The 57,671-nt window shown below is 42.7% G+C and carries 47 protein-coding genes (1 of these 47 running past the window's edge); 26 read left to right on the forward strand and 21 right to left on the reverse strand.

Annotated elements, in window-relative coordinates:
• Positions 1 to 439, reverse strand: a 439-nt coding sequence (locus tag ACTXGH_RS00005) for an ABC transporter substrate-binding protein (protein ID WP_439297099.1), incomplete at its 3' end; no start/stop codon positions are given.
• A 263-nt stretch (positions 440 to 702) separates the two neighbouring features.
• Between ACTXGH_RS00005 and ACTXGH_RS00010 the strand changes: the two genes are divergently transcribed.
• From ACTXGH_RS00010 to ACTXGH_RS00020, 3 genes are all read left to right on the forward strand, one after another.
• Positions 703 to 1,500, forward strand: a complete 798-nt coding sequence (locus tag ACTXGH_RS00010) for a 3-oxoacyl-ACP reductase (RefSeq protein WP_439262127.1) — start codon at positions 703 to 705, stop codon at positions 1,498 to 1,500.
• Positions 1,501 to 1,662: 162 nt separating this feature from the next.
• Positions 1,663 to 1,926, forward strand: a complete 264-nt coding sequence (locus tag ACTXGH_RS00015; protein WP_439262125.1) for a hypothetical protein — start codon at positions 1,663 to 1,665, stop codon at positions 1,924 to 1,926.
• Positions 1,927 to 2,233: 307 nt separating this feature from the next.
• On the forward strand, positions 2,234 to 3,853 hold the full coding sequence (locus ACTXGH_RS00020; protein ID WP_439262123.1) for an AbgT family transporter: 1,620 nt from the start codon (positions 2,234 to 2,236) through the stop codon (positions 3,851 to 3,853).
• A gap of 146 nt (positions 3,854 to 3,999) precedes the next feature.
• On the opposite strand, the gene ACTXGH_RS00025 is transcribed toward ACTXGH_RS00020, so the two are convergent.
• Positions 4,000 to 4,830, reverse strand: a complete 831-nt coding sequence (locus ACTXGH_RS00025) for a Cof-type HAD-IIB family hydrolase (RefSeq protein ID WP_439297098.1) — start codon at positions 4,828 to 4,830, stop codon at positions 4,000 to 4,002.
• Positions 4,831 to 4,914: 84 nt separating this feature from the next.
• A complete protein-coding gene (locus tag ACTXGH_RS00030; protein WP_439297097.1) occupies positions 4,915 to 5,769 on the reverse strand; it encodes an HAD family hydrolase in 855 nt (284 codons plus the stop codon).
• A 401-nt stretch (positions 5,770 to 6,170) separates the two neighbouring features.
• On the opposite strand from ACTXGH_RS00030, the gene ACTXGH_RS00035 reads away from it, so the two are divergent.
• On the forward strand, positions 6,171 to 6,650 hold the full coding sequence (locus tag ACTXGH_RS00035) for a BLUF domain-containing protein (protein WP_439297096.1): 480 nt from the start codon (positions 6,171 to 6,173) through the stop codon (positions 6,648 to 6,650).
• Positions 6,651 to 6,792: 142 nt separating this feature from the next.
• On the opposite strand, the gene parC is transcribed toward ACTXGH_RS00035, so the two are convergent.
• Positions 6,793 to 9,084: a DNA topoisomerase IV subunit A gene (gene parC / locus ACTXGH_RS00040; RefSeq protein ID WP_439297095.1), complete on the reverse strand. Its 2,292-nt coding sequence runs from the start codon at positions 9,082 to 9,084 to the stop codon at positions 6,793 to 6,795.
• 470 nt (positions 9,085 to 9,554) lie between these two features.
• Between parC and ACTXGH_RS00045 the strand changes: the two genes are divergently transcribed.
• From ACTXGH_RS00045 to ACTXGH_RS00065, 5 genes are all read left to right on the forward strand, one after another.
• Positions 9,555 to 11,285: an AMP-binding protein gene (locus tag ACTXGH_RS00045; protein WP_439297094.1), complete on the forward strand. Its 1,731-nt coding sequence runs from the start codon at positions 9,555 to 9,557 to the stop codon at positions 11,283 to 11,285.
• Positions 11,286 to 11,790: 505 nt separating this feature from the next.
• Positions 11,791 to 13,515 carry an AMP-binding protein gene (locus ACTXGH_RS00050; RefSeq protein WP_439297101.1) on the forward strand — a complete coding sequence of 575 codons (1,725 nt, stop codon included), beginning with the start codon at positions 11,791 to 11,793 and terminating at the stop codon, positions 13,513 to 13,515.
• A gap of 268 nt (positions 13,516 to 13,783) precedes the next feature.
• Complete coding sequence (gene rph, locus ACTXGH_RS00055) at positions 13,784 to 14,500, forward strand: ribonuclease PH (protein WP_439297093.1); 717 nt, start codon at positions 13,784 to 13,786, stop codon at positions 14,498 to 14,500.
• 109 nt (positions 14,501 to 14,609) lie between these two features.
• A complete protein-coding gene (locus tag ACTXGH_RS00060) occupies positions 14,610 to 15,101 on the forward strand; it encodes a hypothetical protein (protein WP_439297092.1) in 492 nt (163 codons plus the stop codon).
• Positions 15,102 to 15,347: 246 nt separating this feature from the next.
• Entirely contained in the window at positions 15,348 to 16,253 is a 906-nt protein-coding gene (locus ACTXGH_RS00065; protein ID WP_439297091.1) for a hypothetical protein, read from the forward strand.
• Positions 16,254 to 16,387: 134 nt separating this feature from the next.
• Here ACTXGH_RS00065 and hemJ read toward each other — a convergent pair whose 3' ends face one another.
• The 6 genes from hemJ to serB all read right to left on the reverse strand — a co-directional run bounded on the left by hemJ (position 16,388) and on the right by serB (position 22,047).
• Entirely contained in the window at positions 16,388 to 16,822 is a 435-nt protein-coding gene (gene hemJ, locus ACTXGH_RS00070; protein ID WP_439297090.1) for a protoporphyrinogen oxidase HemJ, read from the reverse strand.
• Positions 16,823 to 16,930: 108 nt separating this feature from the next.
• The gene (gene bioB / locus ACTXGH_RS00075) at positions 16,931 to 18,085 is read right to left on the reverse strand and encodes a biotin synthase BioB (protein WP_439297089.1); all 1,155 of its coding nucleotides are present in this window, start codon (positions 18,083 to 18,085) and stop codon (positions 16,931 to 16,933) included.
• A 215-nt stretch (positions 18,086 to 18,300) separates the two neighbouring features.
• Complete coding sequence (locus ACTXGH_RS00080) at positions 18,301 to 18,807, reverse strand: SCP2 sterol-binding domain-containing protein (protein WP_439297088.1); 507 nt, start codon at positions 18,805 to 18,807, stop codon at positions 18,301 to 18,303.
• A gap of 330 nt (positions 18,808 to 19,137) precedes the next feature.
• On the reverse strand, positions 19,138 to 19,527 hold the full coding sequence (aciT, locus tag ACTXGH_RS00085) for an AciT family ciprofloxacin tolerance protein (protein ID WP_439297087.1): 390 nt from the start codon (positions 19,525 to 19,527) through the stop codon (positions 19,138 to 19,140).
• A gap of 219 nt (positions 19,528 to 19,746) precedes the next feature.
• Positions 19,747 to 20,787, reverse strand: a complete 1,041-nt coding sequence (locus ACTXGH_RS00090; RefSeq protein ID WP_439297086.1) for a DUF368 domain-containing protein — start codon at positions 20,785 to 20,787, stop codon at positions 19,747 to 19,749.
• A 42-nt stretch (positions 20,788 to 20,829) separates the two neighbouring features.
• Positions 20,830 to 22,047 carry a phosphoserine phosphatase SerB gene (gene serB, locus ACTXGH_RS00095; RefSeq protein ID WP_439297085.1) on the reverse strand — a complete coding sequence of 406 codons (1,218 nt, stop codon included), beginning with the start codon at positions 22,045 to 22,047 and terminating at the stop codon, positions 20,830 to 20,832.
• Between the two features lie 347 nt (positions 22,048 to 22,394).
• On the opposite strand from serB, the gene ACTXGH_RS00100 reads away from it, so the two are divergent.
• The 5 genes from ACTXGH_RS00100 (at position 22,395) to ACTXGH_RS00120 (ending at position 26,208) form a co-directional block, all read left to right on the forward strand.
• Complete coding sequence (locus tag ACTXGH_RS00100) at positions 22,395 to 23,909, forward strand: hypothetical protein (RefSeq protein ID WP_439297084.1); 1,515 nt, start codon at positions 22,395 to 22,397, stop codon at positions 23,907 to 23,909.
• A 177-nt stretch (positions 23,910 to 24,086) separates the two neighbouring features.
• Positions 24,087 to 24,329, forward strand: coding sequence for a PA3496 family putative envelope integrity protein (locus tag ACTXGH_RS00105; protein ID WP_299217869.1), 243 nt, complete (start codon positions 24,087 to 24,089; stop codon positions 24,327 to 24,329).
• Positions 24,330 to 24,634: 305 nt separating this feature from the next.
• The gene (locus ACTXGH_RS00110; RefSeq protein ID WP_439262094.1) at positions 24,635 to 25,192 is read left to right on the forward strand and encodes a UPF0149 family protein; all 558 of its coding nucleotides are present in this window, start codon (positions 24,635 to 24,637) and stop codon (positions 25,190 to 25,192) included.
• Between the two features lie 34 nt (positions 25,193 to 25,226).
• Positions 25,227 to 25,664 (forward strand): YbjQ family protein, encoded by a 438-nt coding sequence (locus ACTXGH_RS00115; protein ID WP_439297100.1) that lies wholly within the window; start codon positions 25,227 to 25,229, stop codon positions 25,662 to 25,664.
• Positions 25,665 to 25,728: 64 nt separating this feature from the next.
• Entirely contained in the window at positions 25,729 to 26,208 is a 480-nt protein-coding gene (locus ACTXGH_RS00120) for a YbjQ family protein (RefSeq protein WP_439262092.1), read from the forward strand.
• Here the strand turns inward: ACTXGH_RS00120 and ACTXGH_RS00125 are convergent.
• A complete protein-coding gene (locus tag ACTXGH_RS00125) occupies positions 26,205 to 27,308 on the reverse strand; it encodes a formate/nitrite transporter family protein (protein ID WP_439297083.1) in 1,104 nt (367 codons plus the stop codon). The two genes, ACTXGH_RS00120 and ACTXGH_RS00125, sit on opposite strands and share 4 nt — an antisense overlap.
• Positions 27,309 to 27,595: 287 nt before the next feature.
• Here ACTXGH_RS00125 and ACTXGH_RS00130 point away from each other — a divergent pair, with 287 nt between their 5' ends.
• The 7 genes from ACTXGH_RS00130 (at position 27,596) to cspE (ending at position 36,477) form a co-directional block, all read left to right on the forward strand.
• Positions 27,596 to 30,553 (forward strand): valine--tRNA ligase, encoded by a 2,958-nt coding sequence (locus ACTXGH_RS00130; RefSeq protein WP_439297082.1) that lies wholly within the window; start codon positions 27,596 to 27,598, stop codon positions 30,551 to 30,553.
• A 266-nt stretch (positions 30,554 to 30,819) separates the two neighbouring features.
• Positions 30,820 to 32,145 (forward strand): AAA family ATPase, encoded by a 1,326-nt coding sequence (locus ACTXGH_RS00135; protein ID WP_439297081.1) that lies wholly within the window; start codon positions 30,820 to 30,822, stop codon positions 32,143 to 32,145.
• A 1-nt stretch (position 32,146) separates the two neighbouring features.
• On the forward strand, positions 32,147 to 33,004 hold the full coding sequence (locus tag ACTXGH_RS00140; protein WP_443561608.1) for a DUF4435 domain-containing protein: 858 nt from the start codon (positions 32,147 to 32,149) through the stop codon (positions 33,002 to 33,004).
• A 107-nt stretch (positions 33,005 to 33,111) separates the two neighbouring features.
• The gene (locus ACTXGH_RS00145) at positions 33,112 to 34,407 is read left to right on the forward strand and encodes a VWA domain-containing protein (RefSeq protein ID WP_439295807.1); all 1,296 of its coding nucleotides are present in this window, start codon (positions 33,112 to 33,114) and stop codon (positions 34,405 to 34,407) included.
• Positions 34,408 to 34,867: 460 nt separating this feature from the next.
• Positions 34,868 to 35,356: a hypothetical protein gene (locus ACTXGH_RS00150; RefSeq protein ID WP_439295806.1), complete on the forward strand. Its 489-nt coding sequence runs from the start codon at positions 34,868 to 34,870 to the stop codon at positions 35,354 to 35,356.
• A 246-nt stretch (positions 35,357 to 35,602) separates the two neighbouring features.
• Complete coding sequence (locus ACTXGH_RS00155) at positions 35,603 to 36,028, forward strand: YbaN family protein (RefSeq protein ID WP_439262079.1); 426 nt, start codon at positions 35,603 to 35,605, stop codon at positions 36,026 to 36,028.
• 239 nt (positions 36,029 to 36,267) lie between these two features.
• Positions 36,268 to 36,477: a transcription antiterminator/RNA stability regulator CspE gene (cspE, locus tag ACTXGH_RS00160; RefSeq protein WP_075102704.1), complete on the forward strand. Its 210-nt coding sequence runs from the start codon at positions 36,268 to 36,270 to the stop codon at positions 36,475 to 36,477.
• A gap of 242 nt (positions 36,478 to 36,719) precedes the next feature.
• Here the strand turns inward: cspE and ACTXGH_RS00165 are convergent, their stop codons facing one another.
• Positions 36,720 to 37,805 (reverse strand): YeiH family protein, encoded by a 1,086-nt coding sequence (locus tag ACTXGH_RS00165; RefSeq protein WP_439262077.1) that lies wholly within the window; start codon positions 37,803 to 37,805, stop codon positions 36,720 to 36,722.
• A gap of 155 nt (positions 37,806 to 37,960) precedes the next feature.
• Here ACTXGH_RS00165 and ACTXGH_RS00170 point away from each other — a divergent pair, with 155 nt between their 5' ends.
• Positions 37,961 to 38,902 carry a LysR substrate-binding domain-containing protein gene (locus tag ACTXGH_RS00170; RefSeq protein WP_439295805.1) on the forward strand — a complete coding sequence of 314 codons (942 nt, stop codon included), beginning with the start codon at positions 37,961 to 37,963 and terminating at the stop codon, positions 38,900 to 38,902.
• A gap of 127 nt (positions 38,903 to 39,029) precedes the next feature.
• On the opposite strand, the gene ACTXGH_RS00175 is transcribed toward ACTXGH_RS00170, so the two are convergent.
• Entirely contained in the window at positions 39,030 to 39,497 is a 468-nt protein-coding gene (locus ACTXGH_RS00175; RefSeq protein WP_439295804.1) for a universal stress protein, read from the reverse strand.
• Between the two features lie 179 nt (positions 39,498 to 39,676).
• Positions 39,677 to 40,138, reverse strand: a complete 462-nt coding sequence (locus tag ACTXGH_RS00180) for a universal stress protein (RefSeq protein ID WP_439262074.1) — start codon at positions 40,136 to 40,138, stop codon at positions 39,677 to 39,679.
• Positions 40,139 to 40,439: 301 nt separating this feature from the next.
• Here ACTXGH_RS00180 and ACTXGH_RS00185 point away from each other — a divergent pair, with 301 nt between their 5' ends.
• Positions 40,440 to 43,517 carry an insulinase family protein gene (locus ACTXGH_RS00185; RefSeq protein ID WP_439295803.1) on the forward strand — a complete coding sequence of 1,026 codons (3,078 nt, stop codon included), beginning with the start codon at positions 40,440 to 40,442 and terminating at the stop codon, positions 43,515 to 43,517.
• Between the two features lie 89 nt (positions 43,518 to 43,606).
• Here the strand turns inward: ACTXGH_RS00185 and ACTXGH_RS00190 are convergent, their stop codons facing one another.
• Positions 43,607 to 44,170 (reverse strand): NUDIX hydrolase, encoded by a 564-nt coding sequence (locus tag ACTXGH_RS00190; protein WP_439295802.1) that lies wholly within the window; start codon positions 44,168 to 44,170, stop codon positions 43,607 to 43,609.
• Positions 44,171 to 44,560: 390 nt separating this feature from the next.
• A complete protein-coding gene (locus tag ACTXGH_RS00195; RefSeq protein ID WP_439262070.1) occupies positions 44,561 to 45,076 on the reverse strand; it encodes an HPP family protein in 516 nt (171 codons plus the stop codon).
• Between the two features lie 139 nt (positions 45,077 to 45,215).
• Here ACTXGH_RS00195 and ACTXGH_RS00200 point away from each other — a divergent pair, with 139 nt between their 5' ends.
• A complete protein-coding gene (locus tag ACTXGH_RS00200) occupies positions 45,216 to 45,953 on the forward strand; it encodes an NUDIX hydrolase (RefSeq protein ID WP_439262068.1) in 738 nt (245 codons plus the stop codon).
• Positions 45,954 to 46,187: 234 nt separating this feature from the next.
• Here the strand turns inward: ACTXGH_RS00200 and ACTXGH_RS00205 are convergent, their stop codons facing one another.
• Both ACTXGH_RS00205 and nhaA read right to left on the reverse strand, forming a co-directional pair.
• A complete protein-coding gene (locus ACTXGH_RS00205) occupies positions 46,188 to 47,543 on the reverse strand; it encodes an oxygenase MpaB family protein (RefSeq protein ID WP_439295801.1) in 1,356 nt (451 codons plus the stop codon).
• Positions 47,544 to 47,686: 143 nt separating this feature from the next.
• Positions 47,687 to 48,886 (reverse strand): Na+/H+ antiporter NhaA, encoded by a 1,200-nt coding sequence (nhaA, locus tag ACTXGH_RS00210; protein WP_439262064.1) that lies wholly within the window; start codon positions 48,884 to 48,886, stop codon positions 47,687 to 47,689.
• Positions 48,887 to 49,474: 588 nt separating this feature from the next.
• On the opposite strand from nhaA, the gene ACTXGH_RS00215 reads away from it, so the two are divergent.
• Positions 49,475 to 50,230 (forward strand): TSUP family transporter, encoded by a 756-nt coding sequence (locus tag ACTXGH_RS00215; RefSeq protein ID WP_058369498.1) that lies wholly within the window; start codon positions 49,475 to 49,477, stop codon positions 50,228 to 50,230.
• A gap of 164 nt (positions 50,231 to 50,394) precedes the next feature.
• On the opposite strand, the gene ACTXGH_RS00220 is transcribed toward ACTXGH_RS00215, so the two are convergent.
• The 3 genes from ACTXGH_RS00220 to radC all read right to left on the reverse strand — a co-directional run bounded on the left by ACTXGH_RS00220 (position 50,395) and on the right by radC (position 56,262).
• Positions 50,395 to 51,771 carry a dicarboxylate/amino acid:cation symporter gene (locus tag ACTXGH_RS00220; RefSeq protein WP_299217831.1) on the reverse strand — a complete coding sequence of 459 codons (1,377 nt, stop codon included), beginning with the start codon at positions 51,769 to 51,771 and terminating at the stop codon, positions 50,395 to 50,397.
• A gap of 576 nt (positions 51,772 to 52,347) precedes the next feature.
• The gene (locus ACTXGH_RS00225) at positions 52,348 to 55,257 is read right to left on the reverse strand and encodes an acyl-CoA dehydrogenase (protein WP_439295800.1); all 2,910 of its coding nucleotides are present in this window, start codon (positions 55,255 to 55,257) and stop codon (positions 52,348 to 52,350) included.
• A gap of 324 nt (positions 55,258 to 55,581) precedes the next feature.
• Positions 55,582 to 56,262, reverse strand: coding sequence for a RadC family protein (gene radC / locus ACTXGH_RS00230; RefSeq protein ID WP_439295799.1), 681 nt, complete (start codon positions 56,260 to 56,262; stop codon positions 55,582 to 55,584).
• Positions 56,263 to 56,401: 139 nt separating this feature from the next.
• Here radC and coaBC point away from each other — a divergent pair, with 139 nt between their 5' ends.
• Positions 56,402 to 57,671, forward strand: the 5' portion of a protein-coding gene (gene coaBC, locus ACTXGH_RS00235) for a bifunctional phosphopantothenoylcysteine decarboxylase/phosphopantothenate--cysteine ligase CoaBC (RefSeq protein WP_439295798.1). The gene runs 152 nt beyond the window's last position; 1,270 of the gene's 1,422 nt are visible here — the first part of the coding sequence; the start codon lies at positions 56,402 to 56,404; its stop codon lies off the right edge, out of view.

Consider the following 57,671-nt stretch of genomic DNA (forward strand, 5'->3'; position numbering starts at 1 on the left):
CGACCTTAGTGTTGGTAAATGAGGTATCTAGGTTACTAAAGTTACTAAGTTTTGACTGATCAATCTCTTGTAAAAGAGGTTCATTGGCCATTTTTTCGACATAATAAGTAGAAGGTACTGCTAGGTCGTACTGACTAGAGTCGTCAAGCAGTTTGAGCTTGGCATACATTGCCTCATTGGAGTCAAAGGTGGTGTAATTAACAGAAATACCTGTCTCTTCCTCAAAACCATCAAGAATCTCTTGTGGCATATACTCTGACCAGTTATACAGGTTCAGCGTCTCGTTACTCGCCGCAGCGCTACCATCTACTGCATTGTCAGAGTTGCTACAGCTGGCAAGAGCGAAACCGATCGCAGCCGTTAATAACACTTTTGGCATCACTTTTGTGGCAGGTCGTATCACATTTTTCGCTGCTGATTCAGATGATAATCGGGTCAAAATATTTCTCCTAAAAGGTAATATAAATCAGTATAAACAAGCATATTTATATCTTTATGGTCATGATTTGGGGGTATTTAAAGAGGGACTATAAAATTAGTGACTTTTGTTAATGACTCATCGCAGCATAGCGAGTTGAGTGAAAGTAGCGCTATAAAAATGGCTTGTGAATTATGCTATGATTGTTAGCCTTTATTCAACCATAAATGACGGTTCGACGATTGATAGCTATCAAGGACTATAAAACAATAAAGGATAAGATAATGACTCAGGCTCAAACCGCTATTCCTCATCTGCTCACTGATAAAGTCGCTATTGTCACGGGGGCAAGCCGTGGCCTTGGCGCTCAGATTGCGCAACAAATGGCAGCAGCTGGCGCAGTGGTTTGCGTAAACTATCTCGATAGTAAAGACGCTGCTGAACAGGTAGTAGCCGATATCGAAAAGGCAGGTGGACAAGCATTTGCGTATCAAGGCGATGTCACGGATTTGGCTCAAATGCAGGCCATGGCAGCCGAAGTCATTAAGCGTTATGGACGTATTGATGTGTTGGTTAATAACGCCTTGCCAAGCTACCAGTTTGATCCAAGTGCTGACTATACCAGTATTGAAACGGTTAAATGGACACATTTTTCGCAGCAAATGGATGGTATCGTGCAAGGCGCGGTTAATACGACGCAAGCAGTATTGCCACAGATGAAAACTCAGCAGATGGGTAAGATTATCAATATCTCAACCAACCTTGTCTACAATCCAGTGGTTACTTACTATGATTACACCACGGCTAAATCGGCACTGATAGGCTTAACGCGCAACCTTGCAAGTGAGCTTGGACAGTATGGTATTCGGGTCAACTTGCTGGCAGGCGGACTACTCAAAACCACTGATGCCAGTAGTTTAACGACCGAAGAGGTGTTTGACTATATCGCCACCACGACGCCATTACGTCAAGCGACTTCAGTGGCTGATTTTGCCAATTCAGTGTTGCTTATGTCATCTGATTTGAGCTTAGCTATTACCGGACAGTCCATTGCTGTCGATGGTGGTTTGACAATGCCTTAATAATGCTCCGAAACTTTTAGGCTGTGATTTGCGGCTTTATACCAGTTGCGCATCACGTTACAACGTATCGATTTTATCTGGTATCGACTATATATAAAGCTTTAAAAATGAGCAGATGAACCACTTAATAAGTAACTTGATTGAATTTGAAAGAGAAATGACATGAATAACCGTAAGCGTGCTGGGATTATTGCTGCATTGATTGGTCTAGTAGGCTTTATGGCGATGTTTAATGCAGGCTCGCCGACCTCTATTGTGGACTGGCCAGTTGAAACTTATATGGGCTTGGCCTTTACCATTGGTTGGTTAAGTAGCGTACCTAATTGGTTGGCCTATGTACTGGCAGCGCTGGTGCTTATATTAATAGTGGCAGGGTTTTATAAAATTGGTGGTTGGATATATAGTTTGATAACCCGTAAACGTTAGGTGCTGGCGTAGTATTGTCTTCAATGTATCTCTATTATTGTGAAATGACGGTACTTAATTAACCCTTACATATTATTGATTGGCGATAGGTTAGAGATATTCTAATCTATCGCTTTTTTTATTTTTAATAACAAGTTTTGATTAGCTGTAATTTTGGTATTACCAAATATTGCAAAAAATTTGTTTTATAGGCCAAAACTGTTTGTTTCTGTTTCTCAATTATGTTTCAATCGCAACCTTTTATCGATGTTTTCATACACTTTAAACTATCTCAACAGTATCTAACTTTTGAATGGAGCAATGCGCTATGCAAGGAAGTAATTCGCCAAATGGCAGTCCGCCACCCAATGATTTTGATGCAGCAGAACAAAACTCTCGTATGCAAAAGTTTTTGAGGGGCGTCGAGTGGCTCGGTAATTTATTACCGCACCCTGTTATTTTATTCGTTTGGATGTCGGTGCTGTTGTTGGTGCTCTCAGCGGTCATGTCATACTTTGGCGTGTCAGTGATTGACCCAAGACCAGAGGGTACCAGCGGACGTAGCGCTGATGGCATGATTGAAGTCGTCAACTTATTGAACGGTGAGGGCTTGGCTCGCATTGTTGAAAATCTTGTGACCAACTTTACTGGCTTTGTGCCGCTTGGTACGGTACTGGTCGCCTTGCTCGGTGTTGGTATTGCTGAACACTCTGGCATGATCTCAGCTGCGCTACGCGGTCTAGTCATGAATGCCCCTAAAAAGATGGTCACCTTTACTATCGTGTTTGCTGGCATCATGTCAAACACGGCAGCTGAGCTGGGTTATGTGGTATTAATACCACTGGCGGCAGTGATTTTCCACTCGCTAGGTAGACACCCTTTGGCAGGTCTAGCAGCAGCGTTTGCTGGGGTATCGGGCGGTTATAGTGCCAACTTGTTACTAGGCACAGTAGATCCTTTATTATCAGGGATTACCCAAGAAGCGGCGCGTATCATCGATCCGGCTTATATCGTTGGTGCAGAGGCCAACTGGTACTTTATGATCGCCAGTACCTTTTTAATCAGTGGTCTGGGTTACTTTGTCACTGAAAAAATCGTTGAGCCAAGCTTAGGGGAGTATAACCCCAAAGATGCTGATGATGCCTCGGTACTTGAGACGCAAATCGAAAAAGTATCGGCGCTTGAGAAAAAGGGTCTACTGTGGGCCGGTATCAGCATGCTCGTATTTTGCTTATTGCTGGCGTGGACAGTAGTGCCTGCCGATGGCATCTTGCGAAATGCGGAAACTGGTCTGGTATCAGGATCGCCATTCTTAAAAGGTATTGTGGTCTTTATTTTTGTGTTCTTTGCGATACCAGGTTATATTTACGGGAAGATCACTGGCAGCATCAAAAGCAATCAAGACGTCGTCGATGCCATGAGTAACGCCATGAGCTCATTGAGTATTTATATCGTTTTGGTATTTTTTGCAGCACAGTTTACCGCGTTCTTCAAATGGTCAAACTTGGGCTCAGTAATGGCGGTATCTGGCGCGACTTTTTTGAGCGATATTGGCCTAACTGGACCTTTGCTGCTGGTTGGTTTTATCCTAATCTGTGGTTTGGTCAACCTCATGCTCGGCTCGGCATCAGCACAGTGGGCGGTGACCGCACCTATCTTTGTGCCCATGTTGATGCTCACAGGTTATGCGCCAGAGATGATTCAGGCAGCCTATCGTATCGGTGATTCGACCACCAACATTATCACGCCTATGATGAGCTATTTCGGTCTTATTTTGGCCGTGGCTATGCGCTATAAAAGAGACACTGGGGTCGGGACTTTGATGGCAATGATGTTGCCATACTCGATGGCCTTTTTGATTGGTTGGACAATCTTGTTCTCTGTTTGGGTATTTGTACTGGGTCTGCCTGTAGGGCCGGGTGCAGAGACATTTTATCCTGCTCAATGAATAGATTTAAAGGCTATATAGCTGCTAAATAATCATTAAAACTTAATGTTGTTTTGAAATTAAAAAGCCCTTATCAGTGTCTGATAAGGGCTTTTGTTTAGCCATTAAAAAAGCTATCTCAACGGTTTGGTCTGATTCCGTTCTATTTACGATGCTATCTTAAGCTGTTTAATCACCGCTTGTATTCCGTGCTCTTCAATCGTACCAGTGACGAAATCTGCACGCTCAATCAGAGCAGGCTGCGCATCGCCCATTGCTACCGCATAGCCGACCAAGTCAAACATCTCTAAATCATTAAATCCATCACCGAATGCCATACAATCGCGCGCGTCAATAGCAAAATGCTGGCACAGATCTGTGATGCCCCTTGCCTTGGATGCATTGACTGGTAGTATGTCTGCGCCAATATGATGCCAATGTACCAATTTTAATTCATCCTGAGCAAAGTCGATCTCTTGCATTTGGTCTTGTTGATTGTTAAAAAATACCGAACATTGATAGACCGTGTTTGACTTATAATACTCCGGATCAAGGATAGAGTTGGGCGTTATAGCATTGTATTCACGCAAACGCTCATTTTCATGTGACCATGCAATGTGAGTCGCTGAGTCAAATTTATGAATAATTTCACTTTTTTGGCACAGTAATACAATCTTGTCAGTCTGCGCATCTGATAACGGATAATGACTGATGATACCGTCTTTGTTAAAGCTGTATTGTCCATTCATACAGATAATAGCGTCCAACACGTCGGCATCAAGTAAGGCTAAGATATCAGGAGGTAAGATCGCTTTAGAACGTCCTGTCGAGATGACCAATTTGATATCAGTCTTTGCAAGTGCTTCAAGGGTTGCTTTGTTATGTTCGGCAATAATGCCTTTGCGACTGAGCGTATCATCGATATCAAAAAAAATAATTTTGGGGGTGGGTACTTCAGTATCGGGCCGTGCGCCGCTCGCTTTGTATTCAGTAAACATGGTTATCCTTGGTTTTTGTATTTTTTCTCTATCGTCTAGCTTATGTCATTTGGCTTTTTTTACAGAATATCATCTTAAACACTATTATACTGCTTTACCTGTTTGAGCCTGTAGAATAGGGTTCAATACCGTCTGAATACCTTGCTCTTCGATAGTGCCAGTGATGAAATCAGCGCGCGCCTTTAACTCGTCTTTACCATCACCCATTGCTACCGCAAAGCCAACCAAATCAAACATTTCTAAATCATTTAACCCATCACCAAATGCTATACAGTCGGCCGCATCAATACCAAAATACTGGCAGACGTCTAAAATTCCACGTGCTTTTGAGGCGTCAATAGGTAAGATATCACCGACAATCTCATGCCAGTGTACTAGCTTTAAATTCTGCTCAGCAAAGTTGACGTTTTGCATTTTGTCGTCTTGATTGTCGAAAAATACCGAGCACTGATAGACAGTGTTATATTTGCAATATTCAGGGTCAATAATGCTACAGCTTTTGATTTTGTCGTGATATCTGTCTTGCCACTCGTGCTCATCCGACCACACAATCTGCGATTCGGCATCAAACTTATAAACCAAATTGCTTTGTTGGCATAGCTCTGCAATGGTTGTAGCTTGTTCGCTTGATAATGGATAATCGCTGATTATGTATTGATTATTGAAGCTATATTGTCCATTCATACAGATAACCGCATCCAAAACATCCGCCTCGAGTAAGGCTAAGATATCAAGGGGCAAGATTGCTTTTGAACGTCCCGTTGAGATGACCAGTTTAATATCTAAGTTTGATTTGGCGAGCGCTTCAAGCGTGGCTTTGTTATGCGGGGCAATCTCACCGTTACGGCTTAGCGTATCATCGATATCAAAAAAGATCATTTTTGGGATGGGGATAGTGTTATGCCTATCAGCATTCACAGCTTTATCTACAATAAACATGATTATCCTTTATATTTTAAACACTACTATGAATGGCGACCATATATCGCTTGATACTGCTTTTATGAGGGTGTTTTTCATTATGTGTTTTATTCTACATGGTAAGTAGTACGGCAGTACATAGGTTCTGACCAAGTTATGTAACATGTTGATTATTTTATTATTTATAGGGGTTATACATGCATATTCAAGGTATGCTATTCGCGTAGGCTGTGCTTTTAGTCCAGCATTTTGCACCGACTATATATCAGAAAGAAAATGAGATGGTATATACGATAGATACAACTCTAAGAAATCATGATAGATAAAAAATCGGTCGAAATCCAAAAGCTTTATTGATTATATTTTATAATAAAGGTGTATCTTTAGTTTATATAAGCATTTTATAAATAAGGTTTCTTATGCATACAACGACAAGCCCTACTTCAGAAAGCAAAAAAAGAAATGGTGAGCATATTCTGATCAACATGACATATATTGCCAAGAATATCGACCTAGATTCGGGAGTCGAGCTGACTCGTGCACTTGAGTATTGGCGAAGATATTTTGAAGATAACAATATAGTTTCAGCTTTAGTCATTAGTGAAGGTTATTTCGTTCAAAGTTTTCAAGGAACAAGGCCTGCTATCAATACGGCCTTAGGAAAAATACTTGACGAGCATTCAACCATTTTTCCTAATATCGTTAATATAGATGAAATAGAAGCGCGTCAATGGAGTGGGTTTTTAATTAAACATCTAAAATCAAGCGCTGAAGATGAAGAGTATGCCTTAAAAAGCTTCTCAGCAGGTTCTGATTATAATCCCTATCTAATGACAAGTACTCAGATTGAAAGCTTTTTGACAGCAGTTTTTGAAGATAGCAAATCCAGCAAGTTTTAGACCAGTAGTGTCTTTTCACTATACCGATCATCTGTTTTAGCTTGCATAAAAAAGCCGTCTATACCTTATGTGTAGACGGCTTTTTGTCAAAAGTATTGTGAGCTGCAAATGTTAGAGATTAAAGCATGAAGTATAGCTATTATCACCCAACCGCAACACTCGTCACATTCTGAAAGCCTCTTGGCAACTGTCCACCACGATTACCACGACTGCCTGTATAATTGGCTAAATCATTGGGTTTTAGCGTCACATGACGTTTACCAGCGGTAATGATTAGGCTGTCTTGCTGACTGAGTGGCGTGATGGCAAGCACTTCTTCACCGTCTTTTAATTTAATCAGCTTATTACCTTTACCACGAGCCTGTTCAGGCAAATCATCAAGAGCAAATATCAATAGATAACCGGCATTGGTCACCACAGCAATGTGATCAGGAGTATTGGTTGGCGCTGCGCTATCATTGGCTTGTACATTAGTATCAATCCGTACAACAGGTAACAGCTTACTATTCGCTGATAGAGTGATAATTTTCTTACCAGCTTTTTGATTGCTATCAAGATTGCCAAGCGTATTGACAAACCCATAACCTTGCGAGCTGGCAAGGACGATGCGCTGGTCATTAGCGCCCGTTAATAGCTGCTCAAAGCTAGCACCTGCTGGAGGTTTTAGCACACTGGTCAGCGGATCCCCTTGACCACGAGCAGAAGCAAGGTTGTGCGCATCAATACTATAGCTGCGACCGGTGCTATCAAGCACGTAGATCTTTTCGTTAGACTTGCCACGTGCATACGCTTGATAGCTGTCACCTGAGCGATAACTCATACCAGTCGCATCGACGTCATGACCTTTGGCAGCGCGAATCCAGCCAGCTTTTGATAGTATGGCAGTAATAGGCTCACTTGGCACCAGATCTGACTCTTTTAACGCTTGTGCCTCTTCGCGTTCTGCTAATGGCGACATACGATCGTTGCCGTGTTCTTTCATGTCGGCGGTAAGCTCTTCAATCATCAGGTTGGTCAAGCTGTCTGGGTTATCCAAGTACTCTTGAATAGTGGCGCGCTCAGCTGCTAGCTCGTCTTGCTCGCGGCGCAGCTCAATCTCTTCTAGCCTTGCCAGCTGACGCAGACGTATATCCAAGATAGCATTGGCTTGTATGTCAGTCAGATCATAGCCTTGCATTAATGCTGACTTTGGATCGTCTTCTTCACGAATAATACGAATCACTTCATCAATGTTCAGATAAGCGATTAGCAACCCTGCAAGGATATGCAAGCGTTTATCTATTTTATCGAGACGATATTGTAAGCGGCGGGTGATCACTGAGCGACGACAGACTAGCCATTCGTCTAAAATCTCTTTGAGGTTTTTCACCTGCGGTTTACCATTTAGGCCGATCATGTTCATATTGACGCGGTAATTGCTTTCTAGATCAGTACTGGCAAACAAATGACTCATGACGCGCTCGACATCGACGCGGGTAGATTTTAGCTCTAGGACGATACGGCAAGCGTTTTCATGGTCTGATTCATCACGAATATCGGTAATCCAAGGCAGTTTTTTGTCCATCATCAGCTTAGCGATTTGCTCTTGGATTTTGTTGCCTGAGACTTGGTAGGGCAGTGCATCGATAATGACAAGATTTTTCTCTTTGCTATCGATATGATAGGTTGCGCGCATTTTATAGCTGCCACGACCGCTTTCATACATCGCCTGTAAGTCTTTTTTACTGGTGATGATTTCAGCAGGCGTTGGCAAATCAGGTGCTGGTATCGATTGGGTTAATTGTTTAACAGACAGATCTGGGTTTTTCAGCAAACGAATGGCTGCACGTACCACTTCATTAAGGTTGTGCGGCGGGATGTCTGTTGCCATACCGACGGCGATACCAGTCGTACCGTTTAATAAAATATTAGGCAGGCGAGCGGGCAGAGTAACGGGTTCTTGCATGGTGCCATCGAAATTGTCTTGCCAATCGACCGTCCCTTGACCGAGCTCTGTCAGCAGGGTATTAGCATAAGCAGACATTTTGGCTTCGGTATAACGCATGGCTGCAAAGGATTTGGGATCATCAGGGCTACCCCAGTTGCCTTGACCCGTGATGAGCGGATAGCGATAACTAAACGGCTGCGCCATCAGTACCATGGCCTCATAACAGGCGCTATCGCCATGTGGATGATATTTACCCAGCACATCACCGACGGTACGTGCAGATTTTTTGGCTTTGGCAGAGGACTTTAGGCCAAGCTCACTCATAGCATAGACGATGCGGCGCTGGACAGGTTTGAGGCCATCGGCAATATTTGGCAGTGCACGATCCATGATGACGTACATGGCATAGTTTAGGTAAGCTTGTTCAGTGAATTCCGCCACTGAACGGGTATCCATTGGCTCACTTGGGAGAATGGGAGCAATCGTATTATCAATAACATCGGACATAAAGTAGGTTTCGCTTCTGTGTTTTTAATTAGTATGGTTTGTATAGCACATATTATGTGCCGCACTGCATTGGCGCAAAATTAATATAAGAATAAGGTAGCGTTATCCTAAAGGATATTACATCAATTAAAAAGGGATAATCTAGAATAGACGACAGGTCATGACGTGCTGATATAGGCTGATATAGTAGTGCCCACTATATACGAGCTTACGATGCATACGTCGTCATGTAGTAATATTCGAGTAACATTATAGGAGAGTAACTCGCTATTTTATGCTAAAAATCGATGTAAAAAACGCTCAAATTTATCATGAATACTATTGATTTAATAGAGAATAATAAACGTCAAGTAACTTTGCGAACTCTGGTGCCAATATTTTGTATTGAGTAGTGTGTATAAAGTGTGTATGTTAAAGAACAAAGGGGTATTTACCACTGAATGCGTCAATTCATTAGGAGAAACAAGATTATGGATGATCAAGTCAATTTAACCCGTCGTAACGACAAAGTCTGGCTCAAAACTTATGAAGCGCTTGGGCTAACGTACGATATTGACATGCCAAGCGATGACACCTCACTGATTGATATCTTTGAGCAAAGCTTTCTTAAGCACGGTGATAAGACGGCATTCGTCTGCATGGGCTCTTCAATCACTTTTAAAGAAGTAGACTTATATAGCCGTCAAGTTGCCGCTTATTTACAATCACTTGGGCTGGTCAAAGGCGATAAAGTTGCCGTCATGATGCCCAATATTTTGCAGCTGCCCGTTACCGTCATTGGTGTACTGCGAGCAGGTCTGACCTTAGTCAATGTCAATCCACTATATACCACAAAAGAGCTTGAGCACCAGCTGACTGACTCTGAGTCTAAAGCACTTATCTTAGTCGAAAATTTTGCCAAAACTTATCAAGATATTGGTCGCAACGTGGTGGATCATGTGGTCATCACTGGTATGGGCGATCTGATGGGCACATTAAAAGGCCTTATGGTCAATACAGTTGTGCGTCACGTCAAAAAAATGGTACCGCCATACCAAATTGCCAACAGTGTCGAGTTTAAAGACATGCTTAAGCAAAGCTCGGCAGGTAAGTATCAGCGACCAAACAATATTAGTCTTAGCGACGTGGCTGTATTGCAGTATACCGGCGGTACAACTGGCGTGGCTAAAGGTGCCATGCTAACGCACAAAAACTTAGTGGCCAACCTTATTCAGTCCGATACCTTTTTGGGTAGTGCTTTTGATGAGTTTGAGAGTAGTAACGAGCAGCCTGTCATCATGACCGCTTTACCGCTATATCATATTTTCTCTTTTACCGTCTGCGGTATGTTTGGGATTTATCGCGGTTGTATCGGCTTATTGGTACCCAATCCACGTGACCTTGATAGTTTATTAAAAGCTTATAAAAACAATCCACCAGCATTTTTTCCAGCAGTAAATACACTATTTAACGCACTGGCTAACAACGATGAATTTAAGTCGATGGATCATAGTAAGCTACGCACGTCGATGGGCGGCGGTATGGCAGTCCTTAGCTCAACGGCAGAAAAATGGCGTCAGGTAACGGGCAATATTATCGTTCAAGGTTACGGGTTGTCTGAGACGTCACCAGTTGCAACGGCCAATCCACATAATAGTGCTACGTTCACAGGTAACATTGGCGTACCGATGCCAGGTACTGATGTTGCAATCTTAGATGAAGCGGGTAATGAGCTTGAGCTGGGTGAGCGCGGCGAGATTAGCGTTCGTGGCCCGCAGGTTATGAAAGGCTACTGGAATCGCGATGAGGCGACTCGTGAAGTGATGACCGATGATGGTTTTTTTCGTACTGGCGATATTGGGATTATGGATGAAGAAGGCTATGTCACCATCGTTGATCGTAAAAAGAACATGATTTTGGTTTCAGGCTTTAATGTTTATCCGAATGAAGTCGAAGAAGTGATGGCTGGTCATCCAAAGATTTTAGAGTGCGGTGTCATTGGTGTTGAGGATGAGAAGAGTGGCGAGGTTCCAAAAATATTCGTCGTACGCCAAGATGATAGTCTTACTAAAGAAGATGTTCTTGCCTACGCTAAAGAGCATTTGACTGGCTATAAACGCCCACGTCATGTTGAATTTATTGATGAGCTACCAAAATCGAACGTTGGTAAAATTTTGCATAAAGACTTGCGTAAGCTTGAAGAAGCAAATCAGGCATCTTAATATGCGATATTTGAATGCGGTTGGAGGATTTGGCTGTCATAGATAGCGGATGTTTAAACAATACTATTTGTATGGATAATGGTGAGACTGTATAAAGACGGTCTCACCATTTTTATTGAGAACTAGTTGCAGTATGCACAATAATAAGCGCAGTATGAGTCGCTGTTATTTATAAGCCACTATCACGAGAAATATTCTAATAAAGGGATTTAAGCGCCTTCTATACACACTTATAGAGAGTTTTTTGCAAAACTGTTATAGTACGGACGCATACAATCAGGTGGACATTGGTTATTATTGTCTGGTTTTTAGTGACTTTGTGTTCACAAATAATGATTTATAAACCCAATACTTTTATCATTATTATATTATTCTACGTTTTTAATTGTAGTACTTAGGAAAAGTTATGACTGACCATGCCAACAACAGCGGTACTAATAAAAACGCGCCAGACCAAGCGTCTGTCACTGATGGTAATGACCATGCGCATAAAAACGAACAAATGATGTCGGATATGACAGCGTTTCCTACTATGCCAACCATTCCAAGTGATAGACCATGGCTTGATGCTTATGAGCGTTATGGTATCGATGCAACTATCGATATGCCTGATGATGAGACCTCTTTGCTTGAAGTGTTTGAACGTAACTTTCGTCGTTATGGACAAAAAACTGCTTACCTCTGTATGGGCGCATCCATTACTTTCAAACAATTGGACCTTTATAGCCGTCAAATCGCCAGCTACTTACAATCGCTAGGTTTAGTTAAAGGTGACAAAGTTGGGATAATGATGCCCAATATTTTGCAGTATCCGATTGTTATGCTTGGTATCATCCGCGCAGGTATGGTATTGGTCAATGTCAATCCGCTATATACTAGCCGTGAGCTATCACATCAGCTACATGACAGCGGGGCAAAAGCAATATTTATCGTTGAGAATTTTGCAAAAACATACCAAGATGCTGAAGATAAAGGCCAAGTAGAGCATGTGATTGTCTGTAAGATTGGTGACATGCTGGGCTCAGTCAAAGGGAGGGTGGTCAATCTAGTTGCACGCCATATCAAAAAGATGATTCCAGCGTATAATTTGCCTAATAGCACAAGCTTTAAACAAGCGCTAGGAGCGGTATCTGCCAGCAAATATAAGCGTCCCGACTTATCATTGGATGATGTGGCGTTGTTACAATATACTGGCGGTACGACAGGTGTGGCGAAGGGTGCTATGCTGTCACATGGTAACTTAGTTGCCAACATGCTACAGATCAGCGTGCTTATCAATAGTGCTTTTGAAGATGACATCAATAGCGACGATGTGATCTTGACCGCTTTACCATTGTATCATGTGTTCTCGTTTATGGTCTGCGGCATGTATGGTATGTATCAAGGTTTTACAGGTCTATTAATACCGAATCCGCGCGATTTAGATGGTCTGATCAAAGAGATGGATAAATATAAACCATCATTTATTCCTGCCGTAAATACCTTGTTTAATGGCTTGGTGCATAAAGACAGCTTTGCCAAATTGGATTTTTCCAATCTTAAAGCAGCTATTGGCGGCGGTATGTCAGTATTGCCAAGCGTGGCAAAAGAGTGGCATAAAATCACAGGCCTGCCTATTGTAGAAGGTTATGGTCTATCGGAAACCTCACCCGTGGTCGCTTTTAATCCGATGACCATTGCAGAGTTTACAGGCAAGATTGGTATTCCAGCGTCTAGTACTGATATTGTACTAATTGATGAAGAAGAAAACGAAGTCGCTATTGGTGAGCGCGGTGAGATTTGTGTCAAGGGGCCACAGGTGATGATCGGCTACCAAAATCGTCCTGATGAGACAGCCAACACCTTCACAAAAACCGGTTACCTAAAAACAGGTGATATCGGTATCATGGACGAAAAAGGCTTTATCAAGATTGTCGATCGCAAAAAAGACATGATCATCGTCTCAGGCTTCAATGTCTATCCAAATGAGATTGAAGAGGCCATGAGTGAGCATTCAGGCATCGTAGAGTGCGGCGCCATTGGCATACCGAGTGATGAGCGCGGTGAAGACCCCAAATTGTTTGTGGTCAAAAAAGGCGATGTCACTGAAAAAGAGCTGCTCGATTTTGGTAAAAAGCAGTTAACTGGCTACAAGCGTCCGCGTCATATCCAGTTCGTCGATGAGCTGCCAAAATCAAACGTTGGTAAAATTTTGCGTAAAGAGTTACGTAAAATGGAAGGACTAGAATAGAGCGCCGGTGAGCGTTGTAGAAAATGCTTGCTTTACTCTCATTGTGTTTTTTGTCAAAATCACCACGTAATAACAAGTACTTATATTGCTATTGCGTGGCTGTCACGTTAGGATATCTCAGGTTTTGGGTCTGCTAGTGTTTGTCATGTCTGATACTTAAACACTTTTTAATGGCTTTTTTAGTATAACTAACGGTTCAAAAAGCCATTGGCAGACCGCTATTCTTATTTTATACCACTGCTTTTATAACATCGTCTTAGGGAATTTTATGCGTATTGATAACCGTGAGCTTGACCAACTTCGCTCGATCAGCTTTGAGCGCCACTATACCAAACATGCTGAAGGGTCAGTGTTGGTTAGTTTTGGCGATACCAAAGTGTTGTGTACGGCAAGCGTCGAATCAGGGGTTCCACGCTGGCTAAAAGGCAAAGGCAAAGGTTGGATTACCGCTGAATACGGCATGTTACCGCGCGCAACCAACACTCGCAATCAGCGTGAAGCCGCCCGCGGTAAGCAGTCTGGTCGTACTCAAGAGATTCAGCGTCTCATCGGTCGTAGCCTCCGTGCCATGATTGATCTTAATAAACTTGGCGAAAACACCATTTATCTCGATTGTGATGTATTGCAGGCAGATGGTGGCACACGTACCGCTAGTGTGACTGGTGCTGCTATTGCTTTGATTGATGCGCTTGAAAGCATTCAAAAAACCAAAAAACTAAAAGCTGATCCCCTGATTGGTCTGGTCGCTGCAATCTCTGTCGGTATGAAAGATGGTAAAGCTTATCTAGACTTAAATTATGAAGAAGATGCCAGCTGTGATACGGATCTAAACGTCGTTATGACGCAAAAGGGTGAGTTTATTGAGCTGCAAGGTACTGCTGAAGAAAAGCCGTTTACCCGTGCCCAAGCTGATGATATGTTAATCCTTGCTGAAAAAGGAATCGCTGAGCTTATCAAAATGCAACAAACCGCCCTTAGCTGGTAGATTTTTTATAAGAACTATCTAATATAAATTATAAGCAGCTGTTCAACTCAATATATAAATAACTGATGTGTTTATTCGTCAATGGGTAGCAATCGATAGGTAATGATGCATGTTAAAGCTAACCGATGATGGTGCCAAAATTACCTTACAGAATCAGCCCCCATCAAAGGACAACGGGCTGTTTTGGTTCGGCTCAGCATTGCTGGTTGGTGCTGTGGCAGTGGCCTTAGCGATGAGTCTACTGCCAGAGCGCCTAGCAATTGGCGCACTGGCTTTTTTGATTATAGGCAGTTTTATCTTTAATCGACAGCGCCAACAGCGTAAAAAATCTATGAGCGGCGATATCAGTAGCGGTGTCTTGTGGGTACGTGTAGGCGAGCTGGTACACGACAGTAATGGTCGACGTGATCATATTACGCTCAGCGACGGTGATAAAGTTACCTTGTTTGGCGAGCAGCTCCAAATTGTCGATACAGATAACGTACGTAAATACCATATCAGTGGCTTCGATACTGTCCAAGAAGCGCAAGCAACCAAAGCGATATTAGAAGGACAAGCCCTCAATAAGCGTCATGTCAATATTAAAATGAACGGGGATTGAGTCTCTTATCAATCGATTTTTAGTCAGCGATTTTTAAACAAAAAAGCCATCTGTAAATAGGTGGCTTTTTCTTTATTGTTTTTTTACAGACCAATGCCAACCTACCTTTTATCTTGCTTTTTGTACCTTTTATCATTTAAAAGTGTTGAATAAAGCTTGCAGCCTCTTACCTAAATGGTTTATAACTAAAAACTAAGGCGTGTTGAATATTCATCAACACTATTGCTGTCTTAAAAGGAGCTGGTCATGCCGCTATCGTCGGTTATTACCTCAGATAAAACAAATTCATATAAAGATAAAATGTCATTGTATAAAGCATCGTGGTATCAAGTGTCGTCTACTCAAGCCAGCACTGTTAAAAAGTTTCCTGTAGGGCCTTTTTTCATAAAAAGAACCTCTATTAGCGCATTGTTGTTACTGTTGAGTAGTGTAAGTTACGTGCATGCCGATAGTATGAGCGATCTTATCGCACAAAAGACAGCTCAACCTAATCTGGCAGTACCGCGTGCTAAAATAAATACACGCTCGACCATCCAGCGTACCCGTACCAACTATTCAACCGTTAACAACACGAGTCGCTTTAACGCTCAGCCGACACCCAATACGCATACCTACAATCAGCCGCCGCAAATTACGTCCAGATCAAAGTCATTTTATCGCTATCCAAAAATTCAGCGGCAAGCGCCGGCTGTCTTGCCTGCATTTTTATCAGGTAATTACGATAACGTCGATAGTGAGTATCTGCCACTGCTGAGCAGTGCTGAAAATCAGAGCAGTACGGCTGCACGAGAGGTGATTAGTACGGCACGTAAGATGGCACTGAACGAGCGTGCTATCATTCAAGGCGGCTGCTGGGATTATCTAAATGAGGTATTTAAGCGAGCAGGGGTCACCCGTGACACTGTCCATAAAGGCGCTTATAGACAAGGCCCTTATGCCAATAGTAATGAGATTGAGATTGGTGATTGGCTTTATTATATCAACCATGGCTACAACGGGGTTGAACATAGCGGGCTGTTTGTCGGCTGGGTTGATGAAGCAGCCAAGCAAGCGCTGATACTCAGTTATGCTGGGGAAAATCGCCGCGAACCTGCGCGCTACCGTGTTTATGATTTGAGTAATGTATATCAAATCATGCGTCCAACTATCTAAGTAGCCCAACTATCTAAGTAGTACATGCAATATCTTTCAAATACTAAAAAACGCCCGTGACTGATAGAGGTTACGGACGTTTTTTAGCGTTTAGTAAAAAGCGCTGTTCATTTGACTAAAATTTATAAATAAGCCTAGAACGGTTTGACGACCACTAAGATGACGATAATGACCAAGGCAAAAACTGGTATTTCATTAAACCAGCGCCAAAATTTATGGGTTTTATAATGCGGATTATCAATCAGTTTTTTTCGATAAAAACCACATGCGCCGTGGTAGGCTGACAATAAAATCACCAAAAAAATCTTCACATGTAGCCAGCCTTGAGTTTTATATACTTCCCAGCCAAGCGCTACCATCCATAGACCCAAAATCCACGTCGCTATCATTGATGGGGTCATGATACCGCGATATAGCTTACGCTCCATCACAATAAAACGCTCTTGACTGATCAGATCATCACTCATAGCATGATAGACAAAAAGCCTTGGCAGATAAAAAATCGCTGCAAACCAGCAGACCATTGCAATAATATGTGCCGCTTTAATCCAATTAAAATAATCTGGCATAGTTTTTCTCTTGTTCTCTCGTCAATACTTTTATACGTCATATATAGACGCGGGCAAGCTTAACGCAGATTAATGGGTAATGGTAGCAGCACATCGTAAAGACAAGCTCTATTCTGCCAGCACCACTTGCGATTGATGTCCACTCATCGCATCCATAACAGGCACTTGCTTAGGTGCTCTTGGTGCTGCAATTTGTGCAGTCAAGCCAAGCTCTCGCATAAGCCTGTTATCATTAGACTGGCTAGCATTGCCTGTCGTTAATAGCTTATCACCATAAAAGAATGAATTGGCACCTGCCATAAAGGCCAAAGCCTGCTCAGCGTCGGATAAGCTTTCGCGTCCAGCAGATAGACGTACATAGCTGCTCGGACAGCAGATACGTGTTACCGCAATCGTGCGAATCCATTCCAGCACCGATAGCTCACCCTCTGCCAGTACTTTATCACCGATTGGAGTGCCTGCGATCGGGACGAGCAAGTTAACAGGAATAGATTCGGGTGCTTTGGGCATTTTAAGTAACTCATGTACCCAATCTATGCGATCATCACGGCTCTCACCCATACCCACAATATTGCCGCTACAGACATTGATACCCGAGTCGCGTACGTGCGTTAGTGTATCGAGCCGCTCATCATAGCTACGCGTACTGACTACTTCTTCGTAGTAACGGCGCGAGGTGTCTAGATTGTGATTATAATAATCCAATCCTGCATCAGCCAATCGAGCGGCTTGATCAGGGTTTAGCATACCAAGCGTCATACAAGTCTCAAGGCCCAAGCTTTTGACTTCTTTGACCAGCTCGACCACATAAGGCATGTCTTTGGCACTCGGATGCTTCCATGCAGCACCCATACAAAACCGCGATGAGCCACTGGCTTTAGCGCGTTTGGCCGCTGCAATCACCTTATCAACTTCTAAGCGTTTTTCTGCTTGAAGTTTGGTTTTATCCCGATGGTGACCTGACTGCGAACAATAGCCACAATCTTCAGGACAGTTGCCTGTCTTAATGGATAATAAGGTGCTAATTTGCACTTCATTAGCCTCGAAGTTTTGACGGTGGATGGTTTGTGCTTGTAATAATAGATCCATCAGGGGTAGATCAAACAGCTGCGCAATGTGCTCACGACTGTATTTGACTGCCGAGGTATTTGTTACTGTGGTTGCGCTGCCCGCCGACCGTAAGCTGGATGTGGAATGCGAGTCAATATTAGTATTATTGTTGGCTTGATGGTTAGGTTCTTGGATAGAAAGCAGTCCTGCCATGGGTTAAGTCCTTTCAAGATAAGATGAGACAAAATCAGATAAGCTAGAATAGTCATCTGATAATAAGACAATAAAAAAGGTTGCGATAACCGTAGTATACCGCAACCTTTTCATAAAATCAGAACGCTATTAACAACATTAACAGATAGCGTTTAAAGACAGGCTAATGCCCGTAACCTTGTAAATACAGACTGTCTTTTTAACGGTACCATGTATTATTTACCGACTTTGTGCTTAGCCACACCAATCCAATGATTGGCAAATTGCTGCGCTTTATAAGCATAAGGTTTTGCTCTTTGAATGTAAGGTTTATAGTCTTCTGGAATAGTAGGTACGATGTGTTTAGCAAGCTTATTGAACCACATCATTAAGCTGTAATCACCCTCTATACTTAAGTTACCTTCTTGAACTGCTGTCATAAAGGCGGGCAGATTGCCTTTAGATAACAGCTTAACCCCGGTCATTGAGTCTTTAAAGTTAATCGTTAAATCTGGCTCATCGGCATGACCACTACGCTGACTAAACGTCCCATTATCAAAGTCAAAATGACGCGCAACGTTTGCTTCAACACTAGCGATTTCGATGGTAACTTTACGGTCAGCCAAAAGCTTTTTGATATCTTCATCATCACTGTCAGCAAGCATAGACAAGCGATAGCCAACCACAGCCAACATCATGTCTAAAGGGTCAGATTTGATATCTAATACAGGAATAGTAAACATAGTCAGTCTCCTAAAATAAGTATAACAATAAGTGTAAAAAATGTAGGATTACAATAAAAGTAACTTTATAAAGTAGCTTTATATTGGTTTGTACTACAATTTGTAGGTAGAGTATAAACTATCTTCTACCCTTAATACTTTAGTAGTTGCGTAGAAGGCATTAGATATCGTGTAACAATACCTTGAATCAAAAGTAACTTTATTAATGAACAAGTTGGTACATACCATATTGACAGATAAAGATACTTATACTAAAAAACAGTCGCGATAAAAAATGCGCCTATATTGGGCGCAATTATTAAAATAAGTCATATATCTCAAAAGGCATTACTAAAAACGCGGCTGATAGTGATCATCATAGATCGGCGTATGCTCAACGTAGCGTGCGGCAGCTCGTTTACGCTCTTGCTGCACGGTACGGCTCACATCATCGTAACGTAGCGCGCGATATAACACCCAACCAGCTAGTGGCAGCCAACTGATACCAAATGCTGCAACATAACTATGCCAATCAGATAAGCCAGAACCACTCATCAACGCGCTATGTAACATCTCAACACTTAGCCAATATATCATACCACCGAGCACATACCATAGTAGCCAACGCTGCGAAGTTAAAGCAATCGCTATAATAAAGCTTGCCAATAGACCATAGCCAAGTAGCGCACTACCGTCTAACGTATCTATACCAGCAACTGAAAATATAGTCAAAAACATCATTCATCTCGCTATTCATAAGGTGAATTTCAATAAGACTATTATGCTGGTTTACCGTAAAAAGCTGAATGGGGTAGAGGCGACTTTACGACAACGGTTGTCGTCTGATTTATGGTGGCTGTTTTATAGACTAAGAAGGTTTAATATAAAAAGTAAGCGCCTTATGATTAGGCGCTTACAATAAAGTATTATAAAAAATCAAGCCATATTAAATGGTTGGGATTATTGCTTGATCGGTTGTACGCGCTTGGTACGATTGCCCCACCACGACAGTGCTGATACCAATATTGCCCCAAGTAACATTAGTCCTAATGTCGTCAGCCAGTGTGCGCCCGCAGGATATTGCCACGGGGCAACGTTATTGATCGCCTCATTATTTAAAGTACCTAAAGCATCTACTTTCCATGGCCATACCTTGACCAGTGAGCCGGCAATAAAGCCAGTAAGCAGTGCTAATGTTCCTTGATAATATCGCGACAATAACCATTTAAGCACACGCGTGAAGATGAGTAGCCCAGTTGCCATTCCTGCCATTAAGGTAAGAATAACCGTCAGATTAAACGTATGGACGGCTTCCAATACCGTATCGTAAGCGCCCATCAGCAACAAGATAAATGACCCTGAAATACCAGGAAGTATCATCGCACAAATGGCAATTGCACCTGCAAGGAATAGATACGGTAAGCTTGGCGCCGTAGCGAGCAGGGGTAAGTTGCTGATCACAACCGCTGTCACAATACCAATGACAAATAACCCCGCCCGTGCCGCATTCCACCGTTTTATTTCACTCAATAAAATAACGACAGTCGCAATCACTAAACCAAAGAAGAACGACCAGATAAGCAAAGGCTGATTGTCCAGTAAATGCTTGATTAGACCTGCTAAAGTGGCAAAGCTTGTGGCAATACCTAATAGCAAAAATAGCAAAAATGTCGCATCGACTTGTCGCCAGACGGCAAGTAAACCTTTGATACCGCCATGCTGACGAAATACTTGCCAAAGGCTTGGGCCAATACTACCCAATGCATTAATTAGGCGCTCATAGATACCTGCAATCAAGGCGATAGTACCGCCCGAAACACCAGGTACGATATCAGCTGCGCCCATTGCCATACCTTTAATGTAGACCGCCACCAACTGCTTTGGATTGTCTGCACCGGATAGGTTGGCAGATGGGGTAGCTGACAGATCTGATAATGGCGCTGCATCAGTCTTCGCGTTTGATGACGGCGTGTCTGGCCGCGGAGTTTGTGATGCCGTCATGGACATTCCTTTCTAAAAATAAAAATAAGTGTTAATCGGCTACTAGTTTGAGAGGAGTGCAGGATACCCAAGTGCATAGAGTACGCCTTCAAGACCTGTGACGTTTACCGCTGCATCAGCACGGGCTTGGACAATAGATTTTGCATGATAAGCAACACCCAAATCGGCATTGGCCATCATGGGTAAGTCGTTTGCGCCATCACCAACGCAGACCACTTGTGACATCTCTATGCCCATACGCTCAGCAATATGCGCAACAATAGACGCTTTTTTGGCACCATTGACGATAGGCATCTGCACATGACCAGTCACTTCGTCCTCTTCGATATCTAAGTTGTTGGCATGGACTTCGTCAATCCCCAATTGTTCAGCGACATAACGGGCAAAATAAGTAAAACCACCAGAGAGCAGTACCGTGTGGTAGCCCAGTGCTTTAAAAGCACTGATAGTGGTACGAGCACCTGTCGATAAGGTCAGACGCGCGCAAATATCATCCAATACTGTAGTAGAGATGCCTTCTAGTAATGAGACGCGCTGCACAAAGGATTCATCAAAATCAATTTCACCACGCATAGCGGCTTCTGTGATGGTTTCTACTTGCTCACCAACACCAGCAGTCTTTGCCAGCTCAACGATGACTTCTTGTTCGATCAAGGTTGAGTCCATATCGAAGCAGACAAGCTTATGCGTGCGCAGCATATGACCAATAGATAAGATGTGGCAGTCGACTACATTCATGCTGTCAATGCCCAGATTTTGGACACCACTATCCTCTTTTGCTAGATAGTTCTCTGCTAAGTCGTGACGCAGACGAGTCGTCAGCTGATCATCAATGATGTGAGCGGCGGCTGTTTTCTTGCCAGGATGCATGAGCGTATCATTGACAGGAACCAATAAATAACGAAATACTTGAGCGGGGACAAACGGCTGTTTGGTATCATCGTCGATGCCGGAGACAGAATTGGTGTCAGTCACAGCTTTAGAAATGGTAATATCTACAAAGCTTGCCTCCGTATCTTCTGCCACTGTTACCAAATGCCAGCTTGGCTGCTCATCGACCCAAGACTGTACATATTGATGAATATCAAGCGCGTGCATATGCGCTGGTAATACGACAATCAATGCAAATACAGGGAGAGATTGGAGCGTATCGAAGTCTAGCAGATTGGTATCGTCAGGCAATAGTGACGCGACAGAATCTACAGCTTGTTGCCATGCTTTGCTGTCTTTTGGTAACGAGTAAGGCGTATTTTTTGGCATGTCTCAATTGTCCCTTGTGTGCGCAGTTAAGATTAGGAATAATAACAGTTTTACCGTGTATCGCCTATACATGACGCACAAAGTATAACAGTTGAATAATAATGCTATTATCTTGAGTATATTGACCGAATATCGTAAATGATTAAATGTATACTGATAGATAAACCTATGATGACCATTATGGTGATATTATAGACAATACCAGTTGGTCGACTGCTTGTATGATAGTCGGTAGTGCGGTTAAATAAGACTCGTTTGAGTTAAAATGATTAGTAGCATACTTTTCCAAAAAATGAGCAACAGTCTCGTTTTTTTAACTTCTCCCATTCAAAAAAGTTTAACATATCATGACGTATTTAGCGCCGCGGCAAGGGTTGTTTGCCATTATCATTCTAGTCAGTTTTTGTTTGCAGACTTTACTGCTGGTCATCAGCACCGATCAGCAGCTGACGACCAGTCGTGAGCAAAAGGGTGAGCAAATGGTCGCCCAGCTGATCGATGAGGCGCGTTTGTCTTTAGAAAACGAAGACCGCGTAAGCTTAAGTGTCATCGCCAATCGCTATACTAGCGAGCAGGACGTGGCGCGCATCGTCATCAAAGATAGCAATGATGAGATTTTAGTACCAGTCGGCAATGCTCCGATGCAGCAAGGCGATACCATTAGCCAGATGGCAACCAAAGGTGATGCCGTTATTGGTAGTGTCGCGTTGACCCTAAAAGACATCAGTAAGGGTGAGATTATCGCGATGCAATGGCCATTTGTCATCGGCTCGCTGGTATTGCATCTTTTCTTGTGGCTGCTGTATGGTTATGTGGCTCGTCCAACCAAAGAGCAAATCAATGCATTGAGCCGAGATATTCAAGATTTGCACCGCGAACAATATATTCAATCTGGTCAATTGAGCTATGGGCGTGCGCCTAATGAAAATTATGCTGAAAAAAGAGATGCCATGGGCGATGATGTTCATCATACTGCCGATACAAGCGATTATGAGACGGCTAAAACTGGCAAAGTGAACACTGCTGGTATCCATAATGAGCTCAACGCGTATCTAAAGTCGCAGCAAGCCAATACTGCTGATCAGCAAACAAGCTCTAACGCATCAACTGACGCCGCGCAAGGCAGACAGTCAAACAACGCTGACAGCACAGTTCAGCATACAGACGATATGCAGACTAGCGCAGGTGTCGACAGTAGTCACACTCATAAATTTACCAGCAGCTCATCAAAGCTGTCTGCGACACGCACTTTTGATACAGTCAGTGTGCAAATTATGTTTCACGATGAATACAACATGCTAGAGCGCCTTGCTCCTGAAATGAGAATGCCTTATTTGGCGTTATGCACTCAATTATTAAATCAAGCAATGACAGAGCTACTCAGGCAGCCACTACTGCTTGGCGTCAGTGCGGTGAATGAGCCACATTTTGATGAAAGTGGGGCATGTGCAATACTTAAAGCTGATAACAGTCATGCAAAAGCTGCTCTAGCTGGCGTTATGCTAGGGAAGTTGTATTTAATGCTCAATAAAATCATTCATGAAAAGCATATTGAGCTGTCAAGATTTGCGTTGCCAGCTAAAGTGGGTGTCAGTGACGAAGACCAAGCACAAGCAATGAGACAACTACTCAATAGCGTTGGTAGAAAGGAACAAATGCTGATTCTATTACCCAATGCTGGACTCAAACAAATCGGTAGTCATGTTCAGGTACAAAGCTTAAAGCGTCCAACAACGGTATATGAGCGTGAATGTGCGGTCTTTGATGGTGGTAATGACGCCATGATACAACGGTTAGCGACTGTCCGTAATGCAGTGTTAATGTCAGGTGTCGAAGAAGAAGAGCAAAGCGTTACCAATTAATTTTTAATAGACTACTGTCTATCAATAAAAGATAAATTAAACCAACTCGTAACCAAAGATGTTCCTTTATAATCAGCAATAGGCGTAAAAAGGATTGACAAGAGGCGAGCGAAACTTTATAAGGCATAAGTATATCGATGTGTTTTGAATTTATTGCCCAAATAATAGGAGTTTGTCATGAGTGATACTGATATCGATGATGATTTTGATGGCGAATTTGCCGATGACGATGATGCAAAAATGGTCGAAGAAGCAGAGACCAGTGTTCGCACCCGTCTAAGTAGCCTTGAAAAACGTCGTTTGATTGATAACTTATTAGAAGAAAAGCGTCTGGCCAAAGCACTAAAAGATGAGCTAGATGATCTAGGTGATGATGACGACGATGACTTTGATGATGATTGGGATGATGATGACCTTTAAGCATTTTTAGACCTTTGACTATAGATCGATCAATAAGCAGAAAGCAAAAATCATTAACGAGGTTACATAGTAAGCGTAACAATCTATCGACAGCTAACCGTGCTAAGCTGAACCTATTTTACTGACTGTTATGACTGTTATGACTGTTATGACTGTTATTCATAAAAGCCAATATGGTCTTTAGTAGCATAGTCTTTTGCAAATAGTGTGCTGATCAATTGTCAGGTCGATTATCCCTCATTAGAGATAATCCAATTTTTTATGTGCGTTGTCACCTCAATTACCGATTCAAGGATAAGTATTCCATGAGTAATCAATTAAGCTTTGATGAGCTGTTAGACTTCTTAGACAATCAAGAAAGCCAGTTTGTGCTCGACAGTGTCGCCACCCATGGTTTTTTGACTGCTACCGTGATAGGGCGTCCGCTACCAAACTGGATAGATGCGTTGTTTGAAGGACACGCCAGTGAAGTGCCAGACAACGTAGTCGATGGTATACGTCGCTGGCGCGACTCTATCATGGCTGAGCTAAAAAACGAGACACCTATCGAGCTGCCTTTTGGTGAAGATGCGGGCAATGAAGAAGTCGCCGTCGACTTTTCAGATGAGTCAGATATCGTGGCATGGTCAATTGGGTTTGTAGATGCTATGTATGGTGATGAAGCCAGTAATTGGTTTGAAGATGAAGATACAGCTGAGGATGTTGCTGTACTAACCCTACCTATGATCGTGCTAAGCGGTATCGATGATGAAGATCCCGAGCTTGCCGACATGCGCGCTGACCAAGACAAAATGGTACAGATGGTAAACAGTATTGAAGGTAACTTAACCGAGTTGTTTTTATTGTTCCATACTAATGATTAATTTTATAAGTCACTGCTAAGGTAATACCATGGCTATGCAACTCTCCAATCTTGAGCACTTACCCAACTATCAAATCACTGAACGCTTAGATGTCGTTTATGGTAGTACGGTACGCTCAAAACATGTCGGCAAAGACTTGTTTGCTGGATTTAAAAATATCGTTGGCGGCGAGCTGACAGCTTATACTGAGCTGCTAGAAGAGTCACGTCAAGAAGCGATTGATCGTATGGTGGTCAAGGCAGAAGCATTAGGCGCAGATGCGATCGTCGGTTTACGTTTTTCGACATCGAGTATTGCACAAGGAGCCTCAGAGTTGTTTGTCTATGGTACGGCTGTTAAAGCGATACGTATGCAACCGAATATGTCGTCTCAACCACCGCATTATCCTTCTAACGATTATCATTCCAGCGAATCATCAAGCACCGCGCAAACCCCAACTGATGAGTTACCACGTTTTAATCCTTTTGGTTAATGATAGTGAACCAACTGCAAAACTCTTGCAACTTCGCCTTTGCTTTTAAGATAAGAGACGTGCCATGAATGATTCTATGACTCAAATACTCATTAACTATGGGCCATTTGTTTTGTTATTTGTGGTCGGGTGGTTTTTTGGCATGCGTCATGAACGTCAGCATTTAGCGCAGCTGACAATAGCAGAAAAAGAGCTGGCTCATATCATTGTCTCTAGTGAGCGTTTTTATCGCCCCAATCTGACAGCCAATAGTGAAGGGGAGCTGGTGCTCGGTAGTGTCGTTATCGCCCAAGATTATTTTAAAATGGTCATCGCGCGGGTTTTAAGTTTGTTTGGTAAAAATCTCACCACTTACGAGACATTATTAGACCGCTCTCGCCGTGAGGCTTTAGTACGTATGCGTACGCAAGCACAAGCCAAGGGCTACAATCACATCTATGGCTTGCGCTTGGAGGTCAGTAATATTAACCAGCTGGGTAGTATGGTTGAAGCCATTGCCTATGGCACCGCGGTCGTTAGCACTGACGATGCCAAAACACGTTAACGACGGCGTATCCCCATTCGAGCTAACCTGTTTTTTCTATCATTCCTTGCCTCTTGTTTTACTCTTTCAACTTCAAATAAGAAAGTACGATTTTTTAGTACCGCCACAAACACCACACCCCCAACGGTATTTCCTGCCAGTACCACAGCCAAAAACAACAAGTAACCTAAGATACTTACAGTTGTGCCGTACATAAGAGCGGCAAACACTTCAATATTACCAACGATACTATGATGCAGGCCCAAAAAGCCGATACTACCAGTGATGAGAGTGACCAGTACAATGCGACTGATCGTATCGCGTGCTGAGGTGACAAGCCATGCTGCAACGCCCATCATCCAGCCTGCCAATACGGCGCTACCGAAGATAACCCACCATTTAAACCCTAATACATGCGCTGCATAAGCATCGATATCACTGACACTAAACAGATGCATATTCAAACCTAGCCCTATCATTAAGGCGGCAAATATACAGCCGCCAACGATATTGCCAGTGATAACAATACCCCACAGACGCAGCAGCTTGTGTAACGGCTCTATCTTATTTAACACAGGTAAGCTAAGCAGTGAGGTCTGCTCAGTGAACAACAACGACTGGCCGATCACGACGATGATAAAACCTATCGGATATAGCAATGAAGATAGCACCATTGCATATTGATTGGGCATCACTCCGCTAAACAGTGAAAAAGCTGCTAAAATTATAAAAAAGCTAATGCCAATCTCAAGCCCAGCAGTAAAAGCACTGGTAAATAAAGAACCTAAAGAGCGATCAAACGTTTCTTTGGCATGGATGACCTGCTCAACCAAAATACTGGCGTAGCTCTTTGCTTGACTTAAATTGTCATCGCTGGCGACTTTTTTGATGGTTTCTTTGTCTTCATCACTGATCTGTTCAGGGAAGTCTTCATCCTTAAGGTTTTCAGTGGCTTTTGTTTCGCTGTCTTGTTGCTCGTCTTTTTGATGCTGACTGTCTTCAATATCGCTGTTATTTTGCTCATCTGTATCATTGGTATCATCAGCATTGTTATCGGCTAAATGCGTATCGTTTGATAGGTCAGTCTGAGAATCGTCTTTACGCTCGGTATCTTGGGGCACAGTAAGCTCGCTGATTATGGGATAATGATTTCGCTGCATGGACTAGTAGAAGGCAACGTCTGACATGTAAGATGCGTTATATTCTATGGTATGACTATAGCCTATCATATTTAGCATTGCGCTGATTGCTGTTGTTGATTGTTTAATACGCTCACTCAAACCTGATAAATTTGCTCATCATCTAACAAAATCTTGCCATCTGCGTTAAAATTACTCTATTACTTATTTCGCCTATTTTTCGACATATTTTCTGGCCACATCCATTTTTAATAAAAGACAATCCTATTATGAGCAATCCTGAGAATCACACCAATACTAATACCAACCTGACCCAATCTATTCAAGCCGCTTTAAGCCAACTAGAAAACGCCTATAACCCAAGCGAAGTAGAAGCGGGTATGTATCAAGGCTGGGAGGACAGCGGTTATTTTCAGCCGACGTTTGATAAAGACGAGTCGTTCTCTATCGCGCTGCCACCGCCAAACGTCACAGGATCGCTGCATATGGGTCATGGGTTTAATAACGCGATTATGGATGCGCTCACACGTTTCCACCGCATGGATGGTGACAATACGCTGTGGCAACCAGGTACGGATCATGCGGGTATCGCCACCCAGATGGTCGTTGAACGTCGTTTGGAGGCGCAAGGACTCAAACGCCGTGATATGACGCGTGAAGACTTCGTCGATAAAGTGTGGGAATGGAAAGAAGAGTCTGGCGGCAATATCACCAACCAAATCCGCCGTTTGGGCAGCTCGGTTGATTGGTCACGTGAGCGCTTTACCATGGACGATGGTTTGTCCAATGCGGTAAAAGAAGTGTTCGTACGCCTATTTGACGATGGTTTGATTTATCGTGGTAAGCGTCTGGTCAACTGGGACCCTAAGTTCCAAACCGCACTATCTGATCTAGAAGTCGAAAACCATGATGAAAAAGGCAGCTTGTGGCATTTTCGCTATCATTTCACGGATACAGAGCTGACCACGCAAGATGGCAAAAACTATTTGGTGGTAGCGACCACGCGTCCTGAAACCTTACTTGGGGATACTGCAGTTGCCGTTAACCCAAGTGACGAGCGTTATGCGCACTTAGTCGGAAAAACCATTACCTTGCCAATCACGGGGCGCGTCGTGCCCATCGTCGCTGATGACTATGTTGAGAGTGATTTTGGAACAGGTTGCGTCAAAATTACCCCAGCACATGACTTTAACGATTATGAGCTAGGCCGCCGTCATAGCTTGCCGCTGATTAATATCCTTGATGAGCGCGCCAATATTTTGCCAGCAATGGAAGTCTATCCTGATTTGCAGACGCGTGAGCCAACATTAGAGACCACGCCACAGGGTTATGCAGGACTTGAGCGTTTTGCCGCGCGTAAATTCCTCGTTGAGCAAGCAGGCGAGCAAGGCTGGCTAGAAGAGGTAGAAGACTATGCGCTAAAAGCACCGCGCGCTGAGCGTGGCGGTACCATTGTTGAGCCGTGGTTGACCGATCAGTGGTACGTCGCGGTTAAAAAGCTGGCTGGCCCTGCGATTGATGCGGTAGAAGATGGCAGCATTGAGTTTGTCCCTGCACAGTATAAAAACATGTATATGGCGTGGATGACGGATCTACAAGACTGGTGCATCAGCCGTCAGCTCTGGTGGGGTCATCGTATCCCTGCATGGTATGACGATGCAACAGGTGAGACCTATGTCGCCCGTGACGAAGCCGAAGTGCGTAGCAAGTACAACCTAAGCGACGATGTAAAACTGCGCCAAGATGATGATGTGCTTGATACCTGGTTCAGCTCGGGTCTATGGACCTTTAGTACGCTGGATTGGGCAGACCCTACTGCTGATCCGCGTGTGTTAGAGACTTTCCACCCGACCAGCGTGCTCGTGACAGGTTTTGATATTATCTTCTTTTGGGTGGCCCGCATGATCATGATGACCCTGCATTTCGTGAAAAACGAAGATGGCACGCCGCAAGTACCGTTTAAGACTGTCTATGTGCATGGTCTAGTCCGTGATGGCAATGGTCAAAAGATGTCAAAATCAAAAGGTAACGTCTTAGATCCGATTGATCTCATCGACGGTATTGAGCTAGAAGCGTTGGTCGAAAAACGCACCAGCAATATGATGAATCCAAAAGACGCGGCCAAAATTGAAAAGCAAACGCGTAAAGAGTTCCCAGAAGGCATCCCAGCTTATGGTACGGATGCATTGCGCTTTACCTTTACCTCATTAGCCAGTACGGGTCGCGACATTAACTTTGATCTAAAGCGGGTCGAGGGCTATCGTAACTTCTGTAATAAGATCTGGAACGCCAGCCGTTTTGTACTGATGAACTGTGTCGATGGCGACAGCAATGCCAAGCCTATCGACCAAGCGGCAAACCCTGATGTCTGGGAGCTACCAGAAAAATGGATCATGAGTCGTCTGAACTCTAGTATTAAAGACATTCATCAGCATTTCGCTCAGTATCGTCTCGATATGGTCAGCCAAGATATCTATGAGTTCATCTGGAATGAGTACTGTGATTGGTATGTTGAGCTTGCCAAAGCCAGCCTCAATGATGACTCGGTATCTGACGAGCGCAAAGCGCAAATCCGCTATGTGCTGCTACACGTGCTAGAGACCGCGCTACGCTTCACCCATCCAATTATGCCGTATCTGACCGAGCAAATCTGGCAGACCATTGCACCGCTATTGGGTCGAAAAAACACCGACAGCATCGTGGTCGCTAACTATCCACAGACCGATGCCAGCCAAATTAGTGAGCAGACTGAAGCGGATATGGCATGGCTACAGGAGCTAATCGCGAGCGTCCGTAATATCCGTGGTGAGATGAAACTGGGTAACGCGGTACGTCTGCCAGTGCTACTACAAAACGTCTCTCAAGATGAAGAAGCGCGTCTATCCCGTATCAAAAACCAGTTCAAAGCGCTTGCCAAAGTCGAGAGCTTAGAGATCGTCAAAGAAGGCGATGAAGTGCCACTGTCGTCATCAAGTATGGTCGGTCAGCTACGTGTCCTCGTACCGATGAAAGGTCTGATTGATCCAACGGCTGAGCTGGCACGTCTGGACAAAGCGCATGAAAAACTGCAAAAACAAGCCGATGGTATCGCGCGTAAGCTAGGTAATGAAGGTTTTGTCAGTAAAGCGCCTGCGGAAGTGGTCGATGCTGAGAAGGCGAAATTGGCTGAGCTAGAAGGGCAGTTGACGGCGATGACTGCGCAGATGGAGCAGTTAAAGGCGTTGTGATTAAAATGTAGATATTAGTATTAACAAAAAACGCTGTCACAGTTGTGATGGCGTTTTTTATTGTCTACTGGTTAGTTCTCTAGCTAACTCTTATCCCTAATAAATACTGAATATTTGTGTGCTATTATCTACTAGTTTTCATGAGTTGTTCTTATTTTATAATATTAAATAATGTACTTCTATAAAAGCCGAAAAGCACAATTGTCAGCTACTATCATGTAAAATTTTTCATAAAAACTGCTTAAATAAAATTATAGGAATTGCCAATGATCATAAAGGGATTTGAAGCTAAGGGAGTTTTTGGGTATTTGGATTTTAATATTGAGTTCAATGACGATAAGAATTTCTTAGTTGGTGGGAATGGTTCAGGTAAAACTACAGCTCTAAAACTTATTAACGCTCTAATAACGCCAAGCTTTAGAGAGTTATTATCTACTTCTTTCGAATACTGCTCTTTATCGTTAAATTTCAATGGAGAGGATATCTATATTTATGCCTATACTAAAGATGATGAGGTCTTTCTGGGTATAAATAGTTGTGAAGTTCTAGTTGAATTACCAGCAAGTTCTAACGCTGAAATTGAGATTTTTTCTAGAAGAGAAGATAAGTTTGAAGAGCTTTTAGAAGGTTTAACTCATAAATATGCTTTTCATCCAGTTATTGAAGCTATTTCGAAAATAAACTCACCAGTTTTCTTAGGTTTAGATAGACGTACTGACTTTTCAAGCTCGAATAACGATTATTTCTTAGAACGCGAAATCTGGCTAAGTAACAAAAGGAAAGATATTACAAGAACTAGACGGCTTATTAAAGGTTCAATAGGTGCAAGTCTTATGGAAATCGAGATGCTTGTAAAAAATACTTACAAACGTATAAGGGATTTAGAGGTTGAACAGTCTCAAACCCTTAGAAATCAGATTCTTATATCTTCTTTTAAATACTCAAAGTTTAATAAAGAGAAATTCGTTTTTGAACATCCCGATGAGAGAGAAAGAAATAAATTACTTGAACGAAAAAGTGAAATTAAAAATGTTCTTTTTAATATCATTGATTTTGACTCATCTATAAATGATGAGGTAGATACTTTTTTTAGAAATTTAAATGACTTATTTGATGGGATATCATCAGCTAAAGAAAATATAAATATAGAACTGTTACTCAATAAAGCTCAAATTGAAAGAATGTATAGAATAGTTGATATAATAGATGAGCATAAGTCAAGAAATGATGGTTACTATAAGCCAATTGATGATTTCCTTGGGACAGTAAATATCTTCTATGAAGATTCTAACAAAAAGTTGGAAATAGATACAGTAGGTCAGCTAATTGTAAGAAGGCCCGATGGTAGCGAATGTACAATTGAGGGCCTGTCATCAGGAGAGAGGCAGCTACTCGTTATTTTTGCACACTCTTTTTTCAACCATAATAACATTTTCATTATAGATGAGCCTGAACTGTCTTTACATTTAGGATGGCAAGAAAAGCTCGCGGAGACAATATTTTCAGCTAACCCCAGTTCACAGTTTATTTTGGCGACACACTCTCCAGAAATTATTGCTGGTAACAATAATAAAGCCGTGGGGTGTAGGTAAGATGACTCAAGTTGAAATACCAAAAAGAAGCTTAGCTGCTAAACATGCTATAAGTACACTTTTTCAAGAAAAAAATGATATTGATATCTATATAGAAGATACAGCTTTTGGTTATGAGAAGCTTTTTACCATTTTGCTATCTCGTATTTTTAAAGATAAATACAGAATAAAGAAAGTGTTTCCATTAGGTGGTAGAGGAGAAGTTATTAGGCACCATAGCAATGAGTCAAGTAAGCGCCCCTTCCTGTATATCATCGATGGAGATTTATTTTTACTTACTGGAGATACAGTCGAGAGTAAGCAAGGACTTTATCGGTTACCTTGTTACTGTATAGAGAATATTTTATGTGATCATGAATCACTTATTGAGGTTCTAGATGAGGAGGAGTCTTGTAGAAATATTCAAGATCTACGAAATAACTTTAACTATCAAGATTGGGAAATGAAGAATAAAGATAAATTATTTAAGTTATTCATTGAATATGCTATTTCAAAGATATTAAACCCTCAAAAGAAAACAGTAGCTTTTAAAGTTAGTAATTTGGTTTCGTGCGACCACGGAGCTATAGATGATACTAAATTACAATGTAGAATTGATGATATTAGAAGCTCTGTTATTAGTGTAAGTAGCCAAGAAATATATGATTCTACTAGAGCTAAAGTATTGAGTAGTTTTGAATGTTCATCTATAACAGAATTAAGCACTGTTTCAGGTAAAGATTATTTGTTTCCATTATTGAAAACTAGAGCTAAATCAACCGTAAAGACTAAGATTTCAGATATTAATTTTAAACAAAGAATAGCTAAGAGGTGTGATCTAAAAAGTATTTTAGATATTGAGAATTATGTAGGCCCTTAGTTTGACTATGGCAAAAAATCGCTTCAGCTCGTGCTGTTAGCGGTTTTTTAATGTCAGTAATTAAGCTATTATCTTTAAAGGAATAACACGCTAACGTAAGGAACACCATGAATCATCTCACAGTCGGACAACGCGCGCCTTTAAGCAATCTTGCTATTGACGATACCGCACCAATCACGCTTAAGTTCACCCGTCAAAGCTCAATCGAGATGGACATCAGCTGCTTTGCCTTAGACGCAGCGGGTAAACTGATCAATGATGATTACATGGTGTTTTATAATCAGCCAACCTCACCGTGCGGTCAAATCAAGCTCACCCATTACGAGTCGCAGCCAACGGCAAATAAAGGCATCCAAGCCGAGTTTGAAGTGAATTTATCCAAACTGGCTACGAATATAGACAGCTTGTTTTTTGTGTTATCAGCCGACACGCCGCTGAATCAAATTCAATCGTTAGAGATTGGGATTTGGCAACAGTCACAAAAAGCACAGGCAGAGTATCAAGCAGCAGACTTTGCACAGCAGCAAGCCAGTATGTTGATGCAGCTGTATCGTAAGGGTGGCGTTTGGCGAGTATCCAACGTCGCACAAGGCTTTAATGGTGGGCTTGCTGCCATCGTGCAGCATTTCGGTGGCGATGTAGAAGAGGGCAGCCCGCAAGTAATCGAGCCGACCGCCACGCCAGTGCAAGCAAAACCGTCGTTAGAGAAGGTCATGCTAGACAAAGCGCCAAAACTGGTCAATCTGGCCAAAAAAGCCACGGTATCGCTTGAGAAGCGCCAATTGCAGCAATTAACCGCAAAGGTAGCACTGGTGCTAGATGCCTCAGGCTCAATGAACAGACAGTACAAAAAAGGCCGCGTGCAAGAAGTGGTCAACCGCATACTGCCATTGGCAGTGAGCTTCGATGATGACCAAGCGCTAGACTGCTGGGCGTTTGCCCGAGATCCGCAGTATTTGGGCGAGATTGAGCTAAGCAACTATGACGGCTTCATCAACAACGCTCATGGCGGCTGGCGCAAATGGAAGCTTGGCCCACGCATCAATAACGAAGCAGAGGTCATGAAAGCCGTGACAGAGTTTTATCAAAAGGACGGCTTGGACGTGCCTATCTACGTGCTATTTATCAGTGATGGCGGGGTTAATGACAATCGCGGTATCACTAGAGTCATGACGGATGCGGCGAAACTACCGATATTTTGGCAGTTTGTGGGCTTGGGTGGTCGTGGTTATGGCATCCTCAAAAAACTAGATGATATGGAAGGGCGCGTGATTGATAATTGCGACTTTTTTGAACTCGATGATTTAGACGATATCAGCGAAGAAGCCTTGTATGAAAACATGCTAGAAGATTTTCCAAGTTGGCTCAAAGAAGCACGAGAAATAGGATTGATATCGAAATAAGTAAGCCAAAATAATATCATTAAAAATAAAACCGCCCACAAAACTGTGAGCGGTTTTTTTACGCCAAAACAAAACCGAATTAGACACTACGTCCATACGATTTACCAAACACGATAACCTGTCTGCTATAAGCTATACTCGATCCACCATAAAAGAAATACAGCGCTATAGGGATAAATTTTTTGCAGCCTCTGTCTGCGTAGGCACAGCAAGCAAAGAAAAATTTGTTCCAGTAGCGCATTATGATATTTATACTTATTTTATTTAGGACTAAATGTAGCACCGCTATAGCAAAATTAGGCCTTAGACATTTTATTACAAATCAAAGCGATAAGGCTGATAGTATAAATATAAGCGCACTGACTTCTCTAAGAATTGGATTTACACAAGTAAAAAGTAAGTGACGGGGTCGGTGTATAAGATATTTTTAAATCATGTTTTAGTAGATTTAGGAATAATAATGATGATAAATATACATGTAGTCTTTTGGGTCGCCCTGACATTTTTTACCTTTCTTGTGACCATGAGTCATATAAAAGGTCACAAATCAATCGTTGATAGAGACTCGATGCCGAGGGCACTGAGTAGCGATAAGCTCGACATCGAAACCAGCTTTTATAAAGCTGATGCCACCTTACACGATATTATATTTTTCCATGCCTCTGCATCAGGTGCCGCGATCGTTTTATTGGTCCTAATTATCAAAGGTGAGATTTTATTCCCAGGAACGGTTGTCCTCTTTGGCGCGCTATCTTCCATCGCGATATTTACTATTAGCATTGTACTTCTCTTATTTGCCTTTTATTTTTATAGTATCTCGATTTTGAAGCTTGGCGATACGCTGGCTAGAATGCAGTTTAATGGTAAAGGTATCGAAACCAAGTACGCAATTTTGGCCGTCTTTGGATATTTTTTGATATTCCCAATTATTGCGTTAATACTGGTTTAAAGTTTTTTCAACGCATGTTTAATCAAAACCGCTCATGATTTAAGTTATGAGCGGTTTTTGTTGGTCAAATTTATCCAGATATACTTAATGATAGTAAAATGTCGCAAAAATAGACTTGTGTCGTTCTAAACGTTATAGCATGCTTACACAATTATATAGATAGCTGAGCTTTACTTTTTAAGCTGCGTTCTCGCTTTATAAGTTCATAGTGATATCTGTCTTTTATCGTGTATCGAAATCATATTTATGACTGACAATAAAAAATCCTTTTACTATCGACCAAAGACCAATCAATCCAGCAGTCCAACGATACGCTGGACGTTTGTGACGCTTGGCTGGTTGTTTTTTGTGTTGGGTATTATCGGTATCTTATTGCCAGTAATGCCGACCGCGCCTTTTGTACTATTGGCAGCTGCCTGCTGGGCAAGAAGCTCGCGCCGCTTTCACTTTTGGCTGATCAATCACAAGTATTTTGGCAAGTATGTCCGCGATTGGGAAGAAAACCATGCTGTTCCTCGGTATGCTAAATGGCTTGCAACAGTGATGATGGGATTTTCAACGGCAATGTTATTTTATCGGCTGCCAGCAGATATGCTATGGGTTGCATGGGCGGTAGCCCTTGTATGTAGCGGAGTGGCGATATATTTGTTTCGCTTACCCAATGCCAAATAAGCGCAAATCGACGACTAAAAAATATGATTGTATATCCGGTTACATGAAATATAAGATAAAGCTTGCCATATAGGCTTGCACGTCTTATAATACGTCCAAGCTTAAAAGCAGTTCTGCACCAAATCATTACCTCGTAGTATTAGTTATAATCCTTCGTTTTAATATTTATCGTTCAGTAGCTATTTGCAAGCGTTACCGGTCACTAGACCATTAATAAATTTAAAAGTAGGATTATCGACATGTCAGATACTCAAAAAGGTACAGTTAAGTGGTTCAACGAAGCTAAAGGCTTTGGTTTCATCGCTCCAGAAAACGGCGCAGACGTTTTTGCTCATTACAGCGAAATCAGTGGTTCTGGCTTCAAAACTTTGGCTGAAGGCCAAGAAGTTGAGTTCACTGTAACTCAAGGCCAAAAAGGCCCACAAGCACATAACATCGTTGCTATCTAATTTGTCTTTATAGACAGCTAGATGAATAGATGTAGAAAAGCGGACCTTCGGGTTCGTTTTTTTTCGTCTATGATTTGGTATCTAAAGCACTGATAGTAGATGTAGTAATCGTTTTCCTTAAAAGGTTTTAGTCAATCATACTAAATTAGATGATAAATATAAAAAGGCCTCCGACTATAAGTAGTTGGAGGCCTTTTACGTTAGGTAATGAGGTGAACATTCAAGAATGGACAGGCAAACTACTAGATAAAGCTAATGCCAATATTAATAAGGCCACCGCCTAGTATTAACCAGCCAAACATAATTGCACCTAAGATAAGCGGTCTAATGCCAGCTTGCTTGATCGCGCTCAGATGAGTCGTTAAGCCCAGTGCAAACATAGCCATCGTCAGTAACACATCGTCTAATAAGATCATGTTTTGCTCAAAGCTTTTAGACATTGGCAGCCATGTATGTAGTATGACAATAGCAATAAAGATAAAAGCAAACCAAGGTACGCTGACCTGTCTAATACGCGCTATAAACGATAATTTTTTATCGCTGTTTTGACCATCGCCCTTGGTCAAGGCAAATGATAAAACCAGTAAAAATGGCGCGAGCATCATGACACGTATCATCTTGGTGACAACTGCAGTATTACCAACCTCAGTGTTTACTGCATTACCAGCGACAACAACCTGTGCCACTTCATGGACAGTTGAGCCAGTATAGACGCCGTATTGCTCGGCACTAAGCCAAGGCTGTAACCAACCAAGGTGATACAAAAAAGGATAAAGTAGCATGGCTATAGTGCCGAACACGACCACTGTCGCTACTGCAATCGTAACCTTGTGCGCCTCAGCTTTGACCACTGGCTCTGCTGCTATGACCGCCGCTGCTCCGCAAATACTAGCGCCTGAACCAATCAATAAAGTTGTTTTTTTGTCAACCTTTAACCACCTTGTGCCCAGCCAATATGTCAGTAAAAATGTCGATGTCAGTACTAGTGCATCTGTCATAACTGCTGGCATGCCAACGCTTGCAACTTGTGTTATTGTCAGTTTAAAACCATAAAACATAATGGCAAGACGTAAAATCTGACCCTTAGCAAAGACCACGCCAGCATTTAAGCGCTCAGCGAAATTAGGATAAATCGTATTACCAAGGATCATTCCAAGCAAGATAGCTAATGTCAAAGATGACAGACCCACGATATGTCCATTCGACCAAGTATTCAAACTGTTATTAAGCCATAGGCAAAATAAGCTACCGATCAGCACGACAACCAATCCTGCTAAGTGACGGTTGTTTGGAAAATAATGATTCACTGATTGGGCAAAAGCGTGCATAAGGGACGCATCCTATTGTCGATAATCAAAATAAGCATAAGCTTATGAATAGACAGTATAAGATAAGTTGTTTTATAATAAAAACAGATTAATAAGGTATAACCTATCGAAATTTTAGGTTAGTAGAGTATCTTGATAAAAGGCAATAGCGATTGATGAAGAAGACCGTTCAGACTGTACCAAAGATCACTTTGCGGCAACTGGCAGTATTTGTTAGTGTCTATCAGACAGGTAGTACCAGCCTTGCCAGCGAAGCGCTGCATCTATCACAGTCAGCAGTCAGTAGCGCACTGACCGAGCTAGAAGCGCGCTTACAAATGCCTTTATTTGAACGAGTAGGGCGCAGGCTTAATCAACATCCAAATGCGCATCCGGTTTATGTACAGGCGCAAGCACTATTAAGCCAGTCTTTGACACTTGAGCAGTATCATCAGTATCAAGCAGGACAGATTCATATTGGTGCTAGTACGACTATCGGCAATTATGTGTTACCACCACTATTAGCCCAGCTGTATAAAGCACTACCAGACGCTAACGTCGACATGTATATTGCCAACACCCAAGAAGTCATTCATGAAGTTGAACAGTTAAATATTGATATCGCTTTAGTCGAAGGCATGCCGCGTCCGACAGACATAAAAGTCATCGAGCAGCAAGAATGGCGTACAGATACCTTAGTAATATTTGCTAAACACGATAGTAAATGGCTAACCGATTGGGCTGAGTATAGTGCAGCTGAGCAGTGTTATAAATTGACTGTAACGCAGCTGGCAAAATTACCGTTGTTGGTACGTGAGGCAGGCTCGGGCACGCGGCAAATTATCGACGAGCAATTGCTTAAGCATTTACCAGATGTCGAAGTCGTTATGGCGATTCAGCAGTCAGAGGCGATTAAAAATATGGTCAGTGCCGATATTGGGCTTGGCTGTTTGTCGCAGCATGTGATTGAAGCAGAGTTGACAGCGCAAAAATTGGTACAAGTGAAGGTAACGGGTATTGATCTGTCGCGGACTTGGTGGTTGGTCTGGCACAAAGCCCGCCATAAAAGCCCAATCTGGCAAGCATTTATAGATATTATCCAAGGGCAGTACACTTAAGTATAAATGCATTAGGTAGGTAAGATTGTCATGCAGAAATAAGCAAAAAGCGCACCGTAGACAAGTAGCTACGGTGCGCTTTTTTTATTTATTAATGAGCTAACAAGCAATACCTATATCAACTCTATTAGCTGCGTTTTGATACTGGTTTATCAAGCCTGACGACTAAACTGTCACAGGGTACATTTGGCAGAATGTTATCTGCGGTCGCACCGCTTATCCATGCAGCAATACCATGGCGTTCATGACGACCAATGACCAATAGATCGACATCATTTTTATGGCAGTAATTAACGATGCCTTCACTGTTAGAGATGGCAGTCGTCACTTCAGAGTTTACCGCATTTAAATCATTACGCTCCAAAAACTGGGCCAGTTTTGCCCGTGCTTCTTGGCAGCGCTCATCATCAATCTCATCATATAGGCTTGAGGCAGGTACCAATTCATAACCAAAGCCAACCATGGTATCCTTGACGATATGTAATACTGATAGCTTGGAGCCAGGACGGTTATCAACGATGCGTTTGGCTTTTTGAGCAACTATGTCGGCATCAGCCAATAAGTCAGTGACTAGTAAAATATGTTGGTAACTCATGAGGGTCTCCTCGTAGCAAGTAGTTTTAACTATAGCACTACTGATGACTGCTGTTAAGTAGTGAGTTGCACTCTTTATTATATTCTTTAAAGGCACCGTTTAAATTACTTATTAGCCTATTTAACAGCGTTTAATTGGCTGCAATATTTTAAGCAACCGGTCATATGGTTACGATGACCTTACTCAAGTACTGGCTGATTAAGCTTGACCACCAAGCTATCACAAGGCGTGTTAGGCAAGATATTGTCCGCTGTTGCCCCAACCAGCCACGCAGCGATACCATGTCGTTCATGACGTCCGATAATCAATAAATCAACGTTTTTTTCATGACAATAATTGATGATGCCTTTGTCATTGGAGATAGCAGCAGTCACTTCAGAATTGACCGCCTGTAAATTATTACGCTTAAGAAAGAGCGCAAGCTTGGCTCGGGCCTTTTGCCAGTGCTCACCATCATTATCTCCTGATAGGCTAGACGCTGGTACCAGCTCATAGCCAAAACGCACCATATCATCTTCAACGATATGTAAGACCGATAATTTGGCTTTAGGAGAGCCTGCTAGGATACGTTTGGCTTTTTGGGCGACTATATCAGCATCAGATAACAAGTCAGTAACCAATAAAACATGTTGATAGCTCATAATGTGCTCCTATTGATGGATAATTTAATACTAGCAGTACTGGGCATCTTTGTTAAGGGATAAAGCCATATTTTAATTGTGGTTATTGTTACGTTGATGGTGGTTTGGCGTCGACAGACTTGACTTATCAATGCATTAGCCCCATCTATAAGCGCTAAGTTAGTTTTTAAATAATTCACTGACAATCAACGTTTAATCACTAAATATTAAAAATATTTGGCACAATTTTGAGGCTAGACTCTCATATTTACCCAGCTCATTGAGCGCTATCTACATTATATTATAAGCTATAAGGATAACTATGACTGACACACCGTTTACCGCTGACTTAACGTTGCATCCAGCGTTTGAGCTGATTGAGCATCGCCATGTTGAAGCATTGTCAATGGATGTGCTGATCAGTCAGCACATCAAAACTGGCGCGATGCATTATCATTTAGCGCATCCAAGTGATGAAAATGCGTTTTTGGTGGGTTTTCGCACTCAGCCCATGGATTCAAAAGGTGAAGCGCATATCTTAGAGCACGTGGCCTTGTGTGGTTCTGAGAAGTTCCCGGTACGTGATCCGTTCTTTTCGATGATTAAGCGCTCATTAAATACGTTTATGAATGCAATGACCGCGGCTGATTGGACAGCGTACCCGTACGCCACTCAAAATAAAAATGACTATTTTAACTTGCTTGCTGTCTATCTTGATGCGTCGTTTTTTCCCAATATTCATCCGCTTGATTTTGCTCAAGAAGGCATCCGCGTAGAGCTTGACGAAAATGATAAGCCGCAGTTTAAGGGCATTGTCTTTAATGAGATGAAGGGCGCGATGAGCGGTGAGATTGATCAGTTATATCATACGGTCGCGCATCATTTGTTCCCAACGACGACGTATCATTATAATTCAGGCGGCGATCCTGCTGATATTCCAGACTTGACCCATCCTGAACTGGTTGAGTTTCACCGCAGTCATTATCACCCATCAAACAGCGTCATTATGAGCTTTGGTAATATTCCAGTAGCTGAGACGCAAGCGAAAATCCACGACGATGCCTTGAGCCAATTTGAAGCAGGTAAAAAGCATGTGTCACGTCCAGAGCAGCGTTTGTCTGCACCCATTAGCGCTGTCGATACTTATACCGCTGACGAAGCCGGTCCTGATCAGACCCATCACGTGGTGGCGTGGTTACTGCCATCGATTACCGATCCCAAGCAGCGTTTGGCTCTGCGCTTATTAGAAGGCGTGTTGGTCGAACACTCAGGTTCTCCATTACGTGCGTATCTAGACAGTCATCCACTGGGCAAGGCACCAAGTCCGCTATTGGGACTTGATGACAGTCATTACGAGATGGTGTTTTATACCGGTCTACGTGGTTCAAACCCCGAGCATGCCGAAGCGGTAGAGCAGGGTATTATTGATTTGCTGACTGAAGTTGCAAGCAATCCAATCGATGATGACACCATTGAAACCATCTTGCACCAAATCGAGATCGATCAGCGCCATATCGGCGGTGATAGCATTCCTTATGGTCTAAATTTGATGTTAGAAGGCTTTAGCACGGCGATTCATGACGGCAATCCTATTGATGTCTGGGAGGTTGATGAGCATTTACAGTGGCTACGTGAACAGGTAAAAGATAAGCAGTGGCTGCCTAATTTAATTAAACAGCATTTACTCGATAATCAGCATCGTGTCCGTGTCACACTAACGCCAGATAGTGAAAAATCAGCCCGTCTGGCAGCAGCTGAGCAGACCCGTCTTGATACCATCGCTATGGATTTGACCGCTGATGATAAAGATATCTTGCACAAGCAGGCGCTGGATCTAGCAGCGCGTCAAACTGCACCCGATGATGTCAACCTCTTGCCAAAAGTTGGCCTAGAAGACGTACCAGCAGATATCAGCTTTAAACAAGGCACGCAAAAGCCTGTGCGTTTAAGCGGGCAAGACAGTACCTTGTTTGAGTATGAGGCAGGTACCAATGGCCTCTATTATTATCAAGTAATTGTGCCGTTGACTGATGCGATCGGTGAGCATAACCATGATGAATTACCGGTTAATGAAGTGATTAATCACCCACTGCTGCCTATTTATCTAAGTTTATTATCTGAGCTGGGTACGGACTCCTTAAGTGCTCATGAGCTGCAAGCGAAGCAAGCTGCACATTCCTCAGGAGTAACGGCGCGTATTAGTCAACGCACCAATATTGATGATAGCCAATCTATCAGTAGTTATTTTGTCGTCGCAACGCGTGCGCTAAACCGTAAACCTGAAGCGATTGACTTGCTCAAAGAAGTGATGGAGCATAGCGTCTTTACCGAGCATGACCGAATCAAAGAGATCTTGCAGCAGCGTCAAGCCAGCTGGCAATCGAACCTTGCAGGATCAGGCCATGCTTATGCCATGCAAACTGCCAGTCGTGGTATGAGTCGCCAAGCGCAGCTAGAATATGTGCGCAGTGGTCTGCCAGCACTCAATGCGCTGAAAGCGTTTTTGACGCAGGCAAGTACCGATGAGGCGCAGTGGGACAAGTTGGCAAGTAGCTTGATGGACTTGCATCAGCGTTTGATTAGTTTGCCTAAGCACGCGGTTATCATCTGTGAAGCGGAGCAAACCGAACGCTTAAGCAACCTGATTGTCGATAGCTGGCAAGACAGCAGTGCCCAAAAGCTAGCCGAAAAGTTGCAAGGTTCTGATGCTGGCATTGAAGATAATATCCCAAGCGAGTTTGCAGACTTGCAACTTGATCCGGCATTAAATGGCGGACAAGACGCGGTGAGAGCTATAGAAAGCGGTACTACTGCCGATGTTGAAGACTTAGCTTGGCTAGTGCCGACCAACGTCTATCATAATGCTAGCGCTTATACCGCTCCGGCCGCTGACCATCCAGATACGGCAGCGCTTATGGTATTAGCACCTTACTTACGTAATGGGTACTTGCATAGTGCTATTCGCGAGCGCGGCGGTGCTTATGGTGGCGGAGCTGGTTACGATGCCAATGCTTGCGCATTTAAGTTCTTTAGCTACCGTGATCCGCATTGTGCCGAAACCTTTGCGCACTTTGATGCCAGTATTGAGTGGTTGTTAAACGAGCCGCAAACGGCTGAACAGCTAGAAGAAGCCATCTTAGGAATTATCTCAGGGATGGATAAACCAGGCTCGCCAGCAGGTGAAGCGATTAAAGCCTGTTTTGCTGATCTCCATCAGCGTAGTGCAGACTGGCAACGTAAGATGCGTGCAGCGATTTTGGCAGTGACGGTCGAGGATTTACAGCGCGTGGCCAAGCAGTACCTGCAAGGACAAAATCATGTACGTGCGGTACTAGCGCCGTATGATAAAGAAGACAGTGTCAAAGATTTGGGCTTTAAAGTTTGTAAAATTAAAAGCTAGAGCAGTAGAGGTTATAAGGTAGTAAAAGATAGTAAGTCGCATACAAAAAGCCAAGCGTGATGCTTGGCTTTTGTTATCTTGCCTCTGATTCAATAGCGCTTGATACTTTGATCTTTACCAATAAGGTCTTGATGAATAGGAAAGTCAGACAAATTATCGAACTGCTTACGATCTGCAAAATAGCTGGTCAATGTACGGCGTACTGCCTCAAAAGCAATATTGTCCCATGGAATGTCTTCTTCACTAAACAAAGCACAGTCCAAGCTTTCAGAACCAATACCGTAAGCACCATCCTTTAGATCAGTCAAATAAATACTGTAGATTTGGCCAATATCTGGAATGTCATAAATACAGTACAAATGAGGATTAAGGACAACGGCGTCGGCTTCTTCAAAGCTTTCTCTTGCGGCACCTTCAGCCATGGTTTCACCATTTTCCATAAAGCCTGCTGGTATGGTCCACAAGCCATATTGAGGCTCGATAGCACGGCGACATAGCAGTACTCTGTCTTTGTGTACTACTAAAGAGCCACAAATTACCTTTGGGTTTTCGTAGTGAATGTAACCACAGTTTGGGCATACCAGACGCGGTACATTATCAGTCGCTGGTATCTTGCGTTCCGCTTCATGACCACATGCTAGACAATAGCGCATATCAACTGCCTTATTTTGATAAGATAAAAAGAGTGGTAAAAAATGTTTAATTTTTAGAATGTTTTTACTGACGTCATGTTTTTAGCTTTTATAAGTATAGCCAACAGGTATAACTCTAGGTCTAAACATTATTTTGAGTTTAAATGTTGTCGTAAATGTAAACGTTGTTTTAAGATAGCACAAAACAAGGCAATGCTGAATAATGGTAACATGAACACGTCATTTATCTGCAATAGAGCAAATATGACTCCGATGTTACGCCAGTTATTTACCCTTATAAGATATGACGGGCTTGATTAAGAATAGCCAGTCACGTAAAAGTGGGGTAGTAATGACCAGATTGGGCTAATCTAAACTACAAAGAAGGATGTGGCTTAGTATGTCTTGACATTACCAATATCTTGGATAGTGTCTGCCTCTACCGATGTTGTTATAAATCAGGGCAACGACAACCAAGGCGAGCGCACCTACCAGTGTTGGAGTGACCAAAAAATGCCATTTAACACCTCCAAGCATGACAATTAGTGGGTTTGAGCCTGCGGGCGGGTGCGGTACCCGAAACAATAGCATAAGCGCAATGGCAGTACCGACAGCGAGTGCCAAGCTCCACCACTCAATACCAAATATCGTCATAAATGCTAGACCAGTAAAAGTGGTAATAAAATGACCGCCAACAATATTTCTTGGCTGAGCAAATGGGCTTTCTGGATAAGCAAAAATAAGCAAGCAACTGGCGCCAAATGAGCCCAAAATCATAGCAACATTTTGCCAATTACCAATTAGGGCCAGCGCTGCGGTTGCCAATGTACCGCCTAGCCAAGCCAGTCCAATGATAACTAAAGGCAGTCTTTGCGGGCAATCATCTATTCTGCCCTGCATCTTATTTAACGAAAAAATCTTATTCACTAGCGTTTCCTAAATAATATACTGATAAATTTAGCGACTTGATTGATGATAAGTCTTATTATTTTTGAGAATTTTTTATAGATAACTTAGCTTAATGACACTGAACACTGAACACTGATAAAGATATAGGCCAATAATAATGTTAATACCTTCGCAGTCTGCACAATTTGATAAACTGTCAGTCGCTGTCCCCACGTTTATTCGTCACCCTACGCTTAGAACATTGGCTGAGCGAGTACAGCATGAGACTTTAAATGCTGTCACCAGTCCTGCGGTATATCATTCTTACAGTACCTCCCGTAGTGCCCGTATTTTGGACAGTCTATACCAAACGCCAATCGCTGATGCGTCGATATTGGTGGCCATCACTCATGAGCGTCATCCTAAGCTACTCTTGACACGTCGCGCCGCGCACATGAACAGTCACGCAGGGGAGGTCTCCTGTGCTGGTGGTAAGTATGAAGTAGGTGATGGCAACAACGTTGTCACAGCCTTACGTGAAGCTTGCGAGGAGACAGCGCTACCACCAAATAAAGTGCAGCTACTGGGGCAATTACCTATTCAAACCTCTAAAAGCGGCATGAGTGTGCGTCCAATCGTGGCGCTCATTGCTCCAGGTTTGGTATTGGTGCCTGAGATGGGAGAGATATCACGCATCTTTTGGGCAGATTTTGAAACCTTACTTACTCAGCCAACTGTAGAATATGCAGTAGAGTATGCGATACAAGATCAAGTGGCGACGATGCTGACACCCAGCTGGCAAGTAGACGGTGAGACAGTATGGGGGCTAACAGGACGCGTTATCGCAAGTCTACTAGAAACTGGGTTTGATCGGCAGCTTGAATGGTACTACCGCATACAAGATAGTAGACTATAAAAGTTGTCAGCTTATAAGCGCTTACGTATATTTATCTAATAAAAAAGCATTACTTAGGTTTTTTGTGGATTTATTATAGTTACTGTTCGCCTTGTTGATAATGCTTTTAGATATTCTATTTACTACTAATAATATTCGCGACCTATAATCGATATTAAATAAAGTGGTTACAAGGCTGCATGATGCGTGATTGGTACAAATTTTACTTACTTGCTGTTTGTCAGCTGGCACTTTTTATTGATAATAATCATCGTTTTTCTTTAGCCACCAGTTCATATTGTCTTGGCGTTTAGCGCGAAACTGCTCAAGCTTATCAGCGATGCCACTGTTATGCTGGCGGGCTGTATCAAGCGCAAACAAAATAGGCACTGAGGACAATACCCCAAAACGTATCTTTGATCTGGGTAGATCTAGTCCATCGCCGATATCATCACCGACTAAGGTGCGGGTCACACTGGCATTCACCATCTCAACGAAGCGTCCACGTCGATTGTCCTCGCCCATTAACTGACGTGGCAAGTCGTGCAAAGCTTTGGCAAGTGGCTGACCCATCTTAAAGTCAAGCTGTTGAATAGATAAGTAGGTGTATAGCCACTCCCAGCACGCAGACTCATCTTTTGGTAGGCGCTGTAAGTCAACCCCCATCCAATAACTGGCAAGATTCCACAGATGTAAGATACCTTCAGCTTCTTCTTTACTGATACGCGCCCCCAATAACTGCAGTCCGCGCATAATCAATAACGAAAATTGCAAATGGGTAGCGATCATGTCTGTCTGATTGATGGGGACGCCCCAATAGGCCGTATTCCAAGTTCCATCAGGATTATGATGCTGATCAGCATTTGGTATAACACCTTTGGCCGCGTTGCCTTTGCCTTTGAGTAAGTTTTGCCGTACCAAGGTATGAATTTGGCGGACATTGATAGACTGTCGCCAGCCCTCAGATCCAATCGCCAACACCTGATCAATAGGCTTGCGGTTATTGCGCGCGCTAGAATCTAGTTGCGGGTGTTCAGATACAGCCAATATATAAGCATAGGTACGCATTAAGCGTGGCAATGCATCGTGCATCAAAGCGCCAGTCTGGATGAGAGGTAAGGAGAGAGCAGGGATACTATAGCCTGCCATGAGCGCAACATTACGCAGTAGCCAGATGAGCATTAACGGATAACGGCGGTAGGCGACTGCCCCAATCTGTGCAAGCTTGGGATCAAACCAATCAGGGTGGCTACTGAATTGCTCGGTTAATAAGCTAAATGAGGGGTTGGTTGCAAGATTGACGTTTGACTGGTCATCGATGATAAGTTTTTGTAAAGGTTTTGCAAAACGCACACCGTCAGTTGCTAAGGCATCTGCTAGTGGGTCCCCAATGTCGTAGCCTGCTACCATCTCGTCTAATAGATTTTGTGAGACAGTAAAGTCTTTAGGTAGCAGATAACGTCTGATACGGCGCAGAACTTGTAAATCGCTATGATCTGTAATCGCAGTAGTACGCCCATGACGTTGATAGCTCTGTACAGATGCTTTGTCTGATACTAGCGGATCACTAGGCGTAGTAGAGTCATTTATAAAGGAGTTTTTGGGTTTCATAATTATAATGTACCATCATGACGGCTGCTAATGGTAATCAGTGGCCATAACAGCCGTCATAAACCGTTGGCACCTAATGAGTCTTTCTTTATAACAGAAGACTCATAGTCGTGCTGATGGTATCTAAACCGTTGGCTTAAATATCAATGGCGTGTTAAATCTACTGATGTACCGCTAACGCTGTCTTTTAAGCTTAATTTGAGCATGATATAACCGGCAACACCAGATACGATCGAGCCCATAATAATACCTAAACGCTCATCAAATAACGAGGTGTCGCCTGCAAATGCCAGACCTCCAATAAACAAACTCATCGTAAAACCAACGCCGCATAATAAGGCTGCACCATAAATCTGCTTATAATCCATGCCTCTTGGCATCGTCGATATACCAAGTTTAAAGATGAGCCAGCACATGACCATGACACCTACTTGCTTACCGATAAACAGTCCTGCGGCGATACCAAGGGGTACTGAATGGAATAGCTCAGCAAGCCCTGCACCTTTGAGTGAGATGCCTGAATTGGCAAACGCAAACAGTGGCAAAATACCATAAGAAACCGTGTTTTGTAGATCGTGTTCAAGCTCCTCAAGCGGCGAATGTTCAGGGTCCGTACGGTCAAACAATGGAATGAATAACGCTAAAACGACACCTGCTAGCGTTGCATGAATACCAGATTTGAGTACGGCTATCCACATGATAACGCCAATAAGTAAATAGGGCGTGAGACTAGTGATATTTCGGCGATTAAGTAAATATAAAAATGGCAGACACAAGCCTGCGACGGCTAGTGAGCTTAACGATAACTCGCTCGTATAAAATAAAGCAATGATTAAAATAGCACCGATATCATCAAAGATTGCAATAGATACTAAAAATACTTTTAAGGAGTTAGGTACGCGGTTACCAAGCAGACTTAAGATACCAAGAGCAAAGGCAATATCGGTTGCAGCTGGAATAGCCCAGCCTTTCCAAAACTCAGGTTCATTGTAATTAAAAAGTAGATACACAATAGCTGGCACAATCATGCCGCCTATTGCGGCTCCAGCTGGTAGGATAATCTGTTTAACATTGGACAACTCGCCAATAAGCACTTCGCGTTTGAGCTCAAGCCCAACTAAAAAAAAGAAAACTGCCATCAAACCATCATTTATCCAATGATGAGCATCTTTGGCAATTCCAAAATCGCCTATTTGAATGGCAACAGGTGCGTGAATAAAAGATTCGTACCAAACATTGAGAGGACTATTGGCGACGATCATGGCTGCGATAGCCGCCAAAGCTAATACAATACCACCTGAAGCATCGAGGTTAAAAAATGCCCTAACTTTTTGTATTGCCATATCATCCTCATTTGTTAAATACATACTATAAACGTAAACGTCTATCTGATAGCTTTATAATACCGCTGATAGCTCGCTTTAGTTTCTCATAATTTCATCAATATAAACAATAAAATGCGTTAAACAACATATATCAGCTTATCGCATCTTATTATGACAGGCGATATAAAAACGATAATAAGATTGATAACGCTATTACGACCTAATAAATACCTTAAGTCTATCTTCTTTTTTGATGTTTTTTCATTACTAAAAAGTATTCTATGTTTTATGATAGATACTGACAACCGTTATACATAAGATGCAGTTGTCTTAGACAGATTTGCGAGCGTTATCATAAATTATAATGTTACGACATGATAGTGTTTACCGTTAAGTACGCCTATAATCGTGACAAAAAAAACCAACAGACTTTGTTGCGTTTTTGGTTTTTTTACAGTTTTAACTTTATAATAAGTCGCTTTTCAACCAATACCTCAACCCATCCACTATTCTATTTTAATATTTATGTTGATATTAAAGGCCGCTTGGCTAGCGGTCTAGTGTTTTTGGCTGTTTTTATGAGAATTTTATAACAAGGCCATCTCTATGGACGTATCTTTAACCCTAGAAATCATTTTAATGCTCACTGCAGTGGCGGCGCTCGCCGGTTTTATCGATGCTATCGCAGGTGGTGGTGGACTGCTTACTATACCAGCAATGCTACTGGCCAATATACCACCAGTGCTCACTTTAGGCACCAACAAGTTACAGGCTGCCTCAGGCGCCTTAGCGGCCTCCATTACCATGGTTAAAAAGGGGGTGGTCAAACCCCAGCGTATAAAGATCGCCATTATTGCCGCTTTTATCGGTTCAGTTATTGGCACTATCGCTGTACAACTATCACCACCTGATCTGTTAGAAAGGCTGATTCCATTTTTGATCGCCGCTATTGGAATCTATACCTTGTTTGCGCCTAGACTCGGTGAAGTAGAGGCTGCACCGCGTATTTCAGAAAGTAAGTGGCAAAAAGTCGTGGCGCCATTGATTGGATTTTATGATGGTTATATAGGACCAGGTACGGGTATGTTCTTTGCGCTAGGTAATGTCGCTTTGCGAGGTCGGCAGATTATTGAAGCGACTGGAGCTGCCAAGGTATTGAACTTATCTACCAATATTGGCTCACTGATATTTTTTATTTTAGGTGGTAATGTGCTTTGGAAAGTGGGGCTGGCTATGATGGTCGGTCAAACAATAGGCGCCTATTTTGGCTCGCATATGGTGGTCAAAGGCGGTAGTAAGCTGATTCGACCAGTGATTGTATTGGTGTGCTTGGCGATGTTGACTAAATACGTATTCGGTTAGGCTGATAGCCAATAACCGCCAATGCTCTACAGATACTATAAAACAGCTACAAAAACCAAGATATAAAAAAACCCCAAACTAATTAGTCTGGGGTTTTTTATATTTTAGAATATCAAGTTGTCCTACTATTGCGTGTCATTTTTTTACGAGTAATTTATGAGTAGTTATTTGCGACGATCGACATCATCGTACTCACTACCCATCAATCCATCGCTAAAGACCTGCGAAAATTCACGCTCATTATCTTCATCAATATGACCATCAAATACATCTTTTGCACCAGCATGAGGGTCATTATAGATGGCAAGATCCATTTTGTTTTCTGACTTTGCCACAATTGTTGTCACCGCTGCATCACCGCCAACGTTCACTGCAGTACGCAACATGTCTAAGATACGATCCACACCTAAGATCAGACCAATACCTTCAATAGGTAAGCCTACTTGAGCAAATACCATTGATAGCATGATTAGACCTACCCCTGGTACACCTGCTGTGCCAACAGAGGCCAATACTGACATCAAAATAACAGTCAGATATTCGGTAATGCCCAAATCAACCCCATAAATATTGGCAATAAAAATAGTCGCAGTACCTTGCATGATCGCTGTACCATCCATATTGATGGTCGCCCCAAAAGGCACAGTAAACGATGCAACTGAGTTATTGACCCCCATACGCTTGGTCACGGTGCGTAAGGTAATAGGAATGGTGGCGTTTGAGCTTGAGGTACTAAATGCAAAAATCTGTACTTCGCGCATCTTGGCTAAAAAGGTCTTGATTGATAAACCTGAGAATAGCTTGAGTACAATCATCATTGTAATGAAAAAATGGAAAGCAAGAGAGCCTACCAGTACAGCGACATAACCGAGCAATGACCAAATAAGATCCAAACCAAGCTCAGCCATGGCCTTCGTTAAAAGTGCAAATACACCATAAGGGGCAAGGTTCATAATGATGGTGACCATCTTTAAGATGACTTCATTTATAAGCTCTAAGCTTTGCACCAAGCCTTTAGCAGGTTTACCAACCATCAAAATACTAATACCAATCAAAATAGCAAAGAAGATAATAGACAACATATCCCCGTTTGCCATCGCGCTGATGGGATTTGATGGGATGATGTTGGAGAATACATCCAGTAGTGGCGGCGCAGATTTGGCTTCAAAAGCAGCTTCGGTTTCGATATCCATCCCTTTACCGATGCCAAACAAAATACCAAGCCCAATCGCAGTCGCAATCGCTAAGGCTGTCGTCATCATATAAATAAGAAAAGTTTTGGTACCAATACGGCCAAGTAAGCGAATATCACCAATACCGCAAACACCGCAAATAAGTGAGATTAATACTAAAGGTACCACCAGCATTTTTAGCGAGTTGACGAACAGCTTACCAATAATGGCAAAAAAGCCATTGGTCACATAGGTATTAACAAAGCTGCCTTCAGCGTTGAGTCCGGAATAGTTCAAAAATAAACCCAGTATAATACCGAGTACCATGGCAACAATAATCTTGCCTGTCAGTCCCATATTTTTCCACATAACTTATATCCTTGGTATACGTAACTTTTGGCAATAAAACTAATGATTAAATCAGTATGACTAATATCATAGTCATCATTATCAATCACATTAAAAGCCCTGTTACGCCTAAATTCTTTTTAGTCTCGTGTTTCGGTGGACAATATAAAAGAATTGTTAGGGGCACTGCAAGATTTTTTTCTCATCTAAGTCATATTTAATCATTGATATGACTGCCTACAAAAGCTATGTGCCCAAAGAATAGCTGTCATTTATTCTAAACATTTTGTTTTCGTTATGGAAACAAATTTTTTTACTTACTCTCACTCAGCAAATCGCTGATCAGTTTGATATATTCATTATGGGTTGAACATCTCTTAAGTACATAAACCTCACCAATACATTTTCAGACAAGGCTAGGCCTTGTACCATATATGCTTATGTTATTAGTGGTTTAATATAATTGTCCTAACATACAAAAATTTGATAGTGGCGCAGTCAAAAAAAGCAAGACTGCCATAGTTTGACAATCTTGCTTTTAATGTTTTTATTTTTGTAGCTTGCCCAGTTACTTAAAGGACATTAACTACGCTTTCATCATGCCTTATCGTCTTCTTCACGACGTAGCCCGTCTTGCCATTTAGAGCCTTGCGTAGAAACGTTTTCTCCCTCGCTACTCTCATGACCATTGTGGTCATTTAGATGCCCGTCATCTGTGTCTAGTTGAGTATCAATACCTCTACTATGATTGTAACTCATGCGTTCGCTAAGCGTCGACTCAGCGTCACGACTACGATGATCAAGTGCTTCAGCTTCAGGGTTCGCTTCCTCAAAGTCAGTCTGTGCAGTGACTTCCTCGGCCATACTTTGTTCGCCAGCCATTTTGACATCGCCATCTGACTCATAACCATGAGCTGGATTGTCATCGCCAGTAGACTCAGTATCTTTGGTTGTATCATGACTAGCTGATATACCATTTTTAGCTTGAGCTGCGCTTTTGAGTTCAGCATAATCCGTCAGCTGATGTACCGCATTCTCTAAACTATGCGGATTAAAGCGCTCTTGTACATGTAATAGATGCTCATCAAGTACATCGGTAAGTAACGAATCAAAGCGTAGTGCGTTGTATTTAATTAATTGCTCAGCCTCACTTTCAGTAATAACACCACTTTGGCTGGCATGGACTACGTGATCTTCAAAGGTTAAGCCCTCAAAGCTATCATCATGTTCTGCTTTTTTAAACTTTTGCCATAACGGTTCAACTTCGAGCAAGGTTTGATAAGCGTGTTCCATACGTCCAGTAACATCATCAGGATCAGTATTGTAGTACACCATGGTCTTGAGATAATCACGGAATGGGTTGGCTTCATGATCATCCATAAAGGTATCACCCAATTTGGCTTTTAGCTCATCACTAGCGGGCGTAAAGATACGTCCACTTGGGAATGTCACAAAGCTAACCACATTGGCCGCCATCCGATTAGGGAAGTTGGCAAAAAATGCAACAAAGGCTTCTTGAATAGTATATAGGCTATTTTGTAAGGCGACCTCTGCGTGTAAACGTTCTGCTTCTGACTTAGTACCATGCTCGTAAAACTGCAAAATAGCGGTGGCAATAAATAGATGACCATGAATATCAGCCAAGCGTCCCGACAGCATCTCTTTACGCTTTAAGTCTCCAGCGAGTAGGCCTAAGGCCATATCGGCAGTAAGAGCGAAACCAGCGCTCAAACGGTTGATATGCTTGTAGTAGGGGCGAGTGAAACCGTCTGCAAAGCTTGGCGCATTATTGCTACCCCCAACATATCCTGCAACGAAGGCTTTTGCTCCGCGGTTAAAGGTGTAACCTAAATGCTTAAAGAATAAATTATCAAACTGCTTTAGCGCATCTTTTTTATCTTCACTTTGCAATAATTGCAACTCATCGAAAAGATATGGATGACAACGCATAGCGCCTTGACCAAAGATCATAAGCGAGCGTGTCAGAATATTTGCACCCTCAACCGTGATAGAGACTGGAATAGCTTGATAAAGGGAGGCTAAAAAGTTACGCGGTCCCATTTGAATAGCACGACCACCAACGACATCCATACCATCATTGACGACTTCACGCATAGTCTCGGTTGCATAGTATTTCGCCATGGCCGTCATCACCGATGGCGTACCACCTTGGTTAAGACCGCAAGTAACCAGATGTCGAAACGCCTCTAACATATAGGTATTACTGGCTATACGACTGGTGGCATCTTGGACACCTTCAAACTTACCAACCGATATTTTAAATTGCTCACGAACTTTTGAGAAGGCACTGACTGATAAGTAACTCATCTCGCTCGCTGACGTCGAAAGCGCTGGCAAGGAGATGCCGCGCCCAACCCCAAGACATTCCATCAGCATACGCCAGCCGCGACCAGCATTTTCGACGCCGCCGATAATATAATCTAGTGGAATAAAGACATCTGTACCGTCAACCGTACCATTCATAAATGGTGAGCCACTCGGATAATGGCGTGGCCCCACGATGACGCCTTCATGGTTAGCAGGTATTAAAGCACAAGTAATACCGTAGTCGGTCTTACTAGGATCGCCAAGCAAGCCTTCTGGATCATGCATTTTAAATGCCAGTCCCACGACAGTTGCGATAGGCGCAAGCGTAATCCAGCGCTTAGAAAAGTTCATGCGCAGACCAAGCATATGCTCGCCTTCATGGGTACCGTAGCAAACCACCCCTGTATCAGGGATAGCGCCAGCATCAGAGCCCGCCTCAGGCCCTGTCAAGCCAAAGCAAGGCACTTCTTCGCCTATGGCCAGTCCAGGTAGCCAGCGCTGTTTTTGCTCATCGGTACCATAGTGCATGAGCAGCTCACCAGGACCAAGTGAGTTTGGCACCATACAGCTGACCGCAGCCGTTGAAGAGCGTGAAGCGATTTTACTCATTACGCGACTTTGAGCATAAGAGCTAAACTCTAAACCGCCATATTCCTCAGGAATGATCAAACCCAAAAAGCCATTGGCTTTAATAAACTGCCAAGTCTGCGGGGTTAGGTCTTTATAATCTTGAGTAATCTCCCATTCATCAAGCATGGCACATAGCGTCTCAACCTCATTGTCGATGAAGCTTTGTTCGCGTTCTGACAGCTCAGGGTAAGGGTAGTTGGCAAAGGTGTCCCAGTTTGGTGCACCCATAAACAACTCTTTTTCCCACCAGCTAGTACCCGCATCAAGCGCTTCGCGTTCAGTATCACTCATACTTGGCATGGCACCGCTTAAAGCTTTATAAACAGGCTTGGTAATAAGCGCTTGGCGTATGGGAGCAATCAACAACATCAAACACAAAAGCGCTATCGGAACCCCCAATATGAGCGACCATGGGCTTATAAACGCAGTAACTATGACAGTGATAATGGCAACGATACTACCAGTGACACGAGATAAAGACAGTAAAAATATGGCCAGGACAACGGCTAACTGAATGATTACTGCTAAAATAAATAAGCCAATCGCCATGACTGTCTCCTTGGCAAAACGTGGGTGAGAATCGGGAAATAAAAAATATCAAGTAGTATTAGTAATCAGAGTCGATAGTGAGCCAATCGTCATACATCTTATTTATATTATTTCTGAGCTTGTTCTTTTATCCTTGCTTGAGAGCCTGATTAAATCTAATCGTTTATTAAAACAGGCTATAAAGACAATTTTATCTACCAATATGAAATAGTTCTCGTAAACTATCAATAGACAAAATGCTACGCTATGTCGACAATATGTATCAGTCTATCTTCTTTTTTTTAGTTTTTTTAAATAAAACGAAAAAATTTTGTGATGTTTGAATTAAAAGGGAGACAAACAGTTTTCAGCGTAAGATAAGGTGTCGTTACGACCAACGATAATATGGTCTATAAAAGTGATATCAAGTAAATCACAGGCTTTTTTTAGCTCATAAGTTAACAGGTTATCTGCTGTCGATGGCTGTGCATCAGTATGAGGATGGTTATGAGCCACGATTAACTGACTGGTTGCATGGCTTAAGGCATGACGCAGTACGTGCTTGATGCATACTGAACAAGAAGAGATGCCACCAGTGAAGAGTATCTCAAAGTTCAATAGGTTCAGAGCATTATCGAGACAAAGTACGGCAAAGACCTCACGATGCTCGCCGCGTAATTGCGTACTGATATAGTCTTTGACTGCTTGTGAGCGCCCAAGCGCTTGACCAGTCTTGAGCTGACTGTCCAGATAGCGTGTACCCATCTCAAGCGAGGCTAATATTTGTGTATATTTGGCAGGTCCGATACCATGGCAGGCAAGTACCGTCTCTTGCGGTGCCGCTAGAAGCTCAGCGAGGCTACCGAATTGCTCAATCAGATGACGAGCAAGCTCGATAGCGGACTGTGATTGAGTACCAGTACGCAAAAATATTGCCAAAACTTCTGTATCAGTTAAATGCGCTGCACCAAATTTTAGCAGCTTTTCGCGTGGTCTGTCGTCTTCGTGCCAATCTTTTATAGCCACTATTTTTCCTTAAATATGGGTTGATTTTAATTAATTGAAAAAGCAAACAAAATTGGAAGAGAAAACTTTCCCCAATTTATCGCATAATTGTTACTATAAACACAATTTTATCTTCTAACCTTTTATTGATGTTATGCCTATGTCTAATGTTGTGCTTGCTATTACTGGTGGTATTGCTGCTTATAAATCTGCTGTTTTTGCCCGTTTATTGATTAAAGCAGGGTTTGATGTGCGTGTCATTATGACGACAGGCGCGCAAGCCTTTATCACGCCGCTCACTCTACAAGCCTTGACTGGTAACGAGGTACACATCTCATTGCTTGATGAGCGCGCTGAGGCTGGCATGGGTCATATTGAGCTTGCCAAGTGGGCAGACTTAATAGTCATTGCCCCAGCTTCAGCCAATACCTTGGCTCGGTTGGCAATGGGAATGGCTGATGACCTATTGACTACAGTATGCCTTGCAACTACCGCACCAGTATTGGTTGCCCCAGCGATGAATCAGCAAATGTGGGCGCATCCAGCAGTAAGCTTAAATGTGCAGACGCTAGCTGATATGAATTATCATATTATTGAGCCTGCCAGCGGTGAGCAGGCGTGCGGTGATGTAGGGGCAGGGCGCTTGCCTGAGCCTGAGCAATTGTTAGCAGAGGTGCGCTTATTTAGTGCGCAGCAAACCATCCCACAGCATCTATTTGGTAAAACGGTCGTTATTACCGCAGGACCCACTGTTGAAGCAATCGATCCGGTGCGCTACTTATCTAATCATTCTTCAGGAAAAATGGGTTTTGCATTGGCACAGGCTTGCGTAGAGGCGGGCGCACAAGTGACATTAATCGCTGGCGGGAAAGTCGCGCTACCAACGCCGCTTGGAGTCACTCGTATTGATGTATTGTCTGCCGCAGAGATGTTAACGACTGCCCAGCAATGTGTTGCTGGTACGCATCCTGCTTTATTGTCCCTGACTGAAAATGAACAACATTATAGTCATGAGCACTACCATACGCACAGCCATGAACACGAACATGGCGACTGTGACTGCCATGAGCCGGACGATCAGATAGAGCAGCAAAGTATGTCGTTAGGAAGTATAACGTTAAACAGTAATTTGGATACATTGCCCTTAGATAACTTGCGCCATGCTGATATCTTTATTGCCACGGCAGCCGTCGCCGATTATCGTACTGAAGAAGCTGCCCCGCAAAAAATCAAAAAAACCCAAGATGCTATGGCACTAAATTTGGTCAAGAACCCTGACATCTTAGCGACTATTTCACATGCCTATCCTGATATGTTTGTCGTCGGTTTTGCAGCAGAGACGCAAGATGTAGAGCACTATGCACGCGGTAAGCTAGCTGCTAAAGATTTAGACTTGATTGCTTGTAACGATGTGTCACGCTCAGACATTG

The sequence above is a fragment of the Psychrobacter sp. 1Y10 genome (genome assembly GCF_052259005.1).
GTDB lineage: Bacteria > Pseudomonadota > Gammaproteobacteria > Pseudomonadales > Moraxellaceae > Psychrobacter > Psychrobacter saeujeotis.

What these genes read in the sequence shown, in the direction of transcription:
- ACTXGH_RS00045 (WP_439297094.1), top strand. Translation starts at nt 9,555, where the DNA reads ATGGATGATCAAGTCAATTTAACCCGTCGTAACGACAAAGTCTGGCTC.
- ACTXGH_RS00145 (WP_439295807.1), top strand. Translation starts at nt 33,112, where the DNA reads ATGAATCATCTCACAGTCGGACAACGCGCGCCTTTAAGCAATCTTGCT.
- ACTXGH_RS00185 (WP_439295803.1), top strand. Translation starts at nt 40,440, where the DNA reads ATGACTGACACACCGTTTACCGCTGACTTAACGTTGCATCCAGCGTTT.
- ACTXGH_RS00155 (WP_439262079.1), top strand. Translation starts at nt 35,603, where the DNA reads ATGACTGACAATAAAAAATCCTTTTACTATCGACCAAAGACCAATCAA.
- ACTXGH_RS00220 (WP_299217831.1), bottom strand. Translation starts at nt 51,771, where the DNA reads ATGTGGAAAAATATGGGACTGACAGGCAAGATTATTGTTGCCATGGTA.
- ACTXGH_RS00130 (WP_439297082.1), top strand. Translation starts at nt 27,596, where the DNA reads ATGAGCAATCCTGAGAATCACACCAATACTAATACCAACCTGACCCAA.
- hemJ (WP_439297090.1), bottom strand. Translation starts at nt 16,822, where the DNA reads ATGCCAGATTATTTTAATTGGATTAAAGCGGCACATATTATTGCAATG.
- cspE (WP_075102704.1), top strand. Translation starts at nt 36,268, where the DNA reads ATGTCAGATACTCAAAAAGGTACAGTTAAGTGGTTCAACGAAGCTAAA.
- ACTXGH_RS00050 (WP_439297101.1), top strand. Translation starts at nt 11,791, where the DNA reads ATGTCGGATATGACAGCGTTTCCTACTATGCCAACCATTCCAAGTGAT.
- ACTXGH_RS00135 (WP_439297081.1), top strand. Translation starts at nt 30,820, where the DNA reads ATGATCATAAAGGGATTTGAAGCTAAGGGAGTTTTTGGGTATTTGGAT.
- ACTXGH_RS00060 (WP_439297092.1), top strand. Translation starts at nt 14,610, where the DNA reads ATGTTAAAGCTAACCGATGATGGTGCCAAAATTACCTTACAGAATCAG.
- nhaA (WP_439262064.1), bottom strand. Translation starts at nt 48,886, where the DNA reads ATGGCAATACAAAAAGTTAGGGCATTTTTTAACCTCGATGCTTCAGGT.
- ACTXGH_RS00180 (WP_439262074.1), bottom strand. Translation starts at nt 40,138, where the DNA reads ATGAGCTATCAACATGTTTTATTGGTTACTGACTTGTTATCTGATGCT.
- ACTXGH_RS00090 (WP_439297086.1), bottom strand. Translation starts at nt 20,787, where the DNA reads ATGACGGCATCACAAACTCCGCGGCCAGACACGCCGTCATCAAACGCG.
- rph (WP_439297093.1), top strand. Translation starts at nt 13,784, where the DNA reads ATGCGTATTGATAACCGTGAGCTTGACCAACTTCGCTCGATCAGCTTT.
- ACTXGH_RS00020 (WP_439262123.1), top strand. Translation starts at nt 2,234, where the DNA reads ATGCAAGGAAGTAATTCGCCAAATGGCAGTCCGCCACCCAATGATTTT.
- ACTXGH_RS00015 (WP_439262125.1), top strand. Translation starts at nt 1,663, where the DNA reads ATGAATAACCGTAAGCGTGCTGGGATTATTGCTGCATTGATTGGTCTA.
- ACTXGH_RS00030 (WP_439297097.1), bottom strand. Translation starts at nt 5,769, where the DNA reads ATGTTTATTGTAGATAAAGCTGTGAATGCTGATAGGCATAACACTATC.
- ACTXGH_RS00215 (WP_058369498.1), top strand. Translation starts at nt 49,475, where the DNA reads ATGGACGTATCTTTAACCCTAGAAATCATTTTAATGCTCACTGCAGTG.
- aciT (WP_439297087.1), bottom strand. Translation starts at nt 19,527, where the DNA reads ATGATGTTTTTGACTATATTTTCAGTTGCTGGTATAGATACGTTAGAC.
- ACTXGH_RS00205 (WP_439295801.1), bottom strand. Translation starts at nt 47,543, where the DNA reads ATGAAACCCAAAAACTCCTTTATAAATGACTCTACTACGCCTAGTGAT.
- ACTXGH_RS00190 (WP_439295802.1), bottom strand. Translation starts at nt 44,170, where the DNA reads ATGCGCTATTGTCTAGCATGTGGTCATGAAGCGGAACGCAAGATACCA.
- ACTXGH_RS00110 (WP_439262094.1), top strand. Translation starts at nt 24,635, where the DNA reads ATGAGTAATCAATTAAGCTTTGATGAGCTGTTAGACTTCTTAGACAAT.
- ACTXGH_RS00175 (WP_439295804.1), bottom strand. Translation starts at nt 39,497, where the DNA reads ATGAGTTACCAACATATTTTACTAGTCACTGACTTATTGGCTGATGCC.
- ACTXGH_RS00115 (WP_439297100.1), top strand. Translation starts at nt 25,227, where the DNA reads ATGCAACTCTCCAATCTTGAGCACTTACCCAACTATCAAATCACTGAA.
- ACTXGH_RS00225 (WP_439295800.1), bottom strand. Translation starts at nt 55,257, where the DNA reads ATGGCGATTGGCTTATTTATTTTAGCAGTAATCATTCAGTTAGCCGTT.
- parC (WP_439297095.1), bottom strand. Translation starts at nt 9,084, where the DNA reads ATGTCCGATGTTATTGATAATACGATTGCTCCCATTCTCCCAAGTGAG.
- ACTXGH_RS00100 (WP_439297084.1), top strand. Translation starts at nt 22,395, where the DNA reads ATGACGTATTTAGCGCCGCGGCAAGGGTTGTTTGCCATTATCATTCTA.
- serB (WP_439297085.1), bottom strand. Translation starts at nt 22,047, where the DNA reads ATGCCAAAAAATACGCCTTACTCGTTACCAAAAGACAGCAAAGCATGG.
- ACTXGH_RS00200 (WP_439262068.1), top strand. Translation starts at nt 45,216, where the DNA reads ATGTTAATACCTTCGCAGTCTGCACAATTTGATAAACTGTCAGTCGCT.
- ACTXGH_RS00065 (WP_439297091.1), top strand. Translation starts at nt 15,348, where the DNA reads ATGCCGCTATCGTCGGTTATTACCTCAGATAAAACAAATTCATATAAA.
- ACTXGH_RS00140 (WP_443561608.1), top strand. Translation starts at nt 32,147, where the DNA reads ATGACTCAAGTTGAAATACCAAAAAGAAGCTTAGCTGCTAAACATGCT.
- ACTXGH_RS00170 (WP_439295805.1), top strand. Translation starts at nt 37,961, where the DNA reads ATGAAGAAGACCGTTCAGACTGTACCAAAGATCACTTTGCGGCAACTG.
- ACTXGH_RS00025 (WP_439297098.1), bottom strand. Translation starts at nt 4,830, where the DNA reads ATGTTTACTGAATACAAAGCGAGCGGCGCACGGCCCGATACTGAAGTA.
- ACTXGH_RS00010 (WP_439262127.1), top strand. Translation starts at nt 703, where the DNA reads ATGACTCAGGCTCAAACCGCTATTCCTCATCTGCTCACTGATAAAGTC.
- ACTXGH_RS00105 (WP_299217869.1), top strand. Translation starts at nt 24,087, where the DNA reads ATGAGTGATACTGATATCGATGATGATTTTGATGGCGAATTTGCCGAT.
- ACTXGH_RS00035 (WP_439297096.1), top strand. Translation starts at nt 6,171, where the DNA reads ATGCATACAACGACAAGCCCTACTTCAGAAAGCAAAAAAAGAAATGGT.
- ACTXGH_RS00150 (WP_439295806.1), top strand. Translation starts at nt 34,868, where the DNA reads ATGATGATAAATATACATGTAGTCTTTTGGGTCGCCCTGACATTTTTT.
- ACTXGH_RS00165 (WP_439262077.1), bottom strand. Translation starts at nt 37,805, where the DNA reads ATGCACGCTTTTGCCCAATCAGTGAATCATTATTTTCCAAACAACCGT.
- ACTXGH_RS00080 (WP_439297088.1), bottom strand. Translation starts at nt 18,807, where the DNA reads ATGTTTACTATTCCTGTATTAGATATCAAATCTGACCCTTTAGACATG.
- ACTXGH_RS00120 (WP_439262092.1), top strand. Translation starts at nt 25,729, where the DNA reads ATGAATGATTCTATGACTCAAATACTCATTAACTATGGGCCATTTGTT.
- bioB (WP_439297089.1), bottom strand. Translation starts at nt 18,085, where the DNA reads ATGGCAGGACTGCTTTCTATCCAAGAACCTAACCATCAAGCCAACAAT.